This window comes from Kribbella sp. NPDC059898, from assembly GCF_042730855.1.
Classification (GTDB): Bacteria; Actinomycetota; Actinomycetes; order Propionibacteriales; family Kribbellaceae; genus Kribbella.
In genome coordinates this window covers 331,812-388,061 of record NZ_JBHWKR010000005.1, presented here as the reverse complement: position 1 = coordinate 388,061, position 56,250 = coordinate 331,812, and the positions used below count along the sequence as shown (strand labels likewise).

53 protein-coding genes (2 of these 53 running past the window's edge) are annotated in these 56,250 nt (G+C 69.8%); 24 read left to right on the top strand and 29 right to left on the bottom strand.

What is annotated here, in order from left to right; translation table 11 throughout:
* From ACFV9C_RS18995 to tnpB, 4 genes are all read right to left on the bottom strand, one after another.
* Positions 1-488, bottom strand: partial view of a hypothetical protein gene (locus ACFV9C_RS18995; protein WP_380195230.1) — the 5' portion only. The gene continues 88 nt to the left of window position 1, outside the view; only the first 488 of its 576 coding nucleotides appear in the window; its start codon is at positions 486-488; the stop codon falls past the left edge of the window.
* A gap of 198 nt (positions 489-686) precedes the next feature.
* Positions 687-1,490, bottom strand: coding sequence for a pyrroline-5-carboxylate reductase (gene proC, locus ACFV9C_RS18990; RefSeq protein ID WP_380195228.1), 804 nt, complete (start codon positions 1,488-1,490; stop codon positions 687-689).
* 28 nt (positions 1,491-1,518) lie between these two features.
* On the bottom strand, positions 1,519-2,448 hold the full coding sequence (locus tag ACFV9C_RS18985; protein WP_380195227.1) for a proline dehydrogenase family protein: 930 nt from the start codon (positions 2,446-2,448) through the stop codon (positions 1,519-1,521).
* Positions 2,449-2,608: 160 nt separating this feature from the next.
* Positions 2,609-3,958, bottom strand: coding sequence for an IS607 family element RNA-guided endonuclease TnpB (gene tnpB, locus ACFV9C_RS18980; protein ID WP_380195225.1), 1,350 nt, complete (start codon positions 3,956-3,958; stop codon positions 2,609-2,611).
* On the opposite strand from tnpB, the gene ACFV9C_RS18975 reads away from it, so the two are divergent.
* The 4 genes from ACFV9C_RS18975 (at position 3,951) to ACFV9C_RS18960 (ending at position 6,966) form a co-directional block, all read left to right on the top strand.
* Positions 3,951-4,985 carry a DUF695 domain-containing protein gene (locus ACFV9C_RS18975; protein WP_380195224.1) on the top strand — a complete coding sequence of 345 codons (1,035 nt, stop codon included), beginning with the start codon at positions 3,951-3,953 and terminating at the stop codon, positions 4,983-4,985. The genes tnpB and ACFV9C_RS18975 overlap by 8 nt on opposite strands.
* 47 nt (positions 4,986-5,032) lie before the next feature.
* Positions 5,033-5,329 carry a hypothetical protein gene (locus ACFV9C_RS18970; RefSeq protein ID WP_380195222.1) on the top strand — a complete coding sequence of 99 codons (297 nt, stop codon included), beginning with the start codon at positions 5,033-5,035 and terminating at the stop codon, positions 5,327-5,329.
* A gap of 69 nt (positions 5,330-5,398) precedes the next feature.
* On the top strand, positions 5,399-5,905 hold the full coding sequence (locus ACFV9C_RS18965; RefSeq protein WP_380195220.1) for a SigE family RNA polymerase sigma factor: 507 nt from the start codon (positions 5,399-5,401) through the stop codon (positions 5,903-5,905).
* 11 nt (positions 5,906-5,916) lie between these two features.
* Positions 5,917-6,966, top strand: coding sequence for a hypothetical protein (locus ACFV9C_RS18960; protein WP_380195219.1), 1,050 nt, complete (start codon positions 5,917-5,919; stop codon positions 6,964-6,966).
* A gap of 10 nt (positions 6,967-6,976) precedes the next feature.
* Here the strand turns inward: ACFV9C_RS18960 and ACFV9C_RS18955 are convergent, their stop codons facing one another.
* Genes ACFV9C_RS18955 through ACFV9C_RS18930 form a run of 6 tightly spaced genes read right to left on the bottom strand, consistent with a single transcriptional unit; the run spans position 6,977 to position 11,406 of the window.
* Entirely contained in the window at positions 6,977-7,714 is a 738-nt protein-coding gene (locus tag ACFV9C_RS18955) for an ABC transporter permease (RefSeq protein ID WP_380195218.1), read from the bottom strand.
* Complete coding sequence (locus tag ACFV9C_RS18950; RefSeq protein WP_380195216.1) at positions 7,711-8,433, bottom strand: ABC transporter ATP-binding protein; 723 nt, start codon at positions 8,431-8,433, stop codon at positions 7,711-7,713. Before ACFV9C_RS18950 ends, ACFV9C_RS18955 begins: the two co-directional genes overlap by 4 nt.
* A gap of 39 nt (positions 8,434-8,472) precedes the next feature.
* The gene (locus ACFV9C_RS18945; RefSeq protein ID WP_380195215.1) at positions 8,473-9,042 is read right to left on the bottom strand and encodes an HD domain-containing protein; all 570 of its coding nucleotides are present in this window, start codon (positions 9,040-9,042) and stop codon (positions 8,473-8,475) included.
* Entirely contained in the window at positions 9,042-9,632 is a 591-nt protein-coding gene (locus tag ACFV9C_RS18940) for a TetR family transcriptional regulator (RefSeq protein WP_380195213.1), read from the bottom strand. The genes ACFV9C_RS18945 and ACFV9C_RS18940 overlap by 1 nt, the downstream gene beginning before the upstream one ends.
* Positions 9,629-10,477, bottom strand: coding sequence for a sugar phosphate isomerase/epimerase family protein (locus ACFV9C_RS18935; RefSeq protein WP_380195212.1), 849 nt, complete (start codon positions 10,475-10,477; stop codon positions 9,629-9,631). Before ACFV9C_RS18935 ends, ACFV9C_RS18940 begins: the two co-directional genes overlap by 4 nt.
* Positions 10,474-11,406: a Ppx/GppA family phosphatase gene (locus ACFV9C_RS18930; protein WP_380195210.1), complete on the bottom strand. Its 933-nt coding sequence runs from the start codon at positions 11,404-11,406 to the stop codon at positions 10,474-10,476. The genes ACFV9C_RS18935 and ACFV9C_RS18930 overlap by 4 nt, the downstream gene beginning before the upstream one ends.
* A gap of 62 nt (positions 11,407-11,468) precedes the next feature.
* Between ACFV9C_RS18930 and ACFV9C_RS18925 the strand changes: the two genes are divergently transcribed.
* Positions 11,469-12,209, top strand: coding sequence for a hypothetical protein (locus ACFV9C_RS18925; protein ID WP_380195209.1), 741 nt, complete (start codon positions 11,469-11,471; stop codon positions 12,207-12,209).
* Between the two features lie 55 nt (positions 12,210-12,264).
* Positions 12,265-12,897 (top strand): VOC family protein, encoded by a 633-nt coding sequence (locus ACFV9C_RS18920; RefSeq protein ID WP_380195208.1) that lies wholly within the window; start codon positions 12,265-12,267, stop codon positions 12,895-12,897.
* On the opposite strand, the gene ACFV9C_RS18915 is transcribed toward ACFV9C_RS18920, so the two are convergent.
* Positions 12,894-14,513, bottom strand: coding sequence for a wax ester/triacylglycerol synthase family O-acyltransferase (locus ACFV9C_RS18915; RefSeq protein ID WP_380195206.1), 1,620 nt, complete (start codon positions 14,511-14,513; stop codon positions 12,894-12,896). The genes ACFV9C_RS18920 and ACFV9C_RS18915 overlap by 4 nt on opposite strands.
* Before the next feature lie 100 nt (positions 14,514-14,613).
* Entirely contained in the window at positions 14,614-15,678 is a 1,065-nt protein-coding gene (locus tag ACFV9C_RS18910) for a LacI family DNA-binding transcriptional regulator (RefSeq protein ID WP_380195205.1), read from the bottom strand.
* 68 nt (positions 15,679-15,746) lie between these two features.
* On the opposite strand from ACFV9C_RS18910, the gene ACFV9C_RS18905 reads away from it, so the two are divergent.
* Positions 15,747-17,546 (top strand): glycosyl hydrolase family 28-related protein, encoded by a 1,800-nt coding sequence (locus ACFV9C_RS18905; protein ID WP_380195203.1) that lies wholly within the window; start codon positions 15,747-15,749, stop codon positions 17,544-17,546.
* A 30-nt stretch (positions 17,547-17,576) separates the two neighbouring features.
* Here ACFV9C_RS18905 and ACFV9C_RS18900 read toward each other — a convergent pair whose 3' ends face one another.
* Positions 17,577-19,001: a beta-N-acetylhexosaminidase gene (locus ACFV9C_RS18900; protein WP_380195202.1), complete on the bottom strand. Its 1,425-nt coding sequence runs from the start codon at positions 18,999-19,001 to the stop codon at positions 17,577-17,579.
* Between the two features lie 82 nt (positions 19,002-19,083).
* Here ACFV9C_RS18900 and ACFV9C_RS18895 point away from each other — a divergent pair, with 82 nt between their 5' ends.
* From ACFV9C_RS18895 to ACFV9C_RS18845, 11 genes are all read left to right on the top strand, one after another.
* Positions 19,084-20,283, top strand: a complete 1,200-nt coding sequence (locus ACFV9C_RS18895; protein ID WP_380195200.1) for an MFS transporter — start codon at positions 19,084-19,086, stop codon at positions 20,281-20,283.
* Between the two features lie 3 nt (positions 20,284-20,286).
* Positions 20,287-20,982, top strand: coding sequence for a class I SAM-dependent methyltransferase (locus ACFV9C_RS18890; RefSeq protein WP_380195198.1), 696 nt, complete (start codon positions 20,287-20,289; stop codon positions 20,980-20,982).
* Between the two features lie 90 nt (positions 20,983-21,072).
* Positions 21,073-21,624, top strand: coding sequence for a hypothetical protein (locus ACFV9C_RS18885; RefSeq protein ID WP_380195196.1), 552 nt, complete (start codon positions 21,073-21,075; stop codon positions 21,622-21,624).
* Positions 21,614-22,864, top strand: a complete 1,251-nt coding sequence (locus ACFV9C_RS18880; RefSeq protein WP_380195194.1) for an ABC transporter substrate-binding protein — start codon at positions 21,614-21,616, stop codon at positions 22,862-22,864. The genes ACFV9C_RS18885 and ACFV9C_RS18880 overlap by 11 nt, the downstream gene beginning before the upstream one ends.
* On the top strand, positions 22,864-24,636 hold the full coding sequence (locus tag ACFV9C_RS18875; RefSeq protein WP_380195193.1) for an ABC transporter permease subunit: 1,773 nt from the start codon (positions 22,864-22,866) through the stop codon (positions 24,634-24,636). Before ACFV9C_RS18880 ends, ACFV9C_RS18875 begins: the two co-directional genes overlap by 1 nt.
* Positions 24,633-25,904 (top strand): hypothetical protein, encoded by a 1,272-nt coding sequence (locus tag ACFV9C_RS18870; RefSeq protein WP_380195191.1) that lies wholly within the window; start codon positions 24,633-24,635, stop codon positions 25,902-25,904. The genes ACFV9C_RS18875 and ACFV9C_RS18870 overlap by 4 nt, the downstream gene beginning before the upstream one ends.
* Positions 25,905-25,913: 9 nt before the next feature.
* Positions 25,914-27,314, top strand: a complete 1,401-nt coding sequence (gene radA, locus ACFV9C_RS18865; RefSeq protein WP_380195189.1) for a DNA repair protein RadA — start codon at positions 25,914-25,916, stop codon at positions 27,312-27,314.
* Between the two features lie 109 nt (positions 27,315-27,423).
* Positions 27,424-28,371, top strand: coding sequence for a beta-ketoacyl-ACP synthase III (locus ACFV9C_RS18860; protein ID WP_380195187.1), 948 nt, complete (start codon positions 27,424-27,426; stop codon positions 28,369-28,371).
* A gap of 169 nt (positions 28,372-28,540) precedes the next feature.
* Entirely contained in the window at positions 28,541-29,635 is a 1,095-nt protein-coding gene (disA, locus tag ACFV9C_RS18855; RefSeq protein WP_380195185.1) for a DNA integrity scanning diadenylate cyclase DisA, read from the top strand.
* 107 nt (positions 29,636-29,742) lie between these two features.
* Positions 29,743-30,315: a PadR family transcriptional regulator gene (locus tag ACFV9C_RS18850; RefSeq protein ID WP_380195183.1), complete on the top strand. Its 573-nt coding sequence runs from the start codon at positions 29,743-29,745 to the stop codon at positions 30,313-30,315.
* Positions 30,291-31,796, top strand: a complete 1,506-nt coding sequence (locus tag ACFV9C_RS18845; protein ID WP_380195181.1) for a DHA2 family efflux MFS transporter permease subunit — start codon at positions 30,291-30,293, stop codon at positions 31,794-31,796. Before ACFV9C_RS18850 ends, ACFV9C_RS18845 begins: the two co-directional genes overlap by 25 nt.
* Here the strand turns inward: ACFV9C_RS18845 and ACFV9C_RS18840 are convergent, their stop codons facing one another.
* Positions 31,797-32,465, bottom strand: a complete 669-nt coding sequence (locus tag ACFV9C_RS18840; RefSeq protein ID WP_380195180.1) for a hypothetical protein — start codon at positions 32,463-32,465, stop codon at positions 31,797-31,799.
* Positions 32,466-32,531: 66 nt separating this feature from the next.
* On the opposite strand from ACFV9C_RS18840, the gene ACFV9C_RS18835 reads away from it, so the two are divergent.
* Positions 32,532-33,380 (top strand): A/G-specific adenine glycosylase, encoded by an 849-nt coding sequence (locus ACFV9C_RS18835; RefSeq protein ID WP_380195178.1) that lies wholly within the window; start codon positions 32,532-32,534, stop codon positions 33,378-33,380.
* Here the strand turns inward: ACFV9C_RS18835 and ACFV9C_RS18830 are convergent.
* The 8 genes from ACFV9C_RS18830 to ACFV9C_RS18795 all read right to left on the bottom strand — a co-directional run bounded on the left by ACFV9C_RS18830 (position 33,362) and on the right by ACFV9C_RS18795 (position 46,507).
* Positions 33,362-33,793: a GNAT family N-acetyltransferase gene (locus tag ACFV9C_RS18830; protein ID WP_380195176.1), complete on the bottom strand. Its 432-nt coding sequence runs from the start codon at positions 33,791-33,793 to the stop codon at positions 33,362-33,364. The two genes, ACFV9C_RS18835 and ACFV9C_RS18830, sit on opposite strands and share 19 nt — an antisense overlap.
* A gap of 212 nt (positions 33,794-34,005) precedes the next feature.
* On the bottom strand, positions 34,006-34,956 hold the full coding sequence (locus tag ACFV9C_RS18825) for a DivIVA domain-containing protein (RefSeq protein ID WP_380195174.1): 951 nt from the start codon (positions 34,954-34,956) through the stop codon (positions 34,006-34,008).
* 72 nt (positions 34,957-35,028) lie between these two features.
* Positions 35,029-37,308 carry a kinetoplast-associated-like protein gene (locus tag ACFV9C_RS18820; protein ID WP_380195172.1) on the bottom strand — a complete coding sequence of 760 codons (2,280 nt, stop codon included), beginning with the start codon at positions 37,306-37,308 and terminating at the stop codon, positions 35,029-35,031.
* Between the two features lie 560 nt (positions 37,309-37,868).
* On the bottom strand, positions 37,869-40,154 hold the full coding sequence (locus tag ACFV9C_RS18815; RefSeq protein WP_380195170.1) for a right-handed parallel beta-helix repeat-containing protein: 2,286 nt from the start codon (positions 40,152-40,154) through the stop codon (positions 37,869-37,871).
* 135 nt (positions 40,155-40,289) lie between these two features.
* Positions 40,290-42,830 carry an ATP-dependent Clp protease ATP-binding subunit gene (locus tag ACFV9C_RS18810; protein ID WP_380195168.1) on the bottom strand — a complete coding sequence of 847 codons (2,541 nt, stop codon included), beginning with the start codon at positions 42,828-42,830 and terminating at the stop codon, positions 40,290-40,292.
* Positions 42,831-43,243: 413 nt separating this feature from the next.
* Positions 43,244-43,576, bottom strand: coding sequence for an Lsr2 family protein (locus tag ACFV9C_RS18805; RefSeq protein ID WP_380195167.1), 333 nt, complete (start codon positions 43,574-43,576; stop codon positions 43,244-43,246).
* Between the two features lie 189 nt (positions 43,577-43,765).
* Positions 43,766-45,286: a lysine--tRNA ligase gene (gene lysS / locus ACFV9C_RS18800; protein ID WP_380195165.1), complete on the bottom strand. Its 1,521-nt coding sequence runs from the start codon at positions 45,284-45,286 to the stop codon at positions 43,766-43,768.
* A 9-nt stretch (positions 45,287-45,295) separates the two neighbouring features.
* Positions 45,296-46,507: an MFS transporter gene (locus ACFV9C_RS18795; RefSeq protein WP_380195164.1), complete on the bottom strand. Its 1,212-nt coding sequence runs from the start codon at positions 46,505-46,507 to the stop codon at positions 45,296-45,298.
* Positions 46,508-46,565: 58 nt separating this feature from the next.
* Here ACFV9C_RS18795 and ACFV9C_RS18790 point away from each other — a divergent pair, with 58 nt between their 5' ends.
* The 4 genes from ACFV9C_RS18790 to ACFV9C_RS18775 are packed head-to-tail and all read left to right on the top strand — an operon-like array spanning position 46,566 to position 49,219.
* A complete protein-coding gene (locus ACFV9C_RS18790) occupies positions 46,566-47,123 on the top strand; it encodes an ArsR/SmtB family transcription factor (protein ID WP_380195163.1) in 558 nt (185 codons plus the stop codon).
* Positions 47,124-47,179: 56 nt separating this feature from the next.
* Positions 47,180-47,626 carry an NfeD family protein gene (locus tag ACFV9C_RS18785; RefSeq protein ID WP_380195161.1) on the top strand — a complete coding sequence of 149 codons (447 nt, stop codon included), beginning with the start codon at positions 47,180-47,182 and terminating at the stop codon, positions 47,624-47,626.
* Positions 47,614-48,510, top strand: coding sequence for an SPFH domain-containing protein (locus ACFV9C_RS18780; RefSeq protein ID WP_380195160.1), 897 nt, complete (start codon positions 47,614-47,616; stop codon positions 48,508-48,510). Before ACFV9C_RS18785 ends, ACFV9C_RS18780 begins: the two co-directional genes overlap by 13 nt.
* 46 nt (positions 48,511-48,556) lie before the next feature.
* Positions 48,557-49,219, top strand: a complete 663-nt coding sequence (locus ACFV9C_RS18775) for a DedA family protein (RefSeq protein WP_380195159.1) — start codon at positions 48,557-48,559, stop codon at positions 49,217-49,219.
* Here the strand turns inward: ACFV9C_RS18775 and ACFV9C_RS18770 are convergent.
* Entirely contained in the window at positions 49,205-50,503 is a 1,299-nt protein-coding gene (locus ACFV9C_RS18770; protein WP_380195158.1) for a hypothetical protein, read from the bottom strand. The genes ACFV9C_RS18775 and ACFV9C_RS18770 overlap by 15 nt on opposite strands.
* Positions 50,504-50,630: 127 nt before the next feature.
* On the opposite strand from ACFV9C_RS18770, the gene ACFV9C_RS18765 reads away from it, so the two are divergent.
* Positions 50,631-51,191: a carboxymuconolactone decarboxylase family protein gene (locus tag ACFV9C_RS18765; protein WP_380195156.1), complete on the top strand. Its 561-nt coding sequence runs from the start codon at positions 50,631-50,633 to the stop codon at positions 51,189-51,191.
* Here the strand turns inward: ACFV9C_RS18765 and ACFV9C_RS18760 are convergent.
* The 6 genes from ACFV9C_RS18760 to panC form a co-directional block, all read right to left on the bottom strand.
* Entirely contained in the window at positions 51,179-51,907 is a 729-nt protein-coding gene (locus ACFV9C_RS18760) for a multicopper oxidase domain-containing protein (RefSeq protein ID WP_380195155.1), read from the bottom strand. The two genes, ACFV9C_RS18765 and ACFV9C_RS18760, sit on opposite strands and share 13 nt — an antisense overlap.
* Before the next feature lie 124 nt (positions 51,908-52,031).
* On the bottom strand, positions 52,032-52,469 hold the full coding sequence (locus tag ACFV9C_RS18755; protein ID WP_380195153.1) for a DUF6220 domain-containing protein: 438 nt from the start codon (positions 52,467-52,469) through the stop codon (positions 52,032-52,034).
* Between the two features lie 60 nt (positions 52,470-52,529).
* The gene (locus ACFV9C_RS18750; RefSeq protein WP_380195151.1) at positions 52,530-53,294 is read right to left on the bottom strand and encodes a type III pantothenate kinase; all 765 of its coding nucleotides are present in this window, start codon (positions 53,292-53,294) and stop codon (positions 52,530-52,532) included.
* Entirely contained in the window at positions 53,295-54,149 is an 855-nt protein-coding gene (gene nadC, locus ACFV9C_RS18745) for a carboxylating nicotinate-nucleotide diphosphorylase (protein WP_380195149.1), read from the bottom strand.
* Complete coding sequence (locus tag ACFV9C_RS18740) at positions 54,142-55,800, bottom strand: L-aspartate oxidase (protein WP_380195147.1); 1,659 nt, start codon at positions 55,798-55,800, stop codon at positions 54,142-54,144. The genes nadC and ACFV9C_RS18740 overlap by 8 nt, the downstream gene beginning before the upstream one ends.
* Positions 55,801-55,822: 22 nt before the next feature.
* On the bottom strand, positions 55,823-56,250 hold the 3' portion of the coding sequence (gene panC / locus ACFV9C_RS18735; protein WP_380195145.1) for a pantoate--beta-alanine ligase. Its footprint extends 400 nt past the window's final position; only the last 428 of its 828 coding nucleotides appear in the window; its start codon lies beyond the right edge, outside the window; its stop codon occupies positions 55,823-55,825.

Below are 56,250 nucleotides of genomic sequence, written 5' to 3'. Positions count from 1 at the left end.
GGGCGGTGCCGGCGGACCTGGGTGGTGAGCGACCGCTCCCGCAGCACCTCCATCACCGCGGCGACCTCGGCGGTGCGGTCGGCCGGGATGCCGTTGATCTCGTGCTCGTCGGGGCCGCGGGTGAGCACGACGCTGTCCTCGCCGATCTCGATCTTGCCGACGTCCTGCCAGGCCAGGCTGCGGATCAGCATGCTGGTCCGCGCCTTCAGGCCGGTCGGGAACAGCTCGACCCGGTACAGCACGACGCCGCCGGCGACCCGCACCACGGACGCGCCGATGATCGTCAGCAGGCCGACCGCGAGCATGTCGCGGGCGCCCATCCACAGCCACGAGTTGAGCGCCGGAACCGCGACGAACGGCAGCAGGAACAAGGCCCACGCCCACCAGGGCGCCGGGTCCAGCGGCACACGCCACGGCAGCGGCGGAACCTCCCGCTCCTGCTGGACCTCCGCAGGCGCGGTGACCGGCTCGACCGAACCATTACCCATCGGCGGACTCATCCCTCGAACACGGCAGCAAACCTCGGCGCGGATACCTTAACGCCACCTGAGGGATAGGTGTTACTCGGCGCCTACCCGAGGCAGCGAAGGAAAGAAAAGAAGAGAGGGGCCGGGCCAGGTGGTTACTCGGCGCCTTGCCCGACGCAGCGAAGGAAAGGAAAGAAGAGAGGGGGCCGGGCCAGGCGGTTACTCGGCGGCGAGATCGCGCGAACGGTTCCGGGCCGCCTCGATCGCGGACAGGAAGGCGGCGCGGACCTTGTGGTCCTCGAGTTCACGGACCGCGGCGGCCGTCGTACCGCCGGGCGACGTCACGCGCTCCCGCAGTACCGTCGGGTGCTCGCCGGTCTCGCGGAGCAGCTTCGCGGAGCCGACCACCGTCTGTACGACGAGCTCGGTCGCGGTGTTGCGCGGCAGCCCCATGTGGACGCCGGCCTCGATCATCGACTCGACCACGAAGAAGATGTACGCCGGACCGGAACCGGAGACCGCGGTCACCGCGTCCTGCTGCTTCTCCGGCACCCGCACCACCCGGCCGGTCGCCGCGAGCAGGCTCTCGGCCAGCTCCAGGTGGCTCTCGTCGCAGTGCGCGCCCCGGGAGATCGCGGCCATCCCCTCGTCGACGAGGGCGGGCGTGTTCGGCATGACCCGCACGACGGCGACGCCTTCTGGCAGCCGCGACTCGACGAAACCCGTGGTGATACCGGCCGCGAGCGACACGACCGTCTGCGTCGGCTGCACCGCCGGGGCGATCTCGGCAAGCAGGTCCGGCATGTCCTGCGGCTTCACCACCAGGACCAGCGTGTCCGCCCGCTTCGCCGCCTCCAGGTTGGAGACCACGTCGACGCCGTACCGCTCCCGCAGCTCGGCGGCGCGCTCCGGCCGGCGCTCGGTGATCAGGAGGTCCTCCGGTCGCCGGCCGGCCCGAATCAGCCCGGACAGCAACGTCTCCCCCATCACGCCGGCCCCGAGGACGGCCACCTGTGCACTCATGCCCACAGGTTAGCCGCCGGCGCGCGGGCTACTTCTTGCTGATCAAGGAGCGGGCGAAGAACTGCAGGTTCGCGGGGCGCTCGGCCAGCCGGCGGACCAGGTAGCCGTACCAGTCCTCGCCGTACGGGATGTAAATCCGCATCGTGTGCCCGAGGCCGGCCAGCCGGAGCTGCTCCTCGGGGCGGATGCCGTACAGCATCTGGTACTCGAAACTGCCCGGCTTGCGGCCGGCGCGATCCGCCAGCGCGCCCGCGATCGAGATCAGCCGCGGGTCGTGCGAGGCGATCATCGGGTAGCCCTCGCCGTTCATCAGGACCTTCATCGCCCGGACGTACGCCTTGTCGACCTGGCGCTTCTCCTGGAACGCGACCGACTCGGGCTCCGTGTACGCGCCCTTGCACAGCCGGACGCGGGAGCCCGTGTGCGCGAGGTCGCGGCAGTCGCCCTCGGTACGGCGCAGGTACGCCTGCAGGACCGCGCCGGTCTCGGGGAAGTCCTGGCGGAGCTCGCGGAGGATGCCCAGCGTCGAGTCGGTGGTGGTGTGGTCCTCCATGTCCAGGGTGACCGTCGTACCGGCGTTGCGGGCCGCGAGGCAGATCGTGCGCGCGTTCTCCAGGGCGATCTTCTCGCCGTCGCCGGGGAGCGCCTGGCCGACCGCGGAGAGCTTCACCGAGACCTCGGCGTTCGCGGTCAGGCCGGCCGCGGCCAGCTTCTTCAGCAGGTCGAGGTACGCATCGGCGGTCGCGGTCGCGGCGTGCAGGTCGGTGACGTCCTCACCGAGATGGTCGAGGGTGACGCGCAGCCCGTTGCTGACCAGCTTCTCGGTGGCCAGCACGGCCTCCGGAGCGGTCTCACCGGCGACGAACCGCGCGACGATGCCGCTGGACACCGGCAGCGACGACACGGCCTTCTTGATCTGGGGGCTGCGGGACATGCCCAGCAGGACTCGCCGAAGCACTACGTGTTCCTCCTCATCAACCCACCCATTTGCCAGTGGTGAATGCAGGTTACGCGCCTGAACCAGGCTTTGCGGAATCCCGCGGCGCCGGTGTGTCCGGGACCACACCAGCCCTCGCACTGGTTCGATCATCGCACCGTTGCAAGCGAGCAATCATTGGCTACACGCTCACAGCCTCTGGCAAGGCGGTCCCGGTCTCACGCACTGGGCTGCCGGGTAGACGTTTCACAGCCACCTGCCCGGTCACCCGGGTCTTCTGGTCGGCTCCACGTCCGCTTAACGTCTCCGCACCACTCGCGGCGACTACCAGCGCGGCAAGATTCCTCGCCGCGTTCTCGTCACGGTCCATGCACAGACCGCAGGACTCACAGGTGAACACGCGTTCGGACAAGAGCAGCTTGGCTTTCACCACTCCACAGCCCGAACAGGTCTTGCTCGACGCAAACCAGCGGTCGGCTACGACCAGGCGCCGGCTCTTCAGCATCCCGGCGACATTCAGATCCTCCACGACAACGGTCCCGTACTCGGCCGCGACCGCGGTGGTGAACTTGTGCAGGGCGTCGGCACGCAGGTATGCCACCGCACGGTGGACACGGTTGCGCTGAGCATTCGCCCGTTTCCAGCGAATCGACGGCACTTGACCGGTACGGCGATCAGGACCGGTCCGGCGGGACACCCGACGCGACAGCCTGCCCAGCTTGCGCAACGACGCGGCGAGGTGCCTTGGGTTCGGCACAGCGCGCGGCTCGCCATCGGGTTCGGCCAGAACCGCCAGGGACTTGATCCCGAGATCCACACCGACGACCGCCTCCGGCCGCTTCGGCCGCGTGGTCGGCATGTCTTGCTCGACGGTGAACGACACGAACCAGCGGCCGCGCTCGTACCGGATCGTCGCAGCCAGGATCCGGGCGCTGCCGTCGAGCAGCTCGTATGCCGGCGGCTCGTGCAGCTGGACCCGGCCCACGCGGGGCAGGACGGCATACCGGTCCTCGCAGCCGATCGCGCCGGTGGTGAACCGGCACGACTTGACCGCCTTGCGCTTGGATTTGAAGCGCGGGAATCCCATCGCGCGACCGGCACGCTTGCCTGTGCGCGAGTCGCTCCAGTTCTTCAGCGCGGCCGCCAACTGCGTCAGGCCGGAGGCGTAGGCCTCCTTCGAGTACTCCGCCCACCACGGCGCGATCTCGTTCTTGGCCTGGTTCCAGTCCTTGCGCAGCGAGTACATCGACCAGGAGATCGCTGGTGTGATGAGCTCGGCGGGGATGCCGTAGCTGGTTTCGGCCGCCCGCTGATCCATGACGGCTTTGACCCGGCCAAGACCCCGGTTGAACGCCTTACGCGCCGCGCCACAGTGCCCATCAGCACCAGCAACTTCAGGCATACCACCAGTCTCTCCGTACCCACCGACACAAATTAGGCGCCGGGGCTTCACCGCAACCTGTCCCATGTCCATCCCACCGGCCTCACCGGTGATCAACCCTTGGTTGTTAGAAGATGCGACTATGCCCATCTTCAAACGGCGCCGCCGGAACGCCGTGCAGGCCGATCCGATCGGCGCGTTCTGGTCCTGGTGGACGACCACCGGCGGCGCGGCCGTCGCGGACGCCGTCGCGCGCCGCGAACCGGGTGGCGCGAATGCCGAGCTGACCGAGCGGATCGGCCGGATCCACCCGGACCTGGAGTGGGAGCTCGGTCCGGGGCTGCACGCCGAGCACGTGCTGATCGTCACCGCGGCCGGCAACCCCGCGCAGCGCGCGACCGCTCGCCGTTGGTTGCGCGCGGCACCGCCCTCGGACCACGCCTGGGAGTACGCCGACCTGCGCCGGCCGGGGCCTGCCGTGACGATCCAGTTCGACGGACTGCCGCCGGTCGCGATCGACGAGTCGCTGGTGTCGATCGAGCCGGACTCCGCCTCGGTGCACGTCGGCGTCCACCACCCGGCGTTCGCGTCGCTGTCGGTGGACACGCAGCGGCGCGTGACGTTCCTGATCCTGGATCTGGTGCTGGGCGAGGAGATGGTGGAGACCTGGGTCGGCGCGATCGACCCGCTCGCCGACGCCCCGGCGGACGCCGTACCGGTGATGCAGCTGCTGCCGGCGGTGGCCGGGTTCGCGGCCGAGCACACGCTGGACGACGGCAGCCCCGCCTGGAAGATGCTCGAGGGGACCCGGGACGGGCAGCGGGTGATCGCGACCGCGGAGTACCCGCTGCGCTCGATCCGGCGGCCGCACCTCGACACGCACGTCGCGGTGTCGATCCGGTACCCCGTCGTACGGGAGGACGGCCTGCCCGAGTCCGAGATGCTGGACGAACTGCGCGCGTTCGAGGACCACCTCACCGACCGCCTCGGCGGCTCCGGCAACCTCCTCGCCCACGAGACCTCCGCCGGCGTCCGCATCCTGCACTACTACGTCGACGGCACCACGCCCGCCGACGCCCAGCTCCAGGCCGCCACCACCGGCTGGCCGCACGGCAAGGTCACCCTCACCACCACCCCCGACCCCGCCTGGGAAGGCGTCGCCCACCTCGCCGGCTGAGGTACTGTCCTCCAGCTTGCGGTGCGGACAGTCGAAAGGGGTGGTCGGTGAAGACCTTGCGGGACTTCATCTGGTTCGGGCTGGCGCTCGGGGTGCTGGGGATCGGGATGGCGATCTACTTCCTGATCGCGCCGCCGGATCCGAACGCGACGCCGACCTGCAACCACCGGCCGATGAGCCAGGGCGACCTCTGCGTCGTCCACAGCAGCACCGGCACCTACACCGAGTCGTACGACGAGATGAAGAACAAGCCCGGTGGTCGCGGACGGGCCGTGGCGCTGGGGCTGATCGGCGTCGCGATCACGGGTGGCGCTTCGTACGGGTTGTACCGGACACGGCCGTAAACCTTCCGCGGTGCAACCTGGTGGGTAGGGCTTTCCGTCTTGGGGTGGAGATGGGGAGTGGAGGCGCGGATGGCGGAGCGGGACCGGGAGTTCGCCGAGTTCGTCGAGGAGACCTCGACGGCGTTGCGGCGGACCGCGTTTCTGGTGGTGGGAGACCGGCACCGGGCCGACGACATCGTCCAGGACGCCTTGTACAAGCTGTACCTGGCGTGGCCGAAAGTACGGCGGGTAGGTAATCCGTTCGCGTACGCACGTCGCGTGGTGGTCAACGCGGCGTACGACGGTGGGCGCCGGCCGTGGCGGCGCGAGGTGGCGATCGCCGAACTGCCGGACCGCGCCGGGCCCGACGACTTCACCGCCGGGCACGCCGAGCGGGACGAAGTACTGGAAGCCCTGCGATCGCTGGGCCCGCGGCAACGCGCGTGCGTGGTCCTGCGGTACTACGAGGACCTGTCCGTCGAGCAGACCGCCGAAATCCTCGGCTGTTCGACCGGCACCGTGAAGAGCCAGGCGGCACGCGGTCTCGACACTCTCCGGCGAACCATCGACCAGCGGCGGGCGAGCCAGCCACTGTGAAGGAGAACGAGATGGACGACGTACGAGACATCAGCGCCGAGCTCCGACGGATCGCCGGGTCGGAGCCGATGGACGAATTCGACACTGCCGGACTCCTGGCACGCGGCCGGCGCGGCCGGCGCCGCCGGAAGGTCCTCGGCGTCGGCGGTGCGGTCGCCGGTGTCGCGGTGCTCGTGGCCGCCGCGAGCCTGCTGCCGAACCTGGCCACCGCGAACAAGCAGCCGACCGTCGCGGGGACTTTGCTGCAGAACCCGGACTTCGGCCCTGTCCCGGGCGTTCCGCGGGGCGAAGCGGCCGCGGATCAGCGGATCACCCACGAGGAGGCGGAACGCCGCTGCAACCTGCGCACCCCGGGCGTCACGCAGAAGCTCCGCGGCACCGGTACGGCGCGGTCCGGGCATCTTGAGATGTACGACCTCAAGAACGGCACACGGGTCACCAACGGCAGCTACTGCGTCATCCCCGGCGGTGACAAGCCGTCCGCGGAACTGGTCGCCGCGGCCGCGAAGGATCTCCTCCCGCAATCGGCGGCGGACAAGCTCCGGAACTGCTCCGTGATCGCCTGGGTCGACCTGACCAACTGGCAGGTGGTCGCTTCGGACCAGTCGAAGGCGCTCGGGTCGGCCACCCTGGTCGCGATCTCCCCCACCGGCCGTAAGGTCGTCGACTGCGAACTGACCTCCCGGAAGTCGCCACTCGGCGACCCGGCCGGTGCCACCTCTTTCGCCACCCTGACCAACCTCGACAGCAACGACCCGACGCTCGACCCGGAGGTCAGGTCCGGCCGGACCGACATGTACGTCTCCGGCGGCGGTGGCGGCGAATGCGTCGCCGGAATCTGCCACAGCTGGAACATGACCGGCTGGGGCCGCGTCGCCTCGAAGTCGGCAACCACGGTCCGCCTACACATCGGCACCGGCCCGGTCTACCAGGTCCCGGTCAGCCCCGGCGGCTGGTTCGCGTTCAACTGGCTGACCTCGTCGACCTACAAACTCAAGAAGCCCAACCCGCAGGTCGCCGCCTACGACGCAAACGGAAAGATCGTCAAGGTCTTCCAATAATCACTGCCTCCTAGGCGGTGCGGCGTTTGAGGGTGGCGGCGCCTAGGGCCAGGGCGCCGAGGATGAAGGCGAGGACAACGAGCGTGTCGGTGCCGGTGGATGTGGTGAAGCCGTTGCCCTTGGCAACGCCTAGGACGGCGTCAACCGCGTAGGACAAGGGGAGTACGTCGCTGAGGGCGTGCAGGACGGACGGCAGCTGATCGCGGGGGACGAACAGGCCGCAGAGGAGGATCTGCGGGATCATGATCGCGGGCATCATCTGCACGGCCTGGAACTCGGTGGCCGCGAACGCGCTGGAGAGCAGGCCGAGCGCGGCGCCGAGGACGCCGTCGAGGACGCCGACGACACCCAGCTGCCAGGCGGCGCCCTGGATGTTCAGACCCAGGAGATACAAGGCGATCGACACCAGCACGACCGCCTGTACGACGGCGACCAGCGCGAACGCGAGCGCGTACCCCAGCAGGAAGTCCAGCTTCGCCATCGGCATCGTGAACAACCGCGACAGCGTCCCGCCGGAGCGTTCGCGCAGCGTCGTCACCGCGGTGACGACGAACATCACGATCGACGGGAAGATCGCCAGCAGCGGCCCGCCGATCTGGTCGAACACCACCGGGTTGTCGTGGAACATCCACCACATCAGGGTGACGAACACGGTCGGCAGCGCGATCAGCAGCGCCACCGTCCGTGGATCCCGTCGCAGCTGGGTGAGCACCCGGGCCGCGACGGCGAGGGTCACGCGCGGAGTCATCGGGCCGCCTCCTTCTCCTCGATCAACGTCAGGAACGCCTGCTCGATGTCGGTCGTACCGGCCGCGCTGAGCAACGCGTCGGGCGTCTCGTCGGCGAGCAGTTCGCCGTCACGCATCAGCAACAACCGGTCGCACCGCGACGCCTCGTCCATCACGTGACTGGACACCAGCAGCGCCGCACCGTCGTCGGCGAGCCGGTGGAACAGCTGCCAGAGATCCCGCCGCAGCACGGGATCCAGCCCGACCGTTGGTTCGTCCAACACCAGCAGCTCGGGACTGCCGAGCAGCGCGACCGCCAGCGACACCCGCGAGCGCTGCCCGCCGGACAGCCGATCGACCCGTACGCCGGCATGCGACGCGAGGTCGACGGTGTCGATCACCCGCGCCACGTCGGCCACCGGGACGCCGAGCACCGCCGCGAAGAAGCGCAGGTTCTCGGTGACGGTCAGATCGCCGTACACGCTGGGCTCCTGGGTCACGTACCCGACCCGGCCGCGCAGCTTCGGCGCACCGGCCGGCAGCCCGAGCACCGAGACGTCGCCGGTGACCCGCGCCTGCAGGCCGACGATCGCGCGGATCAGCGTGGTCTTGCCACACCCGGACGGTCCGAGCAGCCCCGTCACCGTCCCGGTCCGGAGATCGAAGTCGATCCCGTGCAGGACCTCCTGCTCGCCGCGCACCACGACCACGTCGCGGCAGCTCACCGAGTTTTTCATCATATGATGAATTTAGCGCGCACCGCCGAGTCCTTGCAAGGGTCAGATGACCGCGTAACCCGTCGCCTGACCGAGCTCGTCCAGCGACGGGTCGCCGTACCGCTCCCGGAGCTCGTCGAAACGCTGCACCTTCGCCGCCCCGAATCGGGCGACCTCGGCTGCATACGTATTCCCTGACACGAACACCGGCGGCGTCCGCTTGCTGTGGAACTTGTCGGCGTACATCACCAACTCCTCCTCCGGCGTCCGAGGCAGGTAGTCCGCAACCGGGATCGGCAACCCCTGCCGTACGACGTCGTCCCGGGTGATCCCGACGCCGGTATGACACGAGCAGAACCGGCAGAGCTCCACCGGGAACCCGAGCGAGTCGAGCAGTTCGTGCCCGAGTACGCCGTGCCGGACGTACGCCGACGACTCCAACCGGTACACCCCGATGTCGTGGAGCAACGCGCCAGCCCGGACCAGATCGGTGTCGACGTCCAGTCCGGCGAAGAACTGCGACGCCACCGAACACACCAGCCGGCAGTGCTCCCACACCACCTCGAACGCCTCCCGGCTCGGGGCGGACGCCCGGTGCAACGCGCGGATCTCGGCGTCCCGGGGGATCTCCATCAGCCGGTCAGGTGCTGCTGCAGGACCGGCGCCAACCGGTCGATCAACGTCTCCAGGTCAACCGACGCGACCGGTTCCAGCCGGACGACGTACCGGATGATCGCGGCGCCGACCAACTGGCTGCCGACCAGGCCGACCCGGAGCGCCGCGTCGGGTACGTCGAGCGACCGCGACACCGGCTGGATGATCATCTGCCCGATGCCCTCGCGCATCATCCGGGCCACCTCGTCGCTGCTCGCGATGCTCCCGAACAGCGCCCGCATCCGCTGCTGCCCGTCCGGCGTCTCCCACACCCCCAGGAACGCGGTCGCGATCCGCCGCCCCATCTGCTCCGGCGGCCCGTCGAGGATCCGGGCCGCGATCACCCGCGGGTCGACCGGGATCGCCATCGCCTCGATGAACAGCTCGTCCTTGCTGTCGAAGTAGTGGTGCACGAGCGCCGCGTCCACCCCGGCCTGCCGGGCGACGGCGCGCATCGAGGTGGCCGCGAACCCCTTGTCCGCAAAGGATTCGCGGGCGGCGTCGAGGATCTCCCCCCGGGTGTCGGGTCCCCCTGGGCGGCGTCCCGGCGTACGGCGGGAAGCTGTCACGGAGTGAGCTCCGAGATCTCACCGTCCGGGGTGACCGCGAACGGCGTCCGCCGGGTCTTCACGAAGTGCCGGCGGGTGAACTCGAGCGACTCGACCAGGTCGACCTCACGCTCCGAGCGGCTGGTCGCGCGCCGGGTGTTGATCTCGATGATGATGTGCCCGCTGAACTCCTGCCTGGCCAGCTCGGTGAGCAGGTCGGCGGCGCGCTGCGTACCGCGGCCCGGGACCAGGTGCTCGTCCTTCGCGGAGCCGGTGCCGTCGGTGAGGTGGACGTGCGTGAGGCTGCGGCCCATCGTCGCGGCCAGCTCGACGCAGTCCTGCTCGGCGGTGGACGCGTGCGACAGGTCGAGCGTGGTGTGCGCGTACGACTGCTCGGTCGGGTCCCAGCTCGGCGCGTACGCCTGCAGGTCGCGGCCGGGCGCGCGCCACGGGTACATGTTCTCGACCGCCAGCGTCACGCCGGTCTCGGCCTCCAGCCGGGCGATCCCCTCGACGAACCCGCGCGCGTAGTCCCGCTGCCAACGGAACGGCGGGTGTACGACGACCACGTCCGCGCCGAGCTCCTTGGCCGCCTCCGCGCTGCGCTCGAGCTTGCTCCACGGGTCGGTCCCCCAGACGCGCTGCATGATCAGCAGCGTCGGCGCGTGGATCGCCAGCACCGGCAGCTGGTGGTAGTCGATCAGCCGCTGGATCGCGTCGATCTGGGTGCTCAGCGGGTCGATCCCGATCATCACCTCGACCCCGTCGTACCCGAGCCGGGCGGCCAGCTCGAAGCCGCTGGCGGTGGACTCAGGGTAGACGGAGGCGGTGGACAGACCGATCTTCGCGGTCGTACGAGAGCTCATCGGGGTTGCAGCTGGTCGAGCCGGGACAGGATGACGCCCTCGCGCAGCGCCCACGGGCAGACCTCCAGCGCGGTCAGGTCGAAGAGGTCCATCACGGCGTCGGCGACCAGGGCGCCGGCGGTCAGCTGGGACGCGCGGCCGGCCGAGACACCGGGCAGCGCGGCCCGCTCGGCGGCGGTCATCGTGGTCAGCTTCGGGATCCACTCGTTCAGCTCGGCCCGGTTCAGCGTGCGCGGGACGTACGGCCCGTCGGCGGACGGGGCCGCTCCGGTGATCCGGGCGAGCGAGCGGAACGTCTTGCTGGTGGCGACGGAGCGCTGCGGCTTGCCGGCCCGCAGTACCGGACCGGCCACGGCGGCCAGCTCCATCCGGATCCGGCGGCGCAACGCGCGGACTTCGTCCTTGTCCGGCGGGTCCGCGGTCAGCCCTTCCCGGGTCAGCCGCCCGGCACCGAGCTGGACCGACTCCGCCACGGTCGGCTGCTCGTCCGACCCGGCGGCGATCTCCAGCGAGCCGCCGCCGATGTCGAAGACCGCCAGGCGTCCCGAGGACCAGCCGAACCACCGTCGTACGGCGAGGAACGTCAGCCGGGCCTCGTCGTCGCCGCTGAGCACCTCCAGGTCCACGCCTGTCTCGGTGCGGACACGCTCCAGCACCTTCTCGCCGTTCGGCGCCTCGCGGAGCGCGGAGGTGGCGAACGCGAGCAACGACTCGCAGCCCTTGTCCTCGGCGAGCTCCACGGCCTCCTTGGTGAACGCGATCAGCCCGTCGGCGCCGGAGCCGTCGATCTTGCCGTCCTCGTCGAGGTGCTCGGCCAGCCGGAGCTCGGTCTTGTGCGAGTACGCCGGCAGCGGCGCGGCACCACGATGCGCGTCCACCACGAGCAGATGGACGGTGTTTGATCCCACGTCGAGTACGCCGAGCCGCATACCCTCACGCTACTGGACAACCGGAGTACCGGTGTGTTCCCGGTTGCGCGTAGGCTTTCCAGGTGCCTGAGGTTTCGCTCGACTTCCCCCGTGCCTGGGTCGAGTTCATCGACCCCGACGACCCCGACCAGGTCTTCCGTTGCGACCTGACCTGGCTGACGTCCAACTGGTCCTGCATCTTCGGCGGCGGCTGCCAGGGGATCTACAAGGGCCGTCCCAACGACGGCTGCTGCACGCTCGGAGCGCACTTCTCCGACGCGGACGACGAGAAGCGGGTGAAGAAGTACGTCAAGGAGCTCGGCAAGGACGACTGGCAGTTCCGCAAGGAAGGTCGCGCCAACGGCTGGGTCGAGACCGACGACGAGGGCGACCGGAAGACCCGGGTCTGGGACGGTGCCTGCATCTTCCTGAACCGCCCGGGCTTCGAAGGCGGCGCCGGGTGCGCGCTGCACGGGCTGGCGCTGAAGCGCGGCGTGCACTTCGTCGAGACCAAGCCCGACGTGTGCTGGCAGCTGCCGATCCGGCGGACGTTCCGCGAGGTCGAGCGGCCGGACGGTACGACGTACACCGAGGTCGGCATCGCGGAGTACGACCGCCGCGGCTGGGGCCCCGGCGGGCACGACCTGGACTGGTACTGCACCGGGAACACCGAGGCGCACATCGCCGTCGAGCCGGTGTTCGAGTCCAGCAAGGTCGAGCTGCAGACGCTGATGGGCGCCAAGGCGTACGACGTACTCGCCGAGCTGTGCCGCCAGCACCTGTCGGCGGCCCGTCCGCTGCTTCCGCATCCCGCGTCGAAGTAGGCCGCGACACACCCTGGGCGACGAACTGTCGGTGCGGGACGCAACAATGACTCACATGCGTCTGGATCACTTGTCGTACGCGTGCGGACCGGATGGTTGTGCGGCCACCATCGAGCGGCTCTCGGAGCTGCTCGGTGCCGAGTTCGTGGACGGCGGGGTGCACCCACGGTTCGGCACCGTGAACCACATCCTCCCGCTGGAGAACGACCGGTACGTCGAGGTCGTCGACGTGCTCGACCACCCGGCGTCGGACAAGGCGCCGTTCGGCCAGGCGGTCCGGGCCCGCAAGGAGCTCGGCGGCGGCTGGCTCGGCTGGGTCGTCGAGGTCACCGACATGGCGGCGATGGAGCAGCGGCTCGGGCGGCAGGCGGTGCCCGGCAACCGGCACCGCCCCGACGGGGTGAACCTGACCTGGCGGCAGATCGGCGTCAAGGGGCTGATCGCGGACCCGCAACTGCCGTTCTTCATCCACTGGGACGACCTCGGCGAACACCCGTCGATCGGCGGCAAGGACGTGAAGCTGACCGGCCTGGAGATCGCCGGCGACCCCACCCGGGTCACCGACTGGATCGGCCACCCGGCCGACCATCTCCTCGACGACCTCGACGTCGGCTGGATCGGCCCGAACGGCCAGCCCGGCCTGGTCGCCGCGATCTTCCAGACGCCCAACGGGGTCGTCCGGATCTAGTGGATGTTCTCCAGCTCGGCGAGTGAGGTTTCGAGGTGGGCGAGCATGCGTTGCAGGTGTGGGACGGTGCGGCGGCAGCCGATCAGGCCGACGTGGAGCTGGTGGGCGTAGCTGGTGACGCTGATGTTGAGCGCCTGGCCGTTCATCACGATGCTCGCCGGGTAGAGGCCGAGCAGGCGGGAGCCGTTCCAGTACAGCGGGCTCTCCGTGGGGCCGGGGACGTTCGAGATGACGATGTTGTACGGCGGCGTCGTACGGCCGGCGACGCCCGGGAGGACCGCGCCCGGGCCGGCGACCGCGAAGCCGAGGGCGCCGACGATCAGGTTCTGCAGCGGGGTGAGGCCCGACAGCACGCTCTTGGCCTGCGCGGTCGACGCCATGATCCGGCGGATCCGCTGCTCCGGGTCGGCCAGGTCGGTGGCCAGGTCGGCGATCAGCGTGGCGAGCGAGTTCCCGCCGCCGGGGCCGCTGTCCTTGGTCCGGAGGTTGACCGGCACCATCGCGGTCAGCGCCTTGTCCGGGAGCGCGTTCAGGTCGAGCAGATAGTTGCGCAGGGCACCTGAACACATCGCGAGCAGTACGTCGTTGAGCGTCGCGCCGGTGATCGCCCGCACCTTCTCCAACCGCTCGAGCGGCCACGACTGCGCCGCAAACCGCCGCGCGCCGGTAACCCCCTGGTTGAACACGGTCCGCGGCGCCTGAAACGGCATCGTCGAATGCAACAACCCCTGCAACCCCGCCACCGGCAGCCCCGCAAGATCCGCCAGCATCCGCCCAGCCCCACCAACACCATGCACCGCCGACCCCAACGCCCGCCCAGGCATCCGCCCAACAGCCGCCAGCAGGTCCACCGCACCAGGCACTCCCGCACCACCCCACCCAGCGCCCCACCCGACACCCGCACCGCCAGCAGGCCATTCTGCGCCCGCAGAGGCAGGGCCGGTGCCGCTCCCCGCCCCACGTGCGCTGCCGGGCCCGTGCGGCGGCATCCCCCAACCCGCACCACCTCCGACCGCGTCGCCCGCCGTTCCAGCGCCGCCCGCGCCGTGCAGCGGCATGTCCCCACCCGCCCCGCTCGGCAGGGAGTAGGTGGCGGGCATGTTGGTGCGGGTGGGGTCGGTGGTGAGGGTTTGTTGCATCAGGCGGAGGGCTGTGACGCCGTCGATCATCGAGTGGTGGATCTTGCTGTAGACGGCGAAGCGGCGGCCCTCGACGCCTTCGATCAGGTGCATCTCCCACAGCGGGCGGTGCCGGTCGAGGAGGGTGCCGTGGAGGCGGCTGGTGAGTTCGAACAGTTCGCGGAACCGCCCCGGGCGCGGCAGCGCCGACAACCGGACGTGGTACTCGAGGTCGATCTGGTCGTCCTGCTCCCACGACCAGTACCCGAGGTCCAGCGCCCGGTTCCGCACCCGCCGGGCGAACAGCGGGTTCACCTCCGGCGCCGCCACCAGCTCGTGGTACAGCCGCGACACGAAGTCCCGCGAACTCTCCGGGAACACATGATCCCGCCCGGCGCCCTCCGGCAGCTCGAACAGCATCAACCCACCGACATGCATCGGCTGCTCCCGCGACTCCCCACCCAGAAACATCGCGTCCAGCGGCCCCACACCGGTCATGGCTCCTCCTGGGGTTCGCGGCACTCCATCGTCGCGAGGGCGACGGGAGCGCGTCCACACCAGCTCAACAGCCTTCACCAAGAATTGGTTACCGCGGCAGCTACTTCCGTAACAAGTATCGGACACCGACCGGCAGCACGAGTTGCCGCGGCGGCCCGGCCGGACCGGTGATGCGCTCGATCAGCAGCTCGGTGGCGCGCCGCCCCAGCTCCCCCGACGGCAGCACCGCCTCCCCCGCGAGCGGCAGCGTCTCGTACGGCCCCGAGTCGTCCATGCACGCCAACTGCACATCCTCCGGCACCCGAACCCCGAGCACCATCAAGTCGTGCGCCACCGCCGCGAGCACATACCCGTTGGCACACAGCAGCACCGTCGGCGGCTCCGGCGAACTCAGCAACCCGGACAGCAACGTACGACGCCGCCGCTCCTCCAGCGGTTCGTACGGACGGAGCGCGGTGAGGTCCGGCCGGATCGCCAGACCGGCCGCGCGCAGCGCCTGCAGATGACCGGCCTGGCGATCGGTCACGCTGGTGCACTCCGTCTCGCCCCACAGCGTCGCGATCCGTTCGTGCCCGGCCTCGATCAGCTGCGCGGTGATCCGCAGCCCGAGGTCGGTGTTGTCCGCGACCACCGCGTCGGTCGGTACGTCGGGACGGTACCGGTCGATCATCACCAGCGGCACCCGCTGCCGCCGTACCTCCGCGAACACCTCGGGATGCGCGCGCCCCTGCACCGGATACAGCAGGATGCCGTCGACGCCGTGGCCGAGCGCCCGGCGCAGCGCGCCCTCCTCGCGCTCGGTCGAGTCGGCCGAGTTCTGCAGGGCGAGCTGGTACCCGCGGTCCGCGCAGACCTCCTCGGCCGCGGCCAGGATGTTCGCCAAATGCGGACCCCGCAGCCCGTGCAGCCCGTTGACGATGCACGCGATCACACCGGATCGCGGCGCCCGCCGTCGCGCCGGCGCGACGAACGTCCCGACCCCGCGGCGCCGGACCAGCACGCCCTCGGCGACCAGGTCGTTCAGCGCCCGGACCGCGGTGATCGAGCTGACGCCGAACCGCTCGCACACCTCCCGCTGGGTGACGAACGGCTCCGCCGGATCGAACCGCCCGGCGGCGATCTCGTCGGTCAGCGCCTGCTTGATCTGCTGATACAGCGGCGCCATTCCCACATCCCCCGATCGGGTTTAACATACTAAGCAAAGTTAATATATCAAACTCGTGAGGTGAACCGATGCACCACGACCGCCCCCGTCGCCGTACGACGTACCTGGTGTCCGCCGCCCTGGTCCTGGCCATTGCCCCAGGCAACCAAACCCCCGCGACCGCCGCCCCGAAACCGCTCGCCGGCGCCACCCTCCCGTTCGTCACGCTCGAGGCCGAGAGCGGCACCCTCGGCGGCGCCGCCACGGCCCGGAGGATCACTCCAGGTACGACGGTGCCGACCACCGCGACGCTCGAACTCGAGGCCTCCGGCTACGGACTCGCCGAGCTGAAGAACACCGGCGACTCCGTGACCCTGCGCAACACCACGGGCAAGCCGGCGAACACCCTCGTCGTCCGCGCCTCGCTGCCCGACACCGCGACCGGCGGCGGCATCACCGCGCCGATCGCGCTGTACGTGAACGGCACCTTCCGGCAGAACATCACGCTCAGCTCTACCCAGGCCTGGTACTACCAGAACTCGACCACCAACCCCGACGACCCGAAGGGCGGCGGCCGCGCCTTCCACTTCTACAACGAGTTCCCGGTCTGGGTGAGCGGCGCAGCGATCGCACCCGGCAGCACGATCACGTTCCGCAAGGACGCCTCCAGTACGTCGCCGGTGTACGACCTGGACTCCGTCGACCTGGAGAACGCCCCGGCCGCGCTGACCCAGCCGGCCAACTCGCTGTCGATCGTGTCGTACGGCGCGGATCCGACGACCGCGACCGACTCGACGGTCGCGATCCAGAACGCGGTGAAGGACGCGAAGGCGCAGGGCAAGTCGGTGTGGATCCCACCGGGCAAGTACCTGACGAACAGCCTGGCGCCGGCCCCGCTCGACTTCACCGGCGTGAAGGTGCAGGGCGCCGGCATGTGGCACACCACGCTGTACCGGCGGGTGCCACTGGCGCCGACGACGAGCGGCTGGCGGTCGCAGATCCTGGTGGGCTCAGGCACCACGGTCTCCGACCTGCAGGTCGACACGAACGCGATCTACCGCGGCATCGGCGGCCCTGGTGGGGACGACTACGGCTTCAACGCGAGCGGCGCCGGCGGCTGGCTGATCGACCACGTCTGGACCCGGCACACCGACGCGAACTGGCTGTCCGGCACGAACGGCGTACTCCAGAACAGCCGTACGGCGGACAGCTACGGCGACGGGTTCAACGCCAACAACAGCAACACCCCGAACCCGGACAAGCTCGGCCACAACCTCACGATCCGGAACAGCTTCGCCCGCGGCACCGGCGACGACGCGTTCGCGACGTACTCCGACGCCGGTGCGAACGGGGCCAACGGCCAGATGACCGGCACGAAGATCCTGAACAACACCGCGGTCGCGCCGTACTGGGCGAACGGCATCCGGATCGCCGGCGGCAAGGACGTCGAGGTCCGCGACAACCTGGTGAACACCGTCTCGTCGAACAGTGCGATGGAGATCAGCATCTTCGGCGATACCGGGCAGCCGCTCGAGTCGGCGACGATCACCGGCAACGTACTGATCGGTGGCGGCGGCTGGAACGGCGTCCGGCACGGTGTCCGGATCGGGTCGCCCGCACCGACCTCGCTGTTCCCGAACGCGTACAGCAACGTGACGATGAGCGGGAACACCTTGCGCGGCTCGCTGCGGGCCGGCCTGTTCATCGACCGGACGTTCGTGCACGCGTCGCTCACCGACACCACGATCGACGGCCCGGCCAACCAGGGCGTGCTGATCAACTCCGGCGTCACCGGTACCGGAACCTTCACCCGCACCACCACGAAGAACCTGCGGCCGGGGCAGGTGGCGTTCCTGAACGGCTCGCCGACTAGCTTCACCACGGACTGACCAGGTGGGGGCTCTCGGGCCCCCACCACCTCAGTCCAGCGGGCGGTAGTTCACGCCGACCTTCTCGATCCGCTGCAGGTGCGGCCGGAGCCGGGCCAGGAACTCGTCGTACGACGTCCGCGGCGAGCCCCACGCCCGCTCGGCGAAGGCGGACAGCCGGGGCAGGAGCATGTACCCGACCTGCTCCGGGCCTTCCATGTACTCGGTCCAGATCTGGCACTGCGTCCCCACGATCAACGCCTGTTCCGCCGCCGACAGCCCATCCGGGACGACCTCGAAGTCGTACACCTTCCGCAGCGGGATGTCGCCGCCGATCGCCAGCGGCTCGGTCGCCGGGTCGCCCTGGTAGTAGTCGAAGTACACCGACTCGCACGGCGCCATCACGACCTCGTGGCCGGCCTTCGCCGCGACCACGCCGCGCTGCGCGCTCCGCCACGCCATGATGACCGCGTCCTTCGGGCAGTCGGTCTCGACCATCTCGTCCCAGCCGACCAGCCGCCGCCCTTGCTCGGCCAGCACCTCCGCGACCTGCGCGGTGAACCACCCCTGCAACTGCCCGGGCTCGTCCAGCCCGAGGTCTGCCTGCCTTTTCCCGGCCTCCTCCGACGAGGCCCACTGCACCGACGGGCACTCGTCCCCGCCGAGGTGGACGTACGGCGACGGGAAGATCTCCAGCACCTCCCGCAGCACCGTCTTCACGAACTCGACCGTCGCGTCGTTCACGTTCAGCACGTCCTCGCTGATGCCCCAGTAGGGCCGCACGCTCAACTGCTGGTCCGGATGGTTCCCGAGCTCCGGGTACGCCGTGATCGCCGCCTGCATGTGCCCCGGTAGGTCGATCTCGGGGACGACCGTGACGCCTCGCTCCGCGGCGTACGCGACGATCTCGCGGAGCTCGTCCTTGGTGTAGAACCCGCCGTGCCGGGTGCCGTCGTACTCGAACTCGGTCTGGCCGGGCGTCATCTTCCCGACCATCGTGTGCTCGCGCCACGCGCCGACCTCGGTGAGCTTCGGGTACGCCGCGATCTCGACCCGCCAGCCCTGGTCGTCGGTGAGGTGGAAGTGCAGCACGTTCAGCCGGTGCAGGGCGAGGACGTCGATGACCTTGAGCACGAACTCCTTCGGCATGAAGTGCCGCGCGACGTCGAGCATCATCCCCCGCCACCCGAACCGCGGCGCGTCCGCGACGTGCGCCAGCGGTACGGCGACCTGCCCGTCCGCGGCCGGTTCGGCAGCCTCGACGAGCTGCGCGTCCGTCGTCTCCGCGTGCCGCAGCGCGTCCTCGGAACCGGCCGTCAACCGGGCACCGTCGACGCTCACCTCTATGCGGTACTCGGTCGCGCCGAGGTTCTCGACCACGTCCCGGACGGCGTCGGCGATCGGATCGGCGGTGAGCCATCGGCCTTCGTGGACGGTGAGTTCACGCGGGGCAGGAACGATCGCGATCTCTGGCATCGGGACTCTCCAACGGGTCGAGTTACGTCAGGACGATTCTATATAAGCGGCTTCCGTGTCAGGTTCATGAGAGGGTTTGCCCGTGACAAACGAGCGGCAGCGGTCAACTCTGCGGGTTCTGGTGGCCAGCAACGCCCTCGGCGGTGTCGCCACCGCGAGCGGTTTCGCGGTAGCCGCCCTCCTAGCCGAAAACGTCTCCGGCTCCACGTCACTGGCAGGCCTGGTCGCCACCTCCACGACTCTGGGCGCCGCCGTCCTCGCCGTACCCCTGGCGGGCCTGGCCAGGTCCCACGGTCGTAGAGTCTCGCTGACCCTCGGTTATCTGATCGCGTTCGTGGGTGCCTTGCTGACCATCCTCGCGGCACAACTGGGCTCGCTCGCCCTGCTGCTGGCCGCGGGTTGCCTGTTCGGCAGCGGCTCGGCCTCGAACCTCCAGTCACGGTACGCCGCCACGGACAACGCCGAGCCCAGCAAGATCGCCCGTTCACTCGGGCTGGTCGTCTGGGCCACCACGATCGGCGTGATCGTCGGCCCGAACCTGACCGGCGTCGGCGGCTCGATCGGCAGCAAGCTGGGCATCCTGACCCTGGCCGGCCCGTACGTGTTCTCGGTGGTTGCCTTCGGCCTCAGTGCGCTCACCGTGTGGGCGGGCATGCGCAGCCAGGTGCGCCCAGACAAGGTGGAGCGTCAACCGTTGGCGGAGACGTTCCGCCGGGTCGTGAGCATCCCGCATGCGCGGCTGGGCCTGCTGGCGATCGCCACGGCGCACGCGGTGATGGTCGGCGTGATGTCGATGACCTCGGTCCACCTGCGGCACCACGGTGCTTCGCTGACCATCGTCGGCTTCGTCATCAGCGGTCACGTGGCCGGTATGTACGCCCTGTCCCCGGTGACCGGCTGGCTGGCGGACCGGCTCGGCCGCATCCCCACGATCGGCATCGGCCTGGGCATCCTGGCCGTGGCGATGACACTGGCCGCGGTGGCGCCTGACGACGCACACGCACTCACCGGGCTGGCGCTGTTCACCCTCGGCCTCGGCTGGTCCGCCTGTCTGGTCGCGGGCTCCACGTTGCTGTCCCGGTCGGTCCCGGACGAGATCCGTACGTCGGCACAGGGCCTGTCCGACCTGACGATGGGCATCCTGGCTTCCCTTTCGGGCACAGCTGCCGGGCCGGTGCTGGCCCACCTCGGCTTCCACTGGCTGGCGGTCTTCTGCGGCATCCTGCTCGTCCCGGCGGCGCTCCTCGCGGCCACCACCAAGCAGGCGATGGCTAGGGTCTGACGGGTGAGCATCGCGGAAGGCGGGATCCCGAGCCCGAACATCTGGCAGCACCCGAAGGTGTACGAGCTCGAGAACCGGGCGGTCGATCCGAACGGCGTGGTCGAGCCGGCGATGCTGGCGATCCGGGACTGGGCCGGCGGGACCGTGCTGGACATCGGCTGCGGTACCGGGTTCTACCTGCCGATGTTCGCGCGGACGGCGTCCCAGGTCGTCGGCGTCGAGCCGCACGGCGGCCTCGCGGAGGCGGCACGGCGGCGTACCCGGGCGTTGCCGAACATCGAAGTACGGCAGGGATCGGCGCAGCGGTTGCCGGTGCCGGACGCGTCGGTAGACGTGATGCACGCGCGCTGGGCGTACTTCTTCGGGCCGGGGTGCGAGCCCGGGCTGACCGAGCTGGACCGGGTGATGCGCCGCGGCGGGACGGCGTTCGTGATCGACAACGACGGCAGCCGGTCGACGTTCGGGCAGTGGTTCAGTACGTCGTACCCGATGATCAAGGCGCCGGTGGTGGAGCGGTTCTGGGCGGACCGCGGCTGGCAGCGGACACGGCTGGACATGGGCTGGCGGTTCGAGAGCCGGGCCGATCTGGAGGCGGTGGTGAAGATCGAGTTCACGCCCAAGGACGCCCGCCGGATCCTGGCCGCGCACACGGGTGTCGAGGTCGACTACGCGATCAACCTGTGGAGCCGCAGTTACTGAGCGACACCCTGTTGCCTGCGAGGGGCCCTTGCTCCCCATAGGGTTGACGAACCGACTCGACGGGGCAGTCTTGGGAGGCGCCGGGCACAGATGGACGGACTGCTGCTCGAACGCGTGCCGGGGTTGCCGGAGCGACTCAGGATCGACGTAGGTGAGCAGCGTGCGGTGGTGGTGCCCCATGCGGCCGACCGTCGCAGGCTGGCGGACCTCCTGACCGGGCTGGACGATCCACCGCCCAACGCGATCGTCCTGGCCGGCGGTCCGGTCCGGCTGGTACCGGCCGAGGGCGGGCTGCTTCCCCACCTCACCGTGCTCGGCAACGTCGTACACGGCCACCTGACGACGCACTCGATCACCAAGCAGGCCGCCCGCGAGCAAAGCCGGGTACAGGCTGTCGGCTGTGGGCTTGAGGACGTACTGGACCGCTACCCGCACGAGATCACGCCAGGGCGTCGCCGGCTGACCGGTGTCGCCCGGGCGCTCGGCGCTTACCCGCGGGTGATCGTTTTGGAGGACGCGAACGGCCTACCGACCTGGGGCTCGCTCCTGTCGATCCGGCCCAATCCTGACCTCGCCTCGGTCGCCCTGCTGCTCATCACGACCAGCACGACCCGTACTACTGGATTCGACGATGCCGAGTAGCCGCAGAGCGTTCCTCGGAGCCGCAGCAACGCTGTTGCTGACCGGGTGCACGAGCGACGTACTAGGACTGCGCCGTGCCGTGCGTGTGGCCGTCAGCTGGAGCGGTGAGGAGCTACGCGCGTTCCACAAGGTCCTTGTCGGCCTAGGCTCGTTGAGCTACCCGGTGGAGGTCGTACCGCTCGGCGACGACATCTCGACTGCTTTCGACGCCCCCGCCGCCAGGAGGCCGGACGTGGTGATGCTGCCGCAGCCAGGGCTCGTACGAGAGCACTGGCAGGAGTTGGCACCGATGCCCGACGACCTCGCCCCGCACGGCCAGGTGAGACTGTGGCGCGACCTCCTGGTGCAGCGAGGGCAGACGTACGGCGTTCCGTTCAAGACGGCGCACAAGTCCGCTGTGTGGTACCGCCCGTCGGTGTTCCGGCAGGTCGGCGTACAGCCCCCGCAGCACTGGTCGGAGTGGCTGGAGTTGAACCGGACCCTGACGCAGGCCGGCATCACACCGCTGGCCCTGGGCGCAGGAGACGGCTGGGTGCTCACGGACTTCCTGGAGAACATCCTGCTGGGCATAGCGCCTTCGGTGTACGTCGGTCTCGCGATGGCGGAGCACCCGCGTCCGTCGCAGCAGCCGCAGTTCGCGGCCGCACTGCGGCTGCTGGGCACGATGTGGTCGGCGCCCGGCGCGCTGGCCGGCGGCGTGAAGGAGTCACTGGTCCAGCAGTTCCCGGACGCGCTGGTGGAGGTGTTCGGGCATCGCCGGGCCGCGATGGTGCTCGCGTCGGACTTCGCGGAGCCGGTGGTCCGCTCGTTCGCGGCGGATCCCGGCGACATCGAGCTCTTCACGTTCCCACCGATGTCCGCCGGGGCCGCCGCGCCGGTGGTCGTCGGCGGCGACGTGATGGTGCTGACGGCACCGAGCTCGGACGACTCGCGAGACCTGGTCCGACGGCTGACCGATCCCAAGGCGGTGGATCCGTGGATCGCCGAGGGCGGCTTCCTGGTCGACGGACGCACCACCGGGTACTCCCCCGAGCTCACCCGGCTCGCGGAGCAGCTCACGACGCCGGGCGAGCAGTTGCAGTTCGACCTGTCCGACCTGCTCGGTGCGCTCGGCGGCATCAACGGCCTGTGGCGGGTGCTGACGGACTTCCTGATCGCGGTGGGCGGCCGGGGCGCGGACGCCGTACCGGACGCGGTCGACACGGCGATGCGCGCGCTGCGGAAGGTGGAGACGAGCTGATGGGGCTGCACACGAACGGCCTGTCGCTCGAGGTGGTCGGCCGGGAGATCACCGGCCGCCCGGTGCAGGGCAAGCCGCGGCGGCCGGCCGGACCGTTCCTGCTCGGGTTGCCCGCGCTGCTGCTCAGCTGCGTACTGCTGATCCCGATCGGCGTCACCGTGGTGAAGGCGTTCGTCACGAACAAGCACTTCGGCTTCGGAAACTTCGCGGTGATCGGCGACCCTGGCGCGTTGCATGCTGTCGGCAACAGTCTTCTGTGGGTACTGATCGCCTTCGGTACGGTAGCCGTCGGGTTTTCCCTTGCGCTGTTGAGTTACCGACTGCCCGCGGTGACGACGTTGCTGCAGCCCGCGCTGGTGATTCCGTTCGCGGTCTCGGTGCTGGTGTCCGGCGCGACGTTCCGGATGATCTTCGACCCGACGCCGGAACGCGGAACGATCACGGCGATCTCGACCCGCCTGTTCGGCTCCAGCCCGGTGTGGCTGGGTCCTGGCCTGTTCTGGATCGTGCTGATGTCCGCGTTCGGCTGGACCTGGCTCGGGTACGTCGTGTCGCTGTTCCGCGCCGGTCTGGACGCCATACCCGACGACATGTCACGGACGCTCGCAGCCGAGGGCGTACGGGGCTGGAAACGCCTGTGGGCGTTGGAGATTCCACTACTGCGCCCGATCACGGGTGTGGTGACGCTGACGCTGGTCATTGCCGCTGTACGGGTGTTCGACCTGGTGCTGATCGTCGTACCGGGGTCCATGCAGCGGTCTGCCGACGTACTGGGGCTGAACTGGTGGCGGGCGTCCACCTCCAACGTGGACTCGGGCCGTACGGCGGCGTTGGGTGTCGTGCTGTTCGCGATCGTCGCGGCTGTCGGGCTGATCGGCCTACGCGGGCTCAGGCGTCGGCGCTGGGCGATGCCGGTGTCCGTCGTACCGCAGGAGCCGTCGTTGCGGAAGCCTCGGCCGCGGCGGGTGGTACGGCGGCTCGGCTGGTTCATCGGGTCGGCTGTGGCGCTGGTGTGGGTGTTTCCGGCGGTAGTACTGGTCGCCACGGCACTGCACTCGCCACGGGAGGCAGGGTTACGTGGCTGGTGGTCTCCGTCGGGTCTTGGGTTCTCCTCGTTCGCGGATGCGGCCAACGTCGGGTTGTTCCGGGCGATGTTGTCCACGCTGGTCATTGCCACGGCCGCAACCGCCGTACTGCTGGTGATTGCGGTGCCTACGGCGTACCTGGTCGCGTGGGGCGGTCTGCCGCCGCGGCTGGGACGGGTGGCGATGGCCGTGTTCGTCGTACTCGCTGTGACGCCTGTGCAGATGTACGCCGCTCCCTTGCGCGATGCGATCGACGCAGCCGGGCTGGCGGGGTCGCGGGTCGCGCTGGCGCTGGTACACGCGGCGGCCGGCCTGCCGTTCGCAGTACTGCTACTGCGGTCTGCCTTCGCGTCGGCACCGCCTGCTGTGGTGTCGGAAGCGTTGCAGGGGCCGGTGCGGCAGAGCGCAGTACTGGCTACTGTGCAGCGGACGTATAGGCCAGCAGTGATCGCTGTTGCGGTGTTGGAGTTCGCCCTGGTGTGGAACGACTTCATCGTTGGGTTCCTGATCAGTGGACCTGGTACGACGCCGCTCTCGTTGGTGCTGTGGGGTGAAGCGCGGCAGTTCTCCACGTCGAGCGGACCGGTCGCGGCCGCGGCCGTTGTCGCGTCCGTCGTACCCGTGGTGCTGTTGTTGTCCTTCTGGCGCACGGTCGTGCGTGGGCTGACCACAGGGAGCCGGCCGTGAGCGAGGAGGAGCGGGACGAGCCGTCGCGCGCCCAGGTGGTCCTACTGGCTGTCAGTGCTGTCGCATCCGGGTTGCTCACTGACCTGACGTCACAGCTGCTCAGCCAGAGCTTCAGCCAGGGCGGCATCGTGCCGTGGGTCGGTGGCTTCGTGACGCTGCTGCTGATGGTGGCCATCGTCTTGCGGCTCCTCGCGCGGGCCAAACAGGCCAGGCGGCGCCGACAGCTCAGTGTGGGTGAGCTGCATATCGCAGCGGAAGAGGCTGAGCAATGGATGGTCGCGCTCGGCAGCAACGCCGGCGGTATGGCCGCGGCAGAGTGGTTCACCCTGAACGAGGACAGGCTCTGGCAACTCTTAGCGGCCGAGAGCCCGCACAACGACGCCATCGACGACTTCGCTCGCATCTGCGACGCACTGGAGGCCTGGTATGTACGCCGTCCGCACCCGGAGGCGCTGCTCCAGCTCAGTGAGCTGCTGAGCGCGGCAGCCGAAGCAGCCGGCCGCCGGACCCTGTCCGAACTCGCGGCAGCCCGCGCGGCAACGGCGTACCGCATGCTGGGTGATCTCGACACGGCCAACGTGCGGCTGAGTGTCTCGGACAACATCGGCGCCAACGGGCGTACGGCGTTCGCGCTGAAGACACGGCGGCAGGTGGAGCGAGCCCTGGTGAACCTGGCCATCGCGGATCGCGCACCGGCCGGCAACGACCGCGACGAGGCCGTACTGAACGCACGGGACCGTCTGGACGAGGCCCGCCTCCGTCGGCCCGGCCCGGATCTGGCTGCTGATGTAGCGATCTCCATCAACCTGGCCGTCGTACACCTGTACCAGTACGACAGTGAAGGCGCCCTCGAACACCTGCGACCCGCACACGCCCACGCGACCGCGGCAGGCGACGTCAGCGGCGAGGCCCACGCCCTGGAGCTCATCGGCGTCGCCGCGTGGATGCAACGCAACCGCCACGAGGCCGTGAGCCGCTGGGAGCACGCCGCCGACCTGTACGCCGAGATCGACGAACGCGAAGGCCACGCCCGCTGTCTGCAGCACCTGGGCTCCGCGGAGGTCGCCGCCGGCAACCGCGAGACCGCCCTGCTGCTGCTCGAACAGAGCCGCGAACTGCGGACGTCCGAGAGCGAGATCCTGACCCGGTACCTCGACGCGGCCCAGCGGATCGCCGACGTACCGGAGGTCGACGACGACCCGCCGCACCGCAAGGCCGGGACCTGGCTGAAACGTGCCTTCAGACGTTTTGTCGGCGGTCTCAAATAGGTTGGGTCCATGGCGAAGGCGGCGACTCAGGCGAAGGGCAAATCGGCGTACGCGTGCTCGGAGTGCGGGTGGACGTCGGCGCGCTGGATCGGGCGGTGCGGCGAGTGCCAGGCGTGGGGCACGGTCGCCGAGGTGGGTGCGCCGAAGGCCGCCCGGATCACCGCCGGGCCGGTGTCCTCGCCGGCGATGCCGATCGCCAAGGTGTCCGCGATCGAGGCCGAGTCGCGGCCGACCGGGATCGGCGAGCTGGACCGGGTGCTCGGCGGCGGAGTCGTGCCGGGCGCGGTGATCCTGCTCGCGGGCGAGCCCGGTGTCGGCAAGTCCACGCTGCTGCTCGAGGTCGCGGCGCAGTCCGCCCGCGGTGGCCAGCGGACGCTGTACGTGTCCGGCGAGGAGTCGGCCGCCCAGGTGCGGCTGCGCGCCGGCCGGACCGACGCCCTCGTCGACGACCTGTACCTGGCCGCCGAGACCGACCTGGGCGCGGTCGTCGGCCAGGTCGACGCGGTCGAGCCGACGTTCCTGGTGATCGACTCCGTGCAGACGATGGCGCATCCCGAGGTCGACGGTGCGCCCGGCGGCGTGACCCAGGTCCGCGAGGTGACCGGCGCGCTGGTCCGGCTGGCGAAGGAGCGGCACATCGCGGTCGTCCTGGTCGGCCACGTGACGAAGGACGGCGCCATCGCCGGGCCGCGGATGCTCGAGCACCTGGTCGACGTCGTGCTGGCGTTCGACGGCGACCGGCACTCCGGGTTCCGGATGGTGCGCGCGACCAAGAACCGGTTCGGCCCGTCCGACGAGGTCGGCTGCTTCGACATGGTCGACACCGGCATCGTCGAGGTCACCGATCCGACCGGGCTGTTCGTCTCCGAGCACGCCGAGCCGGTCGCCGGGACGTGCGTGACCGTGATGATGGAGGGCCGCCGGCCGCTGCTGGCCGAAGTACAGGCGCTGGTCGGCCCGTCGGCCGCCCCACAACCCCGGCGTACGACGTCCGGGCTGGAATCGTCCCGGGTCGCGATGGTGCTCGCCGTGCTGGGCAACCGCGCCGGGCTGAAACTGACCGACCAGGAGGTGTATGTCGCGACCGTGGGCGGGGTGAAGATCACCGAGCCGGTCGCGGACCTGTCGGTGGCGATCGCGGTCGCGTCCTCGGTGATGGACAAGCCGATCCATCCCGGCCTGGTCGCGATCGGCGAGGTCGGCCTGGCCGGCGAGGTGCGCCGGGTCGGCGGCCTGGAGAAACGGCTCGCGGAGGCGGCCCGGCTCGGGTTCACCAAGGCGATCATCCCGGCCGACATCCCGAACCGCAGCCGCGAGGCGAAGCCGATGGACATCCAGAAGAAGTACGGCCTCCGCACCTTCGCCGCCCCCGACCTCCGCAGCGCCCTGAGCGCCGCCGGGCTGGCCTGACGGGCTTGTGTTCCCTGCCACAGGAGTGAGACAGGGGATCAACAGCAGCCGGTCCGGGAACGTACTCTGGGGGCGCCCCCACGCCCGACGAACCCGCAGGAGCAGGTAGATGACCGGATCCAGAGTTGTCGCGCTCGGCCACTACCAGCCCGAGCGGGTGCTCACCAACGCCGAGCTCGCCACCATGGTCGAGACCAACGACGAGTGGATCCAGAGCCGGGTCGGGATCCGCGAACGCCGGATCGCCGCGCCCGACGAGGCATGCGACGAGATGGCCTGGCGGGCCGCCGACAAGGCGATCGCGAACGCCGGCCTGGACGTCACCGAGATCGACTACGTGATCGTCGCCACCTGCACCGCGATCGACCGCTCGCCGAACATCGCGGCCCGGGTCGCCGCCCGGCTCGGCCTCGGCAACCCGGCCGCCATCGACCTGAACACCGCCTGCTCCGGGTTCGCGTACGCGCTGGCGACCGCGGACCAGGCGATCCGCGCCGGCGCCGCGACCAAGGCGATCGTGATCGGCGTCGAGAAGCTCAGCGACTGGACGGACTGGACCGACCGCACCACCTGCGTGCTGATCGGCGACGGCGCCGGAGCCGCAGTCGTGGTCGCGGACGACTCGGACGACGCTGCCGGTGTCGGCCCGGTGGTGTGGGGTTCGGTGCCGGAGATGTCCGACGCGGTCCGGATCGAGGGCCGCGAAGGCCCGTTCCAGCAGGAGGGTCTGAGCGTCTTCCGCTGGGCCACCACGCAGCTGCCGAAGATCGCCCAGCAGGTCTGCGAGAAGGCCGGCCTGAAGCCCGAGGAGCTCGGCGGCGTCGTCCTGCACCAGGCCAACCTGCGGATCATCGAGCCGCTCGCGAAGCGCCTCGGGGCGGTCAACGCGGTGGTCGCCAAGGACGTCGTGGAGTCCGGCAACACCTCGGCCGCGAGCATCCCGATCGCGCTGTCGAAGCTGGTCGAGAAGCGCGAGATCCCGTCCGGCGCGCCGGTGCTGCTGTTCGGATTCGGCGGCGGCCTGTCGTACGCCGGCCAGGTCATCCGCTGCCCCTGACGCCGCAGCCGTCGTACCGCGGGCCACAGGAATCTGGCACTGCACAGTCCGGATGCACGCGCGGGTGCACGCGCATCCGCCCGCTGAGGGCGGACCGCGGCTGCGGTTCGCGGCGAGTGTGCGGATATCCGCACAACTGCGTGCGCCGAACCGCATAGACTCAGGTTCCGTGGCGGCGAACACGGACAAGAACAGCCCCGGCGCCAAGCTGCGCGCGACGCTCGCGGCAGTGGCTCCCGGTACCGAACTACGCGAAGGCCTGGAACGAATTCTGCGGGGCCGGACCGGCGCGCTGATCGTGCTCGGTCACGACAAGGCCGTGGACGCGATCTCCACCGGCGGCTTCGAGATCGACGTCGAGTTCACCGCGACCGGGCTGCGGGAGCTCAGCAAGATGGACGGCGCGATCGTCCTCGACCGCGACGCGACCCGGCTGATCCGGGCGGCCGTGCACCTGATGCCGGACCCGGCGATCGCGACCCAGGAGACCGGCACCCGGCACCGCACCGCCGACCGCGTGCACCGGCAGACCGGCTTCCCGGTGATCTCGGTGTCGCAGTCGATGCACATCATCGCGCTGTACGTCGACGACCAGCGCTACGTGCTCGAGGACTCCGGCGCGATCCTGTCCCGGGCGAACCAGGCGCTCGCCACGCTGGAGCGCTACAAGCTCCGGCTGGACGAGGTGTCCGGCACGCTGTCCGCGCTGGAGATCGAGGACTTGGTCACGGTCCGGGACGTCGCCGCGGTCGCGCAACGGCTGGAGATGGTCCGCCGGATCGCCACCGAGATCGACGGGTACGTCGTCGAGCTCGGCACCGACGGCCGGCTGCTCACGCTGCAGCTGAACGAGCTCGTCGCGGGTGTCGCCGGCGAACGCGAACTGGTCGTCCGCGACTACCTCCCGCCGGCCACCGGGAAGCGCGCCAAGACCGCCGACGACGTACTGCTCGAGCTGGACGCGGTCAGCGCCACCGACCTGCTGGACATCGGCCAGGTCGCCCGGGCGCTGCAGATCGGCGGCGCCGAGCAGCTGGACGCGGCCGTCACGCCGCGCGGGTACCGGCTGCTGGCCAAGGTGCCGCGCCTGCCGGGCGCCGTGATCGACCGGCTGATCGACCACTTCGGTCACCTGCAGAAGTTGCTCGCGGCAAGCATCGACGACCTGCAGACGGTCGAGGGTGTCGGCGAGAACCGCGCCCGCACGGTCCGCGAGGGGCTGTCCCGACTGGCCGAGTCGAGCATCCTGGAACGGTACGTCTAAGCACTGAGAGTTACGTGGCGCCTCCGGTTCGTGAAAGGACCGGAGGCGTCTTGCGTTTCCGGCCGCGCAGGCGAATACTCCACATGGAACATTCCGTTGGGAGGATCATGGCCGAGCTCACCCCACTGGCGATCTCGGTGCTGGCGTTGCTGAACGAGCGGCCGATGCACGCGTACGAGATGTACCAACTGCTGCTGAGCCGTCACAACAACCGGATCGTGAAGACCCGGCCCGGCTCGCTCTACCACACCGTCGAGCGGCTGGCCGGCCAGCAGTACGTCCGGGCGATCGGCACCGAGCGGGCCGGCAACCGCCCGGAGCGGACGACGTACGAGATCACCCCGGAAGGGAACGAGGCACTGACCCGCCGGGTGGAGAGCGGGCTGGAGAACTTCGTCTACGAGTACCCGCTGTTCCCCGTGGTCCTGAGCGAGGCGCACAACCTCGAGGCCGACGACGCGGTACTGCGGCTCCGCCGCCGGGCGGACGACCTGGACAGCTGGCTGGCCGACGTCGACGAGGCGATCGGCCTGGCGCGGGCGTCCGGCGTACCCGAGCGGTACTGGATGGCCGCGGACTACGTCCGGGGCCAGATCGCGGCCGAGCGCGGATGGCTCGCCGACACCATCGAACGTATCGAGAGCAAGGAACTGGAATGGCTGTCCCGCAAGACACAGTGAGGCCGGAGATCCGGCCGTGGCCGGCGTTGTGGGCCCTGGTGCTCGGCTTCTTCATGATCCTGGTCGACTCGACCATCGTCTCGGTCGCCACCCCGGCGATCCTCGAGGACCTCGGATCGGACGTCGGCACGGTCGTCTGGGTGACCAGCGCGTACCTGCTCGCGTACGCCGTACCGCTGCTGATCACCGGGCGCCTCGGCGACCGGATCGGCCCGAAGAAGCTGTACCTGACCGGGCTGGCGCTGTTCACGCTCGCGTCGGTGTGGTGCGGCCTGACCAACTCGATCGAGCTGCTGATCGTGGCCCGGGTGTTCCAGGGCCTCGGCGCCTCGATGATGACGCCGCAGACGATGGCCGTCATCACCCGGATCTTCCCGCCGAACCAGCGCGGCCGGGCGATGAGCCTGTGGGGCGCGACCGCCGGCGTGGCGACGCTGGTCGGCCCGATCCTCGGCGGCGTGCTGGTCGACGGCCTCGGCTGGCAGTGGATCTTCTTCATCAACGCGCCGGTCGGCGTGGTCGGCTTCTTCCTGGCCCTGCGGCTGGTGCCGGACCTGCCGACCCACGAGCACAAGTTCGACCTGGTCGGCGTGGTGCTGAGCGCGGCCGGGCTGTTCCTGCTGGTGTTCGGGATCCAGGAGGGGCAGAAGTACAACTGGGGCACGATCACCGGCCCGATCTCGGTATGGGGGCTGATCATCGCCGGTGTCGTCGTACTCGCGGCCTTCGTGATCTGGCAGGCCCGCAACAAGGGCGAGCCGCTGCTGCCGCTCGGGTTGTTCAAGGACCGGAACTTCTCGCTGGCGAACGTCGCGATCACCACGGTCGGGTTCGCGATCACCGCGATGGCGTTCCCGCTGATGCTCTGGGCGCAGGCGGTCCGCGGGCTGTCGCCGACCCGGTCGGCGCTGCTGCTGGTCCCGATGGCGGTCATCTCCGGGGCGCTGGCGCCGTTCGTCGGCCGGCTGGTGGACCGGACGCCGCCGCGGTTCATCGCCGGGTTCGGGCTGGCGTGCTGTGCGGTGTCGATGTTCTGGATGAGCCAGGTGATCGAGCCCGACGTACCGATCTGGCACCTGCTGCTGCCGATCGCGCTGCTCGGGGTCGCGAACGGGTTCATGTGGGCACCGCTCGGTACGACGGCCACCCGGAACCTCCCGATGCACCAGGCCGGTGCGGGCGCCGGCGTCTACAACACGACGCGGCAGGTCGGCGCGGTGCTGGGCAGCGCGAGCATCGCCGTACTGATGGAGTCGCGGCTGGCGCACAACCTGCCCGGGATGAGCGGCGGCGGGTCGGCGGAGGGCTTCGCCGGCGGGCGACTGCCGGCGGTGGTACGGCAGGGATTCAGCGACTCGATGGCGCAGTCGCTCGTACTGCCCGCGCTGGTGCTGCTGATCGGGCTGGTCGCGGCGCTGCTGTTCACGGCACCGAGCCACCTGCGGAAGCAGCCGGAGACCGCTGCCGCTGAAGCGAACTGATCAGACGACCTGGAAGGCCTGGGCGCCCGACAGGCGGCCGTCGTACTCGGCCTTGACGACATAGGTTCCAGGCTTGGCCACCGGTTGACCCGGAAGACAGCCAGGCCTGGACCGGTGGCCGTCCCACGGCACCGTCACCGCGGACTGCTTGCCCTTGGCAACGACGAGGGTGGCGTTCTGGATCGCCTTCTCGCACTGCGAGGTGCTCCAGATCAGGTCCGTTCCGGACGTCACCGTGATCGTCAGGTTGTCGGTGGTCGCCTTGCAGCCGTCGCCGGACGGGGTCAGCTGGACGACGAAGTTCAGCATCGAGCCGGAGACGATCTTCCGGTTCGCCGGGAGGGCGGCGACGTTCAGATCGGTGCCCTTGCACGGGAGGTCCGTGGGTGGGGTGGTCTTGGTCGGCTTCGGCGTGGGGGTCTCGGTCGGCTTCTTGGTCGGCTTCGAGGACGTGGAGGCGGTCGGCGTCGTACTGGGGGCCGAGGCCGGCGGCGCGGTCGTCGGGTTCGGCCGCGGATCCGAGGCGGCCGCGTTCTGGGCGTCACCGCCGCCGCCGAACAGGTTCGAGATCAGGATGATCAGCACCACAACGACCGCGAGCACAAGTCCCCGGCGGAACCAGTACACGCTGGCGGGCAGGTGCCCGACCGGACGGAGCAGACTGCTCATGAAGCGCACTCTAATATCGGCACTGTGCTGGACCACTCAGGCTCGCCGTTAGCCCTCCATGACCGGGTGTTGGAGTGGTACGACGCCAACAAGCGGGTGCTGCCGTGGCGGGAACCCGGGGCCGGGGCGTGGGCGGTGATGGTCAGCGAGTTCATGCTGCAGCAGACGCCGGTCAACCGGGTGCTCCCGGCGTACCGACGGTGGCTGGAGCGGTGGCCGGCACCGGCAGACCTGGCCGCAGAGGCCCCTGGTGAGGCTGTGCGGGCCTGGGACCGGCTCGGGTACCCCCGGCGCGCCCTACGCCTGCACGCGGCCGCTCAGGCGATCGTGGAGCGTCACGGCGGCGAGGTCCCCGACGACCACGAGGCCCTGCTGGCGCTGCCCGGGGTCGGGACGTACACGGCGGCCGCGATCGCGTCGTTCGCCTTCGGCCAGCGGCACGCGGTCGTCGACACGAACGTACGGCGCGTCCTCGCCCGCTCGCTGACGGGTGTCGCGCAGCCGACTGTCTCCCCCACCGCCGCCGACCAGCGCCTCGCCGTCAGCGCCCTGCCCGCCGACGAACCGACCGCCGCCAAGTGGGCCGTCGCCTCGATGGAGCTCGGCGCACTGATCTGCACCGCCCGTACGCCGAACTGCGCGGACTGCCCGATCCGTTCGCAGTGTGCCTGGATCCTGGCCGGCAGCCCGCCGTACGACGGCCCGCCCCGCCGCGGCCAGACCTACGAAGGCACCGACCGCCAGGCCCGCGGCCGCCTCCTCGCGGTCCTCCGCGCCGCGTCCACGCCGGTCCCCAAGTCAGCCCTCGACGCCACCTGGCCGCACGCGCCCCAACGCGAACGCGCCCTCGACGGCCTCGTAGCCGACGGCCTGGTCGAACCCCTCGCCAACGCCCACTACCGCCTCCCGGCCTGACCGAACCGCCGGTATTCCGTGAACCCCTCGAACCCGAGCCGCTCGTAAACCGGCACCCCCATCACGGTCGCCTGCAGTACGACAACCTCGGCCCCCTGCTCGAACCCAGCACGAGCCACAGCAGCCGTCACCAGCCGCCCATACCCACGCCGCCGCGCCGCTGGACGGGTCGCAACCCAGTAGACCCCCGCCGTACGCCGACTGCGTACGGCCATCGCACACGCCACCGCCGTACCGTCCACGTAAGCGACCACCGTCGACGTCGCACGCAACACGTCGGCACTCGCAAACTGCGGAACGGCACCAACGTCGGCAACAACCTCGCGATGCACGGCAGCAAACCCGCCGACGTCCCCAGCAACCAACTCGACCTCGCCGGGCACCTCAAGCGCCGGCGCCGCACGCAGCGCCATCCCCACCGCCGTCGACCGAACCTGCAGCCCCTGTGCTTCAGCTGCGTCAGCGAGATCCTGGTCCCGATGGGTCGATGCCCGCAGAACCATCTCCCGCTGACGGGTTTGATTCCAACGTCCGTTGCCCCTCAGCCGTTCCTCACCAATAACTGCCCACAACAACCAAGAAGCCGGCTCGAGGGGTCGAGCCGGCTTCTCACGGGGTTGGTGTTTCAGTTCTTCTTGCTGCCGGTGGTGGCGTCCGCGTCGTCGTCGGCCAGCAGGTCGAGCGGCATCGCGGGCTGGCCGGACAGCGTCGCCAGCATCTGGCGGACGTTGGTCAGCTGCGCGTTGATGCTGTCCCGGCGCTGCGTCGCGGCCGCGAGCTCACGCTCGGACTCGGCGCGGATCCGCTCGGACTTGTCCTTCGCGGCGGCGACGATCTCCTGGGCCTGCCGGTTCGCGTCGGCCAGCTGCTGCTGGGACAACCGCTCGGCCTCGGAGCGCGACCGGTCGGCCTCTCGCTGCACCTGAGCAGCGCGGTCGGTGACGGCGGCCAGCTGCTGCTCGGCCAGCGCGGTACGGGCGGCGAACTCCTGCTCGACCTTGCCCCGGCGCTCGGCCAGGGTGGTCTCGAAGGCGGCCGCGGCCTGCGCGGACTTGGCCCGCTCCTGCTCGTACAGCGCCTGGGCCTCGCTACGGCGCGCAGTCGCGTCGCGCTCGGCCTCGTCACGCATGTCGTCGGCCTGGGTCCGGGCCTCCTCGAGGATCCGGGCGGCCTCGGCGTCGACCTCGCTCTTCCAGTCCAGGGAGTACTGCTCGGCCTCCTTGCGGACCTTCTTCGCGTGCGACTCGCCATCGGCGACGATCGCCTCCGCGTCGGTGCGAGCGCGGGTCACCAGGTCACGGGCCTCGTCGTCGGCCAGCGACAGGATCTTCGCCACCCGCTCACCGAACTCGGTGAACGTCGGCGCGCGGTCCTTCGAGTCCTCCTGGGCGGAGATAACAGCCGCCTCCGCAGCGTCCGTGCGGGACTGCAGCTCCTGAACGTGCCGCTGCAGCTGCTCGGACTGCTGCTGCAACGCGGTCAGGGAGGTGGTCAGCTCACGGATGTGCTGGTCCACCTGGGCAGGCTCGTAGCCACGCAGAACGGTACGGAACGGGGTTGGGCTTTCACTGCTCATGTTTTCCGATGCTCACTTCGATGGGTGGGTGGATCACACATTGTCACTGACAAGGATCTGACTGTCACGTCCTCATCCTGATTCCCCCGTGGAACCCTCACTGGAGGACATTCCACCACCTGGGCGGAACCCCGGTACAGCGAGTGCCTCGATCACACCCGAAAGCTGGGTGAGCTCCTTGGTGATCTCATCACGGCGCTGGTTCAGCGCCGCGACCCTCGCCTCGGCGTCGGCGAGAAGTTTGCGGGCCTGCGCACGCAGGTCGTCGGAGTGCTCGCGGGCCTGGGCCTCGATCTGCTGGGCCTCGGCGCGGGACCTCCGGATCAGCTCGTGCGACTGGCGCTGCGCCTCGGACAGGTCGTTCGCGGCGCGTTCCCGCAGTACCTGCGTACTCGCCTCGGCCTCGGCCTCGCGGCGGTTCGCGCGCTCGATGATCTCCCGGGCGTCGTCCGCCGCGGTCGTCTTCAGCCGGTCCGCGCGGGCCTGCGCCTGGGCGGTCACCTTCGCGGCCTGCTTCTCGGCCTCGGCCAGCTTCGCCTCCGCCTGCTCGCCGGCCGAGTACAGCGTGGTCTCGGCGAGCTGGGTCAGCTCGGCGTTCTCCTTGGCGATCGACTCCTGGGTCTGCTTCAGCCGGCTGGTCGAGCGGCCGACCACGCGGCGCAGGTGCGCGCGCTTCTGCTTCAGCAGCTCGGCCGCGTCGGCGGCGGCCCGGTCGCGGACCGACTGCGCCTCGGCCTCCGCGGCGGCGATCAGGCCGTCGACGGTCTGCTTGCTCCACGCGGTCTGCTTCTCGGCCTCCGCGAGCGCGGCCTCGGCGGTCTGGTTCGCCTCGTCGACGATCCGCTGCGCCTCGCCGGTCGCCGCCCGCCGGTCCGCGTCGATCGAGTCGACCACCAGCTTGGCCTGGGCGCGAGCGTCGGCCATCAGCCGCTCGTTGCCGGCCTCGGTCTCGGCCTTGCGTTCGGCGATCTCCGCGACCGCCTCGGCCCGGAGCTTGTCGATCTCCAGCTTGATCGCGGCCAGCTTGGCGCGTTCGGTCTCCTCGAGCTCCGCCGTACGGCGCTCCACCTCGGTCCGGTTCTCGCCGCGCAGCCGCTCGATCTCGGCGTGCGCCTCGGCGATCTCGACGCGGGACTTCTCCCGGGCGGCCTCGACCTCGCGCTCGACCGCGGCCCGGAGCTCGCTCGCCTCGGACTCGGCACGGGCGATCAGATCGGCCTCGTTGCGTACGGCGGCCTGCGACACCAGCGCGGCCTGCTCGCCCGCGTCCGCGACCAGCTGCTGTGCTTCCTTGCCGGCCCGGTCGACCGCGGTCTGCGCAGACTCGCGCGCCATCCGCGCGTCCTCGAGCAGCTCGTCGGCCTCGTCCTTGACCCGCTCGGCCGCGACCTCGGCCTCTTTGATCCGCCGATCGGCGGCTGCCTGCGACTCGGCCCGTAGCTTCTCGGCAGCGGCTTCGGTCGCCGCGGTCAGCGCGGCCGCCTCGGTCTCGCTCTTCTCCTTCAACGCCGCCGCCGCAGCCTCGCTCGCGGCGGTCACCGCGGCTGCCGCGGCTTCGCTTTCCCCCTTCAGCGCTGCGGCGGCCGCTTCGCTCTCGGTCCGCAGCCGCTCGGCGAGGGCCTCCGCCTCGGTCGTCATCCGGTCCGCAGCCGCAGCGGCCTCGGCGCGGACCCGCTCGGCCTCAGCCGTGGACTCGGACGTCAGCTGCTCCGCGGCGGCGGCAGCGTCCCGGCGTACCCGCTCAGCTTCGGCGGTCGACTCGGAAGTCAGTCGGTCGGCAACGGCTGCAGCGTCTCGACGTACCCGCTCGGCTTCGGCCGTGGACTCGGAGGTCAGCTGGTCCGCGGTGGCGGCAGCGTCCCGGCGTACTCGCTCGGCCTCGACTGTGGAGCGGGAGACGAGTTGGTCGGCCTCGGCGGTGGATTCGGCCTGTAGCTGGGCGGCGGCCGCGGCAGCTTCGGACTGGACGCGGTCGGCCTCGGCGGTGGATTCGGCGCGGAGGCGGGCGGCGGCCTCTGTGGCCTCGGAGCGGACCCGGGCGGCGTCGGCCTCGGACTCGGTACGGAGCTGCTCGGCGGCCCGCTCGGCGTCGTTCAGGACCCGCTGGGCGGCGGTCATGGCGTCGGCGCGGAGCTTCTTCGCGGCGGCGTCGGCCTCGGCCTTCAGCCGCTCGTTCGCGGCCCGGATCCGGCTCGCCTCGTCGCGGGCGAGGTCGTTCTCCCGCTCGGCCTGCTCGCGGAGCGTGTCGGCGATCCGCTGCGCCCGTTCGAGCACCCCGCCCGCCTGCCGCACGCCAAAGGAACCGGTGTCGGCGACCGGTTCCTGGGTCAGCGGCAGACGCGGAGCGTCCATGCGACGAGATGATTCCATCACCGGCCCCCTTTCCGACAGTCCGGGTCCGAACAGCGTGGTCACAGGGTTACAACGCGGTAGACAGGCGGTAGGTAACTGCTTCGGCAGCAGTCGCGCGATCTTCCCATCGAAACCTCGGCGAGCGCGAGTCGTAGTGCCATCGGAATGATCACGCTCCGCAGGACGATACGACCAATCAGTAGCCTCCGCGCAAATCCCGCGTGTCTTCCCGGTACGCCGCAACACCCCGCAGTACTGGCCACTCGTCAAGAACCCAATGCGGCCTGTACCACTCCAACCGGCAGTCGTTGCCGGTCCTGGTGGGTTGCAGGCGTGGGCGGGGGTGAAGATCAACAGGAGGTGTCGGTCCGCAGACCGTTGCGTGCAGGCTCAGGCACGGCCTGTGGAGGGTGTCGCCGGGGTGTACGTCCTGTTGGTCTTCGCGTCCTCGACTGTCGCGGCTGCCGGGGCCAGCCCCTGACTACCCCCGCCGATCGCGAAGAGCCCGGCAAGCCCCCGCGCTTCCACGCGGGGGCTTGTCGGTGGTTGAAGGGCCGGGACTACTTGCCGTTCCAGGTGGCTAGGACTTGGAGGTGGGTCCAGGGGATGTGGGTCAGGGAGCCGGTGAGGCCGGCGTTGGCGAGGATGCCGCCGGGGCGCATGCCGTCGCCGGGGTGTTGCCAGGGGGAGCGGGCGGGGTCGGTCAGGTCGTCGCCGGCTACGCCGATGCCGCTGAGGGGGCCGGGGCCGCCGCTGTCGAGGACGTAGCCGCCGTACTTCTGCAGCGTCACGCAGATCATCTTCTCGCCGCTCGACGCCCCCGGCAGGGCGGCGCAGTCGACCGCGGGGTCGAGTTGGAGCCGGGCGCCCATCGGTACGCACGACGCGCCCGAGCCGTTCCCGTCGGACTTGCCGGCCGGGGCGCGGAACGTACCGCAGCTCGTCGTCGAGGTGAAGTACAGGGCGTGGTTGATCGCGCCGGTCTCGACCTCGCTGTTGAGGATGAAGCCCGCGCCGGCCTGGACCTCGGCGCCGGTGCCGACGCCCGACGTCTTCGATTCGCTGCCGCCGCCGCTCGCGGCCGGCCAGGTACCGCCGCAGGAGCCGTTCCAGGTGCCGCTCTCCTTGCTCGCGCCCCAGATCGACTTCACCGTCTTGTCGTCCTTGTTGTAGACGACGATCCACTCGTCACCCGGGGACGGGACCTCGCGGGTCGCGTAGTCGGGGATGTGGATGCCGTCGCCGACCGAGCAGCCCCAGTCCTGGCTGAACGCCGGGTGGTACAGCGGATCCGCGTTGCTCGCCGTGTACACGGTGATCTGCCACTCGGGGCCGTTCACCCGCGGGGTGTCGCCGCCGATGCTGTTCACGATCGCGGCCGAGTTCGGGTCGAGCCGCGGCGCGGCCGGGATCACCGAGCGGAAGTAGTCCGCCGACCCGTCCGCCCCGGTGAACAGGTCCCCCGGCCCCGGCTGCCGCGGATCGAACCCCGTACCCGGCGGAGTGGTAGGCGTCGGCCGAGGAGAGGACGTCGGCCCCACAGTCGGCGTCGGAGACGGAGTCGGCGTGGGCGTCGGCGTGGGCGTCGGCGTGGGCGTCGGGGTCGGCTTCGGGGTCGGCTTCGGCGTGCCGCCGGTGGGGGTTTCGTACGCTCCGAGGTCGACGCCCGCACCCTGCGGACGCGTCACCCTGTCGTGGTCTTTCGCCGGAGCCCCGGTGGGACTCCCCGCGTCGACCGCCCCCGAGCCGGCCTTCAGATGAAAGTCCCCGGCCGCGGGATCGACGAACCCGGGATCACCCGTCAGGTTGTGATCGGCCGCGAACCCGCCCCCGATCCCGGCGTCGTTCCCGGCGAAGATCGTGTTGCGTACGACGTTCCCGGCTCCGGACACCTCCGACGCCCCGACGATCCCCGGCCGCGGGTTGTTCGCGATCGTGTTGTTGACGATGCTGATCCCGGAGATCGTCCCGCTGCTCTCCTTCCAGAACGAGATGCCGCCGCCCGCGTTCCCGTACGACACGTTGTTGTAGATCCGGATGTCCTGCGCCTTCCGCGACGACGAGTAGTCCTCGACCGCGACCGCGATCCCGGCCTTGCTCGACTCCTTCGCGCCGTACACCGTGTTCGCGTACACGAGGACGCCGGTGGACGAGTCGACGTAGATGTTCGGCCCGCGGTTGTCGTGCACCGAGTTGCCGTGGATCGCGCCCCGGGCGTCGTCGTCGTACTTGGCGTCGATGCCCTCTTCGCCGTTGTCGTGCACGTGGTTGCCGAAGACGTCGAACCGGGTCGTGCCCTCGCCCATCGTGATCGCCTCGTGCGAGGCGCCGGTGCCCTTGTCGTTGTTGTTGTGTACGTCGCAGCCGTCCACGACGATGTCGCTGCCGCCGAGGATCACCAGCCCACCGTTCGACGACGACGCCACCTCGCAGTGCAGGAACGTGATGTGCGACGCCTTCGACCCGAACACGCCGTGGGTCGGCGAATTGGTGACGCTGATGCCCTCGAACCGCAGCCACGACCTGCCGTCCAGGTCGAGCAGCCCGTCGCCGGACGCCAACTGCTTCTTCCCGTCCAGTACGACGTGGGCGCCGGGTGCGGCCCGGTACACGATCTCCTTCCCGGCCGCACCGCTCCGAGGCGTCAGCGCCTCCTGGTACGTGCCGGCCGAGATGAGGATGGTGTCCCCGGGCCGGGAGGCGTCGGCGGCGGCCTGGATGGTGCTGAACTGTGCACCCGACTTCGCCACCGTCAGCGTTCGACCCGCGGTGTCGGCGCGAGCACTCTGGACGAGGGGTACGGCGAGCAGCGTGACCGCTGTCGCGAGACTGATCAGTCTGTTCATCGAGGATCCTTTGCGAGGCCGGTAGGTGTCCGCTGTGGTCAGCGTCCGCCGGCCTGCTGGAATCTCGATGACACCTCGATGACAAACGACCAGGGCCCCACGCCGAAGCGTGGGGCCCTGGTGCGGATCAGCCGATCAGGAGTCCTGAACGCCGGTGCTACCGCCGCCGGTGGTCAGGTCGGTGAGCTCCAGGTCGGAGGTCGAGGACCGCTGGTTCCCGGTGAAGGTGAAGTACTGGGTCAGGCCGTCGGCGTCGACCGTGCCTTCCGGTGCCGCGTCGACCAGGACGATCTGGCCGGGACGCAGTTCCCCGAACAGGATCTTCTCGGCCAGCACGTCCTCCACGTCACGCTGCAACGCGCGGCGCAGCGGGCGAGCACCCAGGACCGGGTCGAAACCACGCTTCGCGGCGAGTTCCTTCGCCGCCGGCGTGAGCTCGATGCCCATGTCCTTGTCCTTCAGCCGCAGCTCGATCTGGGCCACCATCAGGTCGACGATCTTGACGATGTCTTCCATCGTGTGCTGGTGGAAGACCACGATCTCGTCGACGCGGTTCAGGAACTCCGGGCGGAAGTGCTGCTTCAGCTCCTCGGTCACCTTCGACTTCATCTTCTCGTACCCGCCGACGGTGTCGCTGGCCTGCGAGAAGCCGAGGCTGCCGCGGGCGATGTCCTTGGTACCGAGGTTCGTGGTCATGATGATCACGGTGTTCTTGAAGTCGACCACGCGGCCCTGGGCGTCGGTCAGGCGACCTTCGTCCAGGATCTGCAGCAGCGAGTTGAAGATGTCCGGGTGGGCCTTCTCCACCTCGTCGAACAGCACCACGCTGAACGGCTTGCGGCGGACCTTCTCGGTCAGCTGGCCACCCTCTTCGTAGCCGACGTACCCCGGAGGCGAGCCGAACAGCCGGGAGGCCGTGTGCTTCTCCGAGTACTCCGACATGTCGAGGCTGATCAGTGCGTTCTCGTCGCCGAACAGGAACTCGGTCAGCGCCTTGGACAGCTCGGTCTTACCGACACCGGACGGGCCGGCGAAGATGAACGAGCCGCTCGGGCGGCGCGGGTCCTTCAGGCCGGCGCGCGTACGCCGGATCGAGCGGGACAGCGCCTTGACCGCGTCGACCTGGCCGATGTACCGCTTGGCCAGCTCCTTCTCCATGTCCAGCAGCCGCGAGGATTCCTCCTCGGTCAGCTTGAAGACGGGGATGCCGGTCGCGGTGCTGAGCACCTCGGCGATCAGCTCCTCGTCGACCTCGGCGACGACGTCCATGTCGCCGGCCTTCCACTGCTTCTCACGCTCGGACTTCGCGTTGATCAGCTTCTTCTCGTCGTCCCGCAGCCGGGCGGCGCGCTCGAAGTCCTGCGCGTCGATCGCCGACTCCTTCTCCCGGCGGACCGTCGCGATCTTCTCGTCGAACTCGCGCAGGTCCGGCGGAGCCGTCATCCGGCGGATCCGCAACCGGGCACCGGCCTCGTCGATCAGGTCGATCGCCTTGTCCGGCAGGAACCGGTCCGAGATGTACCGGTCGGCCATCTGGGCCGCGTTCACCAGCGCGGCGTCGGTGATCGTCACCCGGTGGTGCGCCTCGTACCGGTCGCGGAGGCCCTTGAGGATCTCGATCGTGTGCGCGATCGAGGGCTCGGCCACCTGGATCGGCTGGAACCGGCGCTCCAGCGCGGCGTCCTTCTCGACGTACTTGCGGTACTCGTCGAGGGTGGTGGCGCCGATCGTCTGCAGCTCGCCGCGGGCCAGCATCGGCTTCAGGATGCTCGCCGCGTCGATCGCGCCCTCGGCCGCGCCGGCCCCGACGAGGGTGTGGATCTCGTCGATGAACAGCACGATGTCGCCGCGGGTGCGGATCTCCTTCAGCACCTTCTTCAGGCGCTCCTCGAAGTCACCGCGATAACGGGACCCAGCTACGAGTGCGCCCAGGTCGAGGGAGTAGATCTGCTTGTCCTTCAGCGTCTCCGGGACGTCACCACGGACGATCTGCTGGGCCAGACCTTCCACGATGGCGGTCTTGCCGACACCCGGCTCACCGATCAGGACAGGGTTGTTCTTGGTACGCCGGGACAGCACCTGCATGACCCGCTCGATCTCGGTCTCCCGGCCGATCACCGGGTCGAGCTTCGCCTCGCGGGCCGACTGAGTGTAGTTCCGGCCGAACTGGTCGAGCACCAGGGAACTGCTCGGGGCGTCGCCCTGGTTCCCGGTGCCGGGCGCGGTGGTCTCCTTGCCCTGGTACCCGCTGAGCAGCTGGATGACCTGCTGCCGGACCTTGTTCAGGTCCGCTCCGAGCTTGACCAGGACCTGCGCGGCGACACCCTCACCCTCGCGGATGAGGCCGAGCAGGATGTGCTCGGTGCCGATGTAGTTGTGGCCCAACTGCAGGGCCTCACGCAGGGAGAGCTCCAGCACCTTCTTGGCGCGGGGGGTGAACGGGATGTGCCCGCTCGGTGCCTGCTGCCCCTGGCCGATGATCTCCTCGACCTGGGAGCGAACGGCCTCGAGCGAGATACCCAGGCTCTCGAGAGCCTTGGCGGCGACCCCTTCACCCTCGTGGATCAGGCCGAGCAGGATGTGCTCGGTCCCGATGTAGTTGTGGCTGAGCATCCTGGCCTCTTCCTGAGCCAGGACGACTACCCGACGGGCGCGGTCCGTAAATCGTTCAAACATCGCCAAAGCGCTCCTTGCCTCAGAGGAGTCGGACGTGCCGTGTTGGCCGACCCCCGTACATGCATGCTAGTCCCCGGCACCGACAGGCTCGCTCTCGGCGAACACCCGATCACGCTTCCGGTCGCTGCCCGGTGGGCATCACAAGGGAACAACCGACCGGATCTCCAGCGTGTTCCCGCGTGACCGCGGCAGGACAGCTTGTTCGCCACCAGCGAATTCCGCGAACTACCTGTCCGGTCAGTCACCGGAGCCGACACGCCCGCGTCCCACTCTGTGAAACAACCGGAATGCGGACGGCCCTGACACCCCCTTTGGGCGCCAGGACCGGCGACAACTGAAAACCTACCCACCCCACCGAGCGAGGCCGGGAGTGTAAAACCCACCCACCCCGCCGAGCGGAGCGAGGCGGGGAGTTACTTCGCGTCGTTGTACGCCGCGCGCACCTCGGCGGAGATCCGGCCGCGCTCGCTGACGTCGTACCCGTTCTCCTTCGCCCAGGCCCGGATGTCCGCGGAGTCCGAGGCCGAACGGCCGCCGCGCCCGCGGGCCCGGCCCGCCGCGCCCCGGCGGCCGGCCACCCGGCGGCCGTTGCCGACGTACGCGGCCAGCGCGTCGCGCAGTTTTGCGGCGTTCTTCTTGGACAGGTCGATCTCGTAGGTCGTTCCGTCCAGCCCGAATGTGACGGTCTCGTCGGCCTTACCGCCGTCGAGATCGTCCTCGAGAACCACCTGCACCCTTTGCGCCATCGATGACAACCTTTCCGCGCCGAATTGTTAGCACCTGATTTGTACCGCACAAACCGGGCCCGTGTCATTCATCAACACTGCGCAAGCGTCGTGACCAAGAGTATTCACGGGTTCTGAAACCGGCTGGACCGGAATCAATTCGACCCTGAATTTGCTGGTCCGGTCCGTTGTGCTATGCAACTACCAGATTCACTCCGGGCGGAGCAACGGGAACAGAATCGTCTCCCGGATACCGGTCCCGGTGAGCAGCATCACCAACCGGTCGAGGCCCATCCCCATACCACCGGCCGGCGGCATGCCGAATTCCATTGCGCGGAGGAAGTCCTCGTCGAGTTCCATCGCCTCCGGATCGCCGGCCGCGGCCTGGATCGACTGCGCCTCCAGGCGATCGCGCTGGATCACCGGGTCGTTCAGCTCCGAGTACGCGACCCCGAGCTCGACGCCGTTGAAGAACAGGTCCCAGGCCTCGACCAGTCCCGGAATTTCCCGGTGCGGCTTCGCCAGCGGCCGCGCCGACTCCGGATAGTCGCGGACAAACGTGGGCTGGATCAGCGTGTGCTCGCAGAGCTTCTCGAACAAGTCGACGGCGATCTCACCGGCATTCCGGCCGGGCTGGAGCTCGACCTCGTGCTGCTCGGCCAACTTCAGCAGCGTGGCCAGGTCGGTGGTCACGTCGACGCTCTCGCCGACCGCTTCGGACAGCAGCCCGAAAAGCGTCGCGTGCCGGAACGGCTGCTCGACGTCGATGGCCTGCCCGTCGCGCCCGGTGACCGTCGTCCGGCCGATCGCGCGGCCGGAGTTCCGGATCAGCTCCTGGATCAGCTCGGCCATCGTGTCGTAATCGCCGTACGCCTGATACGCCTCGATCATCGAGAATTCCGCCGAGTGGGTGGAGTCCAGGCCCTCGTTACGGAACGTGCGGCCGATCTCGTAGACCCGGTCGACGCCGCCGATCATCGCCCGCTTCAGGTCCAGCTCGAGCGCGATCCGGAGCTTCATCTCCTGGTCGAACGCGTTCAGATGGGTCGCGAACGGGCGCGCCGCGGCACCGCCGTTGGTCAGCTGCAGCACCGGCGTCTCGACCTCGACGAAGCCGTGGTCGTCGTACGTCTGCCGCAGCGCCTTCAGTACGGCGGCCTTGGCGCGGACCATGTCCCGGGCCTCCGGGCGGACGATCAGGTCGACGTACCGCATCCGGACCCGGGCCTCTTCGCTGAGCGGCTTGTGCTCGTTCGGCAGCGGGCGGAGGGTCTTCGCGGCCATCTGCCACGCGGTGGCCTGCACGGACAGCTCGCCGCGCCGGCTGGTGATCACCTCGCCCTGGACCGCCAGCAGGTCGCCGATGTCGACGAGCTGCTTGAACCGGGCCAGCTCCTCCTCGCCCAGGTCGGCCAGCGACAGCATCACCTGGAGCTCGGTCCCGTCGCCCTCGCGGAGCCGTACGAAGCAGAGCTTGCCGGTGTTGCGCAGGAAGATCACCCGGCCGGTCACGGACACCTGCTCACCGGTCCTGGTGTCGGCCTCCAGCTCCTGCGCGTCGTACTTCGCCCGCAGGTCCTTCAGCAGGTGCGTCCGCGGCACCGAGATCGGGTATGGCGGCACTCCTTCCGCCAGCAGGCGGTCACGCTTCTCCCGGCGAACCCGCATCTGCTCGGGCAGGTCGTCCTGCCCGCTGTCGGGGTTCACCGGGTCCACGTGTGTATCAGTCATGCCTTAAGGCTAGTGACTGACGGCCTCCAGCTCCGAATCCTTTGTTCGTACGACGAGCACGCCGGCGACCGCCGCCGCGACCGCGCAGGCCAGACCACAGGTGACGAACGTCCCGCGCGGACCGAGCAGCGCGGCCGCCGTACCGCCCAGGAGCAGGGCGAGGATGCTGAACGTGCGGACCGTGCCGTTCAGGGCGGCGATCACCCGGCCGCGGACGTTCTCGGCGGACCTTGTCACGATCAGGGAGCTGGTCGCGGCGTTGAGCATTCCGCTGCCGATACCGATCGTGGTCGCACCGATCATCAGCGTGACGATGTTGCCGGCCACGCCCATCAGGACGCACGAACCACCGATGGCAGCCATACCCGCGATGACAGCCCGGGAGCGCGTTCCGTCGGAGTGCAAGCGGCCGGTGTACGACGAGCCCACGATGGCGCCGAGGCCGGTGGCCGCGCCCGCGGCGCCATAGAGGGCGGGGCCGAGGCCTAGCTCGCCGGTGATCAGGAAAACCTCGACCACGTTGACCGCCTCGCCGACCACCACGAACAGCCAGAGCGCCGGCACCAGGATCCGCAGGATGTTGTCGCCGAAGATCGCCCGCAGCCCGGCCGTCACGCCACCCTTCTCGACCTCGCTGCCCGGCTCGGGGCGACGGCGGGTGCGGACCAGCTGCGCGACGAAGACCAGGACCAGGAAGGTCGAGGCGTCGACCAGCAGCGCATCGCGGCTGCCGGCCCCGCCGACCAGGACCCCGCCCGCGGCCGAGCCGGCCAGGGTCGCGACGCCGATCAGCGCCTGACTGGCCCCGGTGGTACGGCCGACCAGCTCCTCGCCGACGATCCGCGGGATCAGCGCGCCCCACGCGGGACCGGCGACCGCCTGGCCGATCTGCAGTACGCAGACCAGCGCGATCGTGTGCACCAGGTCGTTCACGAACGCGAGCCCGATGCCCGCGGCCACCTGCAGCAACCCCGACCAGACCAGCACGGTCCGCGAGTCGTACCCGTCCACGATCCGGCCCGCGAACGGGATCATCGCGACCGTCGGTACGGCGAACGCGAGCAGCAGCGCGGTCACCCCGGCCGGACCGTGGCTGTCGGAGACCCGCAGCATCAGCGCGATCATCGCGATCGAGTCGCCGGCGTAGGACAGCGCGCGAGCCGGCAGGACCAGGCGGATGTCGCGGTACGACCAGATCGAGGTCTGAAGTGGTTGCTTCATAGTTGTGAAGTAAACACTTCAGACTTGACGCCGTCAAGCGGTTCGCTACGCTGACCTCGTGGGTACGAAGAAACGGCTGGTGATCACTGATCCGCGGGCAATCCGCGCGCTCGCGCATCCGGCCCGGCAGCGGGTCATCGACGAGCTGTTCAACGGCAAGGTGCTGACCGCGACCGAATGCGCGGAACTCGCCGGGCTGACCCCATCGGCGATGAGCTACCACCTGCGCGCACTGGAGAAGTGGGGCATCATCCAGCGCGCCGACGAGTCCGCCGACGGCCGCGAACGCCCCTGGAAGGCGCCGGCCCGGAGCCTGGTCATCTCCTCGCAGTCGACGGGCGCCGGCCGGGCCGCCGGCCAGGCGATGGTCCGCAGTACGGCGGACGCCGTCATCAACATGTTCGCGGAGATCGACGCGGACGACCCGTGGGACGACGTCAGCTCGCTGAGCCGATCCCGGTTGTGGCTGAACCACGACGAGGCGAAGGAACTCGGCAAGGAGCTGACCGAGGTGATCAACCGGTTCGAGAAGAAGCGGTCGTCCAAGGGGCCGGCGCCGGGGTCGCGGCAGGTCAGCACGCTGATCGCCGTGGTGCCGAGCCCGGAGCAGAGCTGAACCGTTAGCTGCCTGGTTTCGTATCTCGGAGTACCTTCGAAGTAGAGGTGCTCCGCATGCAGTCGTGGATCCTGTGGTCGATCGTCGCGGCCGTCCTCGGCACGGCCGAGTTGATGACGGCGACCTTCGACCTGCTCCTGCTCGCCGTCGCCGCGGTGGCCGCGGCCGGGGTCGGCGCGATCGGGCTCGGGATCGGCTTCCAGGTGGTGGCGTTCGCGGTCACCGCGGGCGCCATGATCACGCTGGTCCGCCCGGTGGCGCGCCGGCACCTGACCGGCCACCCGGGCCTGCGCACCGGCGTCGCGGCACTGGTCGGGCGGGAGGCCGTCGTACTGGCCGCCTGTGACCGCGACGCCGGCCGGGTCCGGATCGGCGGCGAGGAATGGAGCGCCCGGTCCTACGACCCCGACCTGCACATCCCCGCGGGCACCCGGGTCGACGTGTTCGCCATCGAGGGGGCAACCGCCCTCGTCCATCCCCAGGAGGAACCATGGCCGAACTGATCATCGGAATCGTCGTCGCGTTGCTCGCCGTCGTGCTGGTACTGCGGACCGTGCGGATCGTCCCGCAGGCCCGGGCCAGCAACGTCGAGCGCCTCGGCCGGTACCTGCGCACGCTGGAACCCGGCCTGAACGTGGTGATCCCGTTCGTCGACCGCCCCCGCCAGCTGATCGACCTGCGCGAACAGGTGGTGTCCTTCGAGCCGAACTCTGTCATCACCGAGGACAACCTGGTCGTGCACATCGACACCGTGCTCTACTTCCAGGTCACCGACCCGCGCGCCGCGGCGTACGAGATCCAGAACTACATCCAGGCGATCGAGCAGCTGACCGTGACCACCCTGCGGAACGTGATCGGCGCGCTGGACCTGGAGAAGACGCTGACGTCGCGCGAGCACATCAACTCGATCCTGCGCGGGGTCCTGGACGAGGCGTCCGGCAAGTGGGGCATCCGGGTGAACCGGGTCGAGCTGAAGGCGATCGAGCCGCCGGCGTCGATCAAGGAGTCGATGGAGAAGCAGATGCGGGCCGAGCGGGAGAAGCGGGCCGCGATCCTGAACGCCGAGGGCGCGCGGCAGTCCCGGATCCTGACGGCCGAGGGCGACCGGCAGGCGGCGATCCTGCGGGCCGAGGGCCAGGCGAAGGCGATCGACACGGTGTTCGAGGCGATCCACCGCAACGACCCGGACCCGAAGCTGCTCGCGTACCAGTACCTGCAGATGCTGCCCGAGCTGGCGAAGGGCCCCGGCAACACGTTCTGGGTGATCCCGTCCGAGGTCACGTCGGCGCTGCAGAGCGTCACGAAGGCGTTCACCGGCGAGGCACCGAAGATTGCGTTGGAGGTCCCGTCCGAGAACGGGCACGACCCTGAAATCACCCCGAGATAGTTGCCCCTACACCACATCGGTTGTCTCTCGATGTCACTATGGGTGCATGGGGGAACCTCTGCTGATCGCTCAGGCCATCGCCATCCCGACCGGTGTCGCCGTGCTGGCGTACCTGGTGGTCGGACTCGTCATCGGCGTGGAGAGCATGGGGGTGCCGCTGCCCGGTGAGACCACGCTGATCGCGGCGGCGCTGCTCGCCTCGCAGCACCACCTGAAGATCGAGTTCGTGATCCTGGCGGCCGCGCTCGGCGCGATCGTCGGCGACTCGATCGGGTACTTCATCGGCCGGAAGGCGGGTCGCGGCCTGTTCGAGCGGCTCGGGCGGCGGTTCCACCACTTCTCCGAGGAACGGATCGTCAAGGCCGAGAAGTACTTCCACAAGTACGGCGTCTGGACCGTGTTCTTCGGCCGGTTCGTCGCGCTGCTGCGGATCTTCGCGGGCCCGATGGCCGGCATGCTGCGGATGCACTACCCACGGTTCCTGGCCGCGAACGCGGCCGGCGGCATCGCCTGGGCGACCACGATCGGCGTGGTCGCGTACAAGATCGGCGACAACGCCGACAAGATCTTCGGCCGGGTCTCGGTCGGCGCGCTGATCGCGATCGCGGTGCTCGCGGTCGGGCTCTACGTCGTACACAAGGTCCGCAAGCGCCGCCGCGAGCAGGCCGAGTCGGCAGCTACCGCGGCGGTCGAGTCAGCGGACGTGTAGCTGCAGCTGCGGGGTGACGATCCCGTCCATCGGCCGGCCGAACATCATCCCGCCCGGCACCACGATCCGGTAGACGAAGTCGCCCGGCTGCGCGGCCTTGAACGCCAGCGCGGCCTTCCCGTTCCGCATTGCCAGCGCCTTCGCCGGCATCCACCGCCGGGTCTGCCGGTTCCAGGCCTGCAGCATCACGGTCGTGTTCATGGCCGGCAGCACCGCGACGGAGACAGTCACCATCGAGCCCTTGGCCTTCGCGGTGTCCCCGCCCACGAACCCGGCGGACGCGATCCGCACCACGGTCTTGGTGTACCCCGGCCTGCTGGTCGACGTACCCGTGAACGAGCCGCCCTTCGCCGTCACCGGCACGGTGATCTTGTACGGCCGGCTCCCGGACGTCGGTACGGCGATGTCGTAGTATCCGCCTCCGGTCGTCGCGCCCCGGGCCGCCGGGGTCCAGCGGGCGCCGGGCGTGACCTGCGTCAGCACCACGACCGGTACGCCGGCCGGGGTCGCCCGCCGGGTGATGCACGGCGAATCGAGATCGCACGAGACCTGGTGCAGGATGACCCGTCCGCGGGCCCGGATCGGGACGCCGTACTGCGCCTTCGGCGGGACCACGCCGCTGATCGTGCTGGTCAGTCCGAGGACGTCGCCGCCGGCCCGGGCGCTCCACTCGTTCTGCGCGCGGAGCTGGAAGACGTACGGCGGTTTGATGCTCTTGATCAGCTGCTGGTTCGCCGTGGTCGCCGGGCCGATCGCCGTCAGCATCTCCCCCGGCCGGCCGATCATCGGCACGTACCGCTGGGTCTTCTTGCCCGTCACGTCCAGCGGGTCGTTCGGGGTGAAGTCCTGCGGCGCGACCGGCACCGACCAGCGGATCAGCACGCCGCGGCCCTGCTGCGCGACGGTGGCCGCGCTCGGGCGCACCGGGCCGTCGGTGTCGAAGACCGGCGACTTGGACGGCTTGCTGGTCACACCGCCCTGCGACGTACCGGTCGCGAGGACGATCTTGTAGTTCCCGTCCGGCGGGAACTCCGAAGTCGGGATCTCCCACCGGTTCGGGTCGCCGGCCGGGATGTACTTCACGTACGACGGGCTCTCGCTGAGCACGCCCTCGATCGTGATCCGGTTCGGCTGCCCGGTGTCCTTCCAGGTGACCACGACCGCCGAGCGGCCCTTGGGCGCCCAGGCCACCGCGACATCGGTCGGCGCCGGGTCCGAGGCACAGGCGGTCAGGCAGCACGCCCCCGCCACCACCGCCAGCGCTACGGCGAGCACTCGCCGCACTCCGACCACCTCCGCCTCACGACTGACCGGGTGAACCATACCCAGTCGACGGTGCCGACTCCCCAGGGCCGTTGCCGGATCGGTATGCCGCACCTACCGTGAGAGAAGCCACAGAGGGGGGACCAACATGGCTTTCATCAGGACGCCCGAGGATCCCACGTTCTTCGACGCGAACCGAGCAGCGGCCGGGCACGTGCCCAACTTCGTCCGCACCTTCGCTGCGCGACCTGCCGTGTACGAAGCGTGGAAGCAGCTGAACGGCGCGATCAAGGAGTCGATGGACCTGCGCCGCTACGAACTCGCCACGCTGGCCGCGGCGACCGCACTGAAGTCCAGCTACTGCAGCCTCGCGCACGGCCAGGTACTGGCGGACAAGTTCTACACCGCCGAGGAGGTTGCGGCCCTGACCGAAGAACCGCCGAACGATCCGGTCGACCGCGCGGTGATGGCCTTCGCCCGCCAGGTCGCGCTGGGCGCCGACACGGTCACCCAGGCGGACGTCGACCAACTGAAGGCGCTCGGCCTGACCGACACCGACGTACTGGACGTAGCCCTCGCCGCAGCAGCCCGCGCGTTCTTCTCGAAAACACTCGACGCCACCGGAACCCAGCCCGACTCGGCGTTCAACACCCTGCCCGACGTCCTACGAACCGCACTCACGGTCGGGCGACCGATCTACTCGGGCTGATTCGCGGACGGGCCGCCCAGGTGGTATTTCGTGGTTACGCCGGTGTACATCAGGTGGGTGACGAGGCCCTGGGTGGCGTGGGGCAGGCCTTCACGCCCGGGTTTGCCGTCGAAGAACCCGAAGTGCCGGCCGATGTCGTACCGGAGCAGCCGGTCCGCCTTCGCCGGGTCGAAACCGAGCGGCTTCGGCGACCCGTGACCGAGCAGGTCGACCCGATCCGCGGGTGCCGGCCCGGCCGGAGCGTCGCCGTTCCCGATCACGAGCGTGGTCGGCGCGTTCGCGTCGGTGCCGTCGACCGCCAGCACTTTGTAGGGCGCACCATCGACCCAGACCGCCATCGGCCCGTTGTCGGTGTTGACCAGCCGGACGCGGGCCGTCGGTCCCGGTGCCGGCACGCGACGTTCGCCGTACTCACCGTTGACCGTCCGGATCTTGCCGTACGTGTGCACGGCCGCGACGACGTCCTGTGCCGTCACGTACGGCTGGCCGGGCTGCACCGCGTTCTGTGTCACGCCCGCGACACCGTCCTCGGCGTTCGGTACGTCGACACCGTGCCAGTGCAGGGTCATGCCGTCGGCGATGTTCTCGTTGTGCAGCGTGACCTGCACCAGATCCCCTTGCTGTGCGACGATCCGGGGCCCCGGCGACGTGTGGTTCAACGTGTACCCGTCGGTCGGGCCGCGGCCGGGGATGTCGAAGCGTTCCTTGCGTGCCACCAGGTCCACCGTGACGTCAGGCGTCCGGTCGACCGGGCTGGTGAGCTGGCTGACGTCCGTGGTGTGGTGGACATGCGTCGACGCCGACCCGCCGCCGTGGTCGCCGAAAAGTTGCCAACGGCATCTATGCGGTCGTCTTGGTGGACTCGGCACCGGCCGCGGCTGGAGCGCCTGCGGCCCGGCGGGCCGCGATCCCGGCGACGGCCAGCAATGCGAGGGCGTTCGCCCCGTGCAGGACCCCGACGACCGGAGCGGCGAACGCCGCGAACGCCAGCGCGATCTGCAGCACCACCAGCCCGACCACGTACAGTGCCCACTTGATCCCGCCGTCGACCTTCGCGAAGAAGGAGACGATCAGCAGCAGCAACGCGATTAGGGGGATCACCATCGACCCGAAGATCCCGTGCAGCGCCAGGCCGGCCGGATCACTGGAGTTCTTGTCGAACACCGCGCCGCCGTCGATGTCCTTCCCCACCGTGAAGAATCCCCACGCGATGAACATCGCCTGCAGCACCACGCCGATCGCCACGAGACCGGCCAGCACTCGGTAAGCAGCTTTCATGGTTCCCCCCAATGCAGCTGCCTACATAGTGATCCCGATCACCTCAAGGGCACAAGAGATTCAGCCGTTGTTGCGGGCGAACGCCTGGTACAGACCGCGCAGGGGCAGTAGCGGCTCGTTACGGGTGCGGGTGTGCAGCTGGCCGTCGAGCAGCGGCGCCAGGGCTCCGGTGAGGACCACCGGGGTGTCGTCGGCCAGCGACAGTTCGGTCCGGATCCGGGCGATCAGGCCGTCGACGAGCGCCGCGAAGCCATGGATCGCGCCGGACTGCAGCGCCTCGACGGTGTTCTTCGCGACCACCGAGCGCGGCCGGATCAGCTCCACCCGGCGCAGCTGGGCGGCGGCGCGGCCGAGCGCGTCGGTCGCGGTTTCGATGCCGGGGGCGATCACCCCGCCGATGAACGCGCCCGCCGGGTTGACCACGTCGATCGTGATCGCCGTACCGACGTCGACCACCAGGCAGGGTGCTCCGGCCAGCGTCAAGGCTCCGAGCGCGTTCGCGATCCGGTCGGTGCCGACCTCGCGCGGGTTGTCGACCAGCACCGGGAGCCCGGTCTTCACCCCGGGCTCGACGACGACGCTCGGTACGTCGTGGTAGTACCGCGCCACCACGTCCCGCAGCTCATGCAGGACATGCGGTACGGCGGAACACACGGCGATCCCGCTCACCGGCGCCTCACCGGCGAGCAGGCCCTGCAACAGCACGGCCCACTCGTCCGCGGTCCGCCGGTCGTCCGTCCCGACCCACCAGTGCCGCTTGACCGTCCCCTCGAACACCAGGCCGACCAGCGTCCTGGTGTTCTCGACGGCGACGGCCAGCAACACTCAGACCTCCTTCAGGTCCAGGCCGACGTCCAGGACCGGGGCCGAGTGGGTGAGCGCGCCGACGGCGAGGAAGTCGACGCCGGTCTCGGCGACCGCGCGGGCCTTGTCCAGGGTGAGTCCGCCGGAGGCCTCCAGGCGGGCCCGGCCGGCCACCTTCTCGACGGCCTCGCGGAGCACCGGGACGTCCATGTTGTCGAGCAGGATCAGCTCCGCGCCGGACTCGACCGCGATCACCGCGTCCTCGACCGAGTCCACCTCGACCTCGATCGAGATGTCCGGGTACGCCTTGCGGACCAGCCGGAACGCCTCCGCGACACCGCCGGCCGCGACCACGTGGTTGTCCTTGATCAGCGCGGCGTCGGACAGCCCCATTCGGTGGTTCTTCCCGCCGCCGCAGCGGACGGCGTACTTCTCCAGCGACCTCAGCAGCGGCATCGTCTTGCGGGTGTCGCGGATGACCGCACCAGTGCCCTCGACCGCGTCCACCCAGCGCCGGGTCAGCGTGGCGACGCCGCTCAGGTGACAGAGCAGGTTCAGCGTGGTGCGCTCGGCGGTCAGCAGCTGCCGGGTCTTGCCGCGGGCCGTCAGCAGTACGTCGCCCGCCCGTACGGTGGCCCCGTCGCGGACGGCGTACTCGATCTCGAGCTCGTCCGGCGCCGCGACCTGGCGGAGCACCAGTTCGGCGATCTCCAGCCCGGCGACCACACCGTCGGCCCGGGCGACCAGCTCGGCGATCGACACCTGGTCCGGGTCGACCGTGGCGGTGGTCGTCACGTCGACGCCCCCGGCCAGGTCCTCCTCGATGGTGGCGCGCACCAGGTCCCCGACCCACTGCCGGTCGACTGTCTCATCCATGCCGCTCATTCTCCTCGTGGTCGCGCGGAACAAACGTGGCCTGCGGCACGGCGTGCTGGTCGAGGGTGACGTCCAGGCTGCCGAACCAGTGCAGATCATCGCGGTCCGGATGGTCCTCGCGCCAGTGCGCGCCGCGGCTCTCTTCCCGGGCGGTGGCCGCGGCGATCAGGGCGGACGCGACCGTCACCAGGTTGGTCGCCTCCCAGCCGGGTGTCCCGGGCTCGGCGGCCGGCTGCTCGGTCAGCTTGCCGATCGTCGCCCCGGCCTCGGCCAGTCCGGCCGCGCTCCGGATCACCCCGGCGCCGACGGTCATCGCCCGCTGCAGCTCCGGTACGGCGTCCGCGTCGACGAGTCCCGGCGTACGGCGGTCCTCGACCGGCTCGCGCCGCGCCGGCAGACCGTCCGCGAGGTGCGCGGCGATCCGCCGGGCGAAGACGAGCCCTTCGAGCAGGGAGTTCGACGCGAGCCGGTTCGCGCCGTGCACGCCGGTGCAGGCGACCTCGCCGCACGCGTACAGCCCGGGGACCGAGGTCTCGCCGTTCAGGTCGGTCCGGACGCCGCCGGACGAGTAGTGGCAGGCCGGGGCGACCGGGATCAGCTCGCGGACCGGGTCGATCCCGTGCGAGCGGCAGGACGCCAGGATGGTCGGGAACCGGACCCGCCACTTCTCGTCGCCGAAGTGCCGGGCGTCCAGGTACACGTGGTCCTTGCCGGTGGCAAGCATCTGGCGCATGATCGCCTTCGCCACGATGTCCCGCGGCGCGAGGTCGGCAAGCTCGTGCTGCCCTTGCATGAAACGCTTTCCGGTGTGGTCGACGAGGAACGCGCCTTCGCCGCGGACCGCCTCGGACACCAACGGCTGCTGGCCTTTCGCGCTCTTTCCCAGCCACAGCACGGTGGGGTGGAACTGCACGAACTCCAGGTCCCGCACCTTCGCACCGGCGCGCAGGGCGAGCGCCATCCCGTCGCCGGTCGAGACGCTCGGGTTGGTCGTTGCCGCGTACAACTGTCCGAGCCCGCCGGAGGCCAGGATCACCACCCGGGCACGGATCGCGCCGACGCCGTCCAGCTGGCCCTCGCCCATCACGTGCAGGGTGACGCCGGCGATCGCGCCGTCCGCGGCCGTCAGCAGGTCGAGCACGAGCGCGTGCTCGATGATCCGGATGTCCTTGGCGCGCTTGACCGCGGCGACCAGCGCACGCTCGATCTCCGCGCCGGTCGCGTCGCCGCCGGCGTGCGCGATCCGGTTCCGGTGGTGGCCGCCCTCGCGGCCGAGCGAGATCTCGCCGTCGGCCAGGGTGTCGAACCGGGCGCCCAGCTCGATCAGGTCCCGGACCGCGTCCGGGCCTTCGGTGACCAGGACGCGGACCGCCTCGGGGTCACTCAGCCCGGCGCCCGCGACGAGCGTGTCCTCGAGGTGTTCCTCGGGCGAGTCCTCCGGGTCGAGCGCGGCGGCGACCCCACCCTGGGCCCACTGGGTGGAGCCGGACGCGACGACGTCCTTGGTCACCACCAGCACGGAGCCCAGCTCACGGGCCTTCAGCGCAGCGGTCAGTCCGGCAACACCGGAGCCGATCACCACCACGTCGACGGCATCGGTCCAGCCAGGTTCCGGCGCGGACAGCCGTCGCGGGACGGCAGGAACAATCATTCCGCGACGGTATCAATCGATTTCATCGAAGGGTGATGGAAATGTTGTCAATGAGACGGGTCAGGCCGACGCGGGCTGCGATCAGCATCCGGGCCTCGCCCGGGCCGATCACCGGGCCCAGGTCCGGGGCGCGCAGCGCGAGGTAGTCGATCTTCACCGACGGCACCGCCTCCAGCTCGGCCTGGGCCGCGGCGAGTACGGCGTCCGGGCCGTTCATCCCGGCCTTCGCGCCCGCGCTCAGCGCCCGGTGCAGCACGAGCGCCTCGTCACGCTCGGTCTCGCTCAGGTAGCGGTTGCGTGAGGACAGCGCGAGCCCGTCCGGCTCCCGTACGGTCGGCACCGGCACGATGTCGACGTCCATGTCCAGGTCGCACACCATCTCGCGGATCAGCGTCAGCTGCTGGTAGTCCTTCTCGCCGTACAGCGCGATGTCCGGCGCGGTCAGGTGCA

Coding starts and splice junctions, on each gene's coding strand:
- proC (WP_380195228.1), bottom strand. CDS start 1,490: ATGAGTGCACAGGTGGCCGTCCTCGGGGCCGGCGTGATGGGGGAGACG.
- ACFV9C_RS18975 (WP_380195224.1), top strand. CDS start 3,951: ATGCCCATCTTCAAACGGCGCCGCCGGAACGCCGTGCAGGCCGATCCG.
- tnpB (WP_380195225.1), bottom strand. CDS start 3,958: ATGGGCATAGTCGCATCTTCTAACAACCAAGGGTTGATCACCGGTGAG.
- ACFV9C_RS18965 (WP_380195220.1), top strand. CDS start 5,399: ATGGCGGAGCGGGACCGGGAGTTCGCCGAGTTCGTCGAGGAGACCTCG.
- ACFV9C_RS18960 (WP_380195219.1), top strand. CDS start 5,917: ATGGACGACGTACGAGACATCAGCGCCGAGCTCCGACGGATCGCCGGG.
- ACFV9C_RS18955 (WP_380195218.1), bottom strand. CDS start 7,714: ATGACTCCGCGCGTGACCCTCGCCGTCGCGGCCCGGGTGCTCACCCAG.
- ACFV9C_RS18950 (WP_380195216.1), bottom strand. CDS start 8,433: ATGATGAAAAACTCGGTGAGCTGCCGCGACGTGGTCGTGGTGCGCGGC.
- ACFV9C_RS18945 (WP_380195215.1), bottom strand. CDS start 9,042: ATGGAGATCCCCCGGGACGCCGAGATCCGCGCGTTGCACCGGGCGTCC.
- ACFV9C_RS18935 (WP_380195212.1), bottom strand. CDS start 10,477: ATGAGCTCTCGTACGACCGCGAAGATCGGTCTGTCCACCGCCTCCGTC.
- ACFV9C_RS18930 (WP_380195210.1), bottom strand. CDS start 11,406: ATGCGGCTCGGCGTACTCGACGTGGGATCAAACACCGTCCATCTGCTC.
- ACFV9C_RS18920 (WP_380195208.1), top strand. CDS start 12,265: ATGCGTCTGGATCACTTGTCGTACGCGTGCGGACCGGATGGTTGTGCG.
- ACFV9C_RS18915 (WP_380195206.1), bottom strand. CDS start 14,513: ATGACCGGTGTGGGGCCGCTGGACGCGATGTTTCTGGGTGGGGAGTCG.
- ACFV9C_RS18910 (WP_380195205.1), bottom strand. CDS start 15,678: ATGGCGCCGCTGTATCAGCAGATCAAGCAGGCGCTGACCGACGAGATC.
- ACFV9C_RS18905 (WP_380195203.1), top strand. CDS start 15,747: ATGCACCACGACCGCCCCCGTCGCCGTACGACGTACCTGGTGTCCGCC.
- ACFV9C_RS18900 (WP_380195202.1), bottom strand. CDS start 19,001: ATGCCAGAGATCGCGATCGTTCCTGCCCCGCGTGAACTCACCGTCCAC.
- ACFV9C_RS18885 (WP_380195196.1), top strand. CDS start 21,073: ATGGACGGACTGCTGCTCGAACGCGTGCCGGGGTTGCCGGAGCGACTC.
- ACFV9C_RS18880 (WP_380195194.1), top strand. CDS start 21,614: ATGCCGAGTAGCCGCAGAGCGTTCCTCGGAGCCGCAGCAACGCTGTTG.
- ACFV9C_RS18875 (WP_380195193.1), top strand. CDS start 22,864: ATGGGGCTGCACACGAACGGCCTGTCGCTCGAGGTGGTCGGCCGGGAG.
- radA (WP_380195189.1), top strand. CDS start 25,914: ATGGCGAAGGCGGCGACTCAGGCGAAGGGCAAATCGGCGTACGCGTGC.
- ACFV9C_RS18860 (WP_380195187.1), top strand. CDS start 27,424: ATGACCGGATCCAGAGTTGTCGCGCTCGGCCACTACCAGCCCGAGCGG.
- ACFV9C_RS18850 (WP_380195183.1), top strand. CDS start 29,743: ATGGCCGAGCTCACCCCACTGGCGATCTCGGTGCTGGCGTTGCTGAAC.
- ACFV9C_RS18845 (WP_380195181.1), top strand. CDS start 30,291: ATGGCTGTCCCGCAAGACACAGTGAGGCCGGAGATCCGGCCGTGGCCG.
- ACFV9C_RS18840 (WP_380195180.1), bottom strand. CDS start 32,465: ATGAGCAGTCTGCTCCGTCCGGTCGGGCACCTGCCCGCCAGCGTGTAC.
- ACFV9C_RS18830 (WP_380195176.1), bottom strand. CDS start 33,793: ATGGCGCTGCGTGCGGCGCCGGCGCTTGAGGTGCCCGGCGAGGTCGAG.
- ACFV9C_RS18825 (WP_380195174.1), bottom strand. CDS start 34,956: ATGAGCAGTGAAAGCCCAACCCCGTTCCGTACCGTTCTGCGTGGCTAC.
- ACFV9C_RS18820 (WP_380195172.1), bottom strand. CDS start 37,308: ATGGACGCTCCGCGTCTGCCGCTGACCCAGGAACCGGTCGCCGACACC.
- ACFV9C_RS18815 (WP_380195170.1), bottom strand. CDS start 40,154: ATGAACAGACTGATCAGTCTCGCGACAGCGGTCACGCTGCTCGCCGTA.
- ACFV9C_RS18810 (WP_380195168.1), bottom strand. CDS start 42,830: ATGTTTGAACGATTTACGGACCGCGCCCGTCGGGTAGTCGTCCTGGCT.
- ACFV9C_RS18805 (WP_380195167.1), bottom strand. CDS start 43,576: ATGGCGCAAAGGGTGCAGGTGGTTCTCGAGGACGATCTCGACGGCGGT.
- lysS (WP_380195165.1), bottom strand. CDS start 45,286: ATGACTGATACACACGTGGACCCGGTGAACCCCGACAGCGGGCAGGAC.
- ACFV9C_RS18795 (WP_380195164.1), bottom strand. CDS start 46,507: ATGAAGCAACCACTTCAGACCTCGATCTGGTCGTACCGCGACATCCGC.
- ACFV9C_RS18785 (WP_380195161.1), top strand. CDS start 47,180: ATGCAGTCGTGGATCCTGTGGTCGATCGTCGCGGCCGTCCTCGGCACG.
- ACFV9C_RS18780 (WP_380195160.1), top strand. CDS start 47,614: ATGGCCGAACTGATCATCGGAATCGTCGTCGCGTTGCTCGCCGTCGTG.
- ACFV9C_RS18775 (WP_380195159.1), top strand. CDS start 48,557: ATGGGGGAACCTCTGCTGATCGCTCAGGCCATCGCCATCCCGACCGGT.
- ACFV9C_RS18765 (WP_380195156.1), top strand. CDS start 50,631: ATGGCTTTCATCAGGACGCCCGAGGATCCCACGTTCTTCGACGCGAAC.
- ACFV9C_RS18755 (WP_380195153.1), bottom strand. CDS start 52,469: ATGAAAGCTGCTTACCGAGTGCTGGCCGGTCTCGTGGCGATCGGCGTG.
- nadC (WP_380195149.1), bottom strand. CDS start 54,149: ATGGATGAGACAGTCGACCGGCAGTGGGTCGGGGACCTGGTGCGCGCC.
- ACFV9C_RS18740 (WP_380195147.1), bottom strand. CDS start 55,800: ATGATTGTTCCTGCCGTCCCGCGACGGCTGTCCGCGCCGGAACCTGGC.